At 38.4% G+C, this 57,671-nt stretch carries 43 protein-coding genes and 1 other RNA gene (2 of these 44 only partly in view); 22 read left to right on the top strand and 22 right to left on the bottom strand.

The genetic code is table 11. The features are described 5' to 3' along the window. From GQO80_RS01445 to GQO80_RS01435, 3 genes are all read left to right on the top strand, one after another. On the top strand, window positions 1-580 hold the end of the coding sequence (locus GQO80_RS01445; RefSeq protein WP_157206415.1) for an HsdM family class I SAM-dependent methyltransferase. It extends 1,046 nt beyond the left edge of the window; only the last 580 of its 1,626 coding nucleotides appear in the window; its start codon lies beyond the left edge, outside the window; the stop codon is at window positions 578-580. 233 nt (window positions 581-813) lie between these two features. Next, window positions 814-3,240 carry a phenylalanine--tRNA ligase subunit beta gene (gene pheT / locus GQO80_RS01440; protein WP_157206414.1) on the top strand — a complete coding sequence of 809 codons (2,427 nt, stop codon included), beginning with the start codon at window positions 814-816 and terminating at the stop codon, window positions 3,238-3,240. A gap of 90 nt (window positions 3,241-3,330) precedes the next feature. Further along, window positions 3,331-3,567: a putative signal transducing protein gene (locus GQO80_RS01435; protein ID WP_157206413.1), complete on the top strand. Its 237-nt coding sequence runs from the start codon at window positions 3,331-3,333 to the stop codon at window positions 3,565-3,567. A gap of 58 nt (window positions 3,568-3,625) precedes the next feature. Here GQO80_RS01435 and GQO80_RS01430 read toward each other — a convergent pair whose 3' ends face one another. Further along, window positions 3,626-5,254 (bottom strand): ABC-F family ATP-binding cassette domain-containing protein, encoded by a 1,629-nt coding sequence (locus tag GQO80_RS01430; RefSeq protein WP_157206412.1) that lies wholly within the window; start codon window positions 5,252-5,254, stop codon window positions 3,626-3,628. Window positions 5,255-5,637: 383 nt separating this feature from the next. Between GQO80_RS01430 and GQO80_RS01425 the strand changes: the two genes are divergently transcribed. Next, the gene (locus GQO80_RS01425) at window positions 5,638-7,062 is read left to right on the top strand and encodes a TlpA family protein disulfide reductase (protein WP_157206411.1); all 1,425 of its coding nucleotides are present in this window, start codon (window positions 5,638-5,640) and stop codon (window positions 7,060-7,062) included. Here the strand turns inward: GQO80_RS01425 and GQO80_RS01420 are convergent, their stop codons facing one another. Both GQO80_RS01420 and ffs read right to left on the bottom strand, forming a co-directional pair. Next, window positions 7,063-7,866 (bottom strand): SDR family oxidoreductase, encoded by an 804-nt coding sequence (locus GQO80_RS01420; protein WP_157206410.1) that lies wholly within the window; start codon window positions 7,864-7,866, stop codon window positions 7,063-7,065. A gap of 126 nt (window positions 7,867-7,992) precedes the next feature. Continuing rightward, window positions 7,993-8,091: signal recognition particle sRNA small type (gene ffs, locus GQO80_RS01415), an RNA gene on the bottom strand. A gap of 87 nt (window positions 8,092-8,178) precedes the next feature. Here ffs and GQO80_RS01410 point away from each other — a divergent pair. Then, complete coding sequence (locus GQO80_RS01410; protein ID WP_157206409.1) at window positions 8,179-9,213, top strand: glutaminyl-peptide cyclotransferase; 1,035 nt, start codon at window positions 8,179-8,181, stop codon at window positions 9,211-9,213. Window positions 9,214-9,217: 4 nt separating this feature from the next. Here the strand turns inward: GQO80_RS01410 and GQO80_RS01405 are convergent, their stop codons facing one another. The 13 genes from GQO80_RS01405 to GQO80_RS01345 all read right to left on the bottom strand — a co-directional run bounded on the left by GQO80_RS01405 (window position 9,218) and on the right by GQO80_RS01345 (window position 31,763). Continuing rightward, the gene (locus tag GQO80_RS01405) at window positions 9,218-10,360 is read right to left on the bottom strand and encodes an MFS transporter (RefSeq protein ID WP_157206408.1); all 1,143 of its coding nucleotides are present in this window, start codon (window positions 10,358-10,360) and stop codon (window positions 9,218-9,220) included. Window positions 10,361-10,486: 126 nt separating this feature from the next. Further along, window positions 10,487-11,467, bottom strand: coding sequence for a PorP/SprF family type IX secretion system membrane protein (locus GQO80_RS01400; protein ID WP_157206407.1), 981 nt, complete (start codon window positions 11,465-11,467; stop codon window positions 10,487-10,489). Window positions 11,468-11,504: 37 nt separating this feature from the next. After that, window positions 11,505-19,781, bottom strand: a complete 8,277-nt coding sequence (locus GQO80_RS01395) for a T9SS type B sorting domain-containing protein (RefSeq protein WP_157206406.1) — start codon at window positions 19,779-19,781, stop codon at window positions 11,505-11,507. Window positions 19,782-19,858: 77 nt separating this feature from the next. Continuing rightward, entirely contained in the window at window positions 19,859-22,471 is a 2,613-nt protein-coding gene (locus GQO80_RS01390; RefSeq protein ID WP_157206405.1) for a PorP/SprF family type IX secretion system membrane protein, read from the bottom strand. A 1-nt stretch (window position 22,472) separates the two neighbouring features. Then, window positions 22,473-23,912: a T9SS type B sorting domain-containing protein gene (locus tag GQO80_RS01385; RefSeq protein WP_157206404.1), complete on the bottom strand. Its 1,440-nt coding sequence runs from the start codon at window positions 23,910-23,912 to the stop codon at window positions 22,473-22,475. A gap of 156 nt (window positions 23,913-24,068) precedes the next feature. Further along, entirely contained in the window at window positions 24,069-25,403 is a 1,335-nt protein-coding gene (locus GQO80_RS01380) for a hypothetical protein (protein ID WP_157206403.1), read from the bottom strand. 353 nt (window positions 25,404-25,756) lie between these two features. Continuing rightward, entirely contained in the window at window positions 25,757-26,203 is a 447-nt protein-coding gene (locus GQO80_RS01375; RefSeq protein WP_157206402.1) for a hypothetical protein, read from the bottom strand. A gap of 172 nt (window positions 26,204-26,375) precedes the next feature. After that, window positions 26,376-26,825 (bottom strand): hypothetical protein, encoded by a 450-nt coding sequence (locus GQO80_RS01370; RefSeq protein WP_157206401.1) that lies wholly within the window; start codon window positions 26,823-26,825, stop codon window positions 26,376-26,378. Between the two features lie 75 nt (window positions 26,826-26,900). Continuing rightward, complete coding sequence (locus GQO80_RS01365) at window positions 26,901-28,274, bottom strand: MBL fold metallo-hydrolase RNA specificity domain-containing protein (RefSeq protein ID WP_157206400.1); 1,374 nt, start codon at window positions 28,272-28,274, stop codon at window positions 26,901-26,903. A 54-nt stretch (window positions 28,275-28,328) separates the two neighbouring features. Further along, window positions 28,329-29,171 (bottom strand): restriction endonuclease, encoded by an 843-nt coding sequence (locus tag GQO80_RS01360; RefSeq protein WP_157206807.1) that lies wholly within the window; start codon window positions 29,169-29,171, stop codon window positions 28,329-28,331. Between the two features lie 24 nt (window positions 29,172-29,195). Beyond that, window positions 29,196-30,035, bottom strand: a complete 840-nt coding sequence (locus GQO80_RS01355) for a universal stress protein (protein WP_157206399.1) — start codon at window positions 30,033-30,035, stop codon at window positions 29,196-29,198. Window positions 30,036-30,039: 4 nt separating this feature from the next. After that, window positions 30,040-30,885: a universal stress protein gene (locus GQO80_RS01350; protein ID WP_157206398.1), complete on the bottom strand. Its 846-nt coding sequence runs from the start codon at window positions 30,883-30,885 to the stop codon at window positions 30,040-30,042. Between the two features lie 23 nt (window positions 30,886-30,908). Further along, a complete protein-coding gene (locus GQO80_RS01345; RefSeq protein ID WP_317163200.1) occupies window positions 30,909-31,763 on the bottom strand; it encodes a universal stress protein in 855 nt (284 codons plus the stop codon). Window positions 31,764-31,945: 182 nt separating this feature from the next. Here GQO80_RS01345 and GQO80_RS01340 point away from each other — a divergent pair, with 182 nt between their 5' ends. Both GQO80_RS01340 and GQO80_RS01335 read left to right on the top strand, forming a co-directional pair. Then, window positions 31,946-32,362: a thiol-disulfide oxidoreductase DCC family protein gene (locus GQO80_RS01340; protein ID WP_157206397.1), complete on the top strand. Its 417-nt coding sequence runs from the start codon at window positions 31,946-31,948 to the stop codon at window positions 32,360-32,362. Window positions 32,363-32,537: 175 nt separating this feature from the next. After that, entirely contained in the window at window positions 32,538-33,761 is a 1,224-nt protein-coding gene (locus tag GQO80_RS01335; protein WP_157206396.1) for a hypothetical protein, read from the top strand. A gap of 114 nt (window positions 33,762-33,875) precedes the next feature. Here GQO80_RS01335 and GQO80_RS01330 read toward each other — a convergent pair whose 3' ends face one another. From GQO80_RS01330 to GQO80_RS01315, 4 genes are read right to left on the bottom strand one after another with little or no spacing between them, the layout of a single operon-like run. Continuing rightward, window positions 33,876-35,333: an oligosaccharide flippase family protein gene (locus tag GQO80_RS01330; protein ID WP_157206395.1), complete on the bottom strand. Its 1,458-nt coding sequence runs from the start codon at window positions 35,331-35,333 to the stop codon at window positions 33,876-33,878. Next, window positions 35,333-36,613, bottom strand: coding sequence for a glycosyltransferase family 4 protein (locus tag GQO80_RS01325; protein WP_157206394.1), 1,281 nt, complete (start codon window positions 36,611-36,613; stop codon window positions 35,333-35,335). Before GQO80_RS01325 ends, GQO80_RS01330 begins: the two co-directional genes overlap by 1 nt. Window positions 36,614-36,665: 52 nt before the next feature. Further along, a complete protein-coding gene (locus GQO80_RS01320) occupies window positions 36,666-39,104 on the bottom strand; it encodes a YfhO family protein (RefSeq protein WP_157206393.1) in 2,439 nt (812 codons plus the stop codon). A gap of 30 nt (window positions 39,105-39,134) precedes the next feature. Then, on the bottom strand, window positions 39,135-39,407 hold the full coding sequence (locus GQO80_RS01315; RefSeq protein ID WP_157206392.1) for a DUF4834 family protein: 273 nt from the start codon (window positions 39,405-39,407) through the stop codon (window positions 39,135-39,137). 156 nt (window positions 39,408-39,563) lie between these two features. On the opposite strand from GQO80_RS01315, the gene GQO80_RS01310 reads away from it, so the two are divergent. The 7 genes from GQO80_RS01310 to GQO80_RS01280 all read left to right on the top strand — a co-directional run bounded on the left by GQO80_RS01310 (window position 39,564) and on the right by GQO80_RS01280 (window position 46,100). Further along, window positions 39,564-40,556: a transporter gene (locus tag GQO80_RS01310; protein ID WP_157206391.1), complete on the top strand. Its 993-nt coding sequence runs from the start codon at window positions 39,564-39,566 to the stop codon at window positions 40,554-40,556. Window positions 40,557-40,576: 20 nt separating this feature from the next. After that, window positions 40,577-41,698, top strand: a complete 1,122-nt coding sequence (locus tag GQO80_RS01305) for a GNAT family N-acetyltransferase (protein WP_157206390.1) — start codon at window positions 40,577-40,579, stop codon at window positions 41,696-41,698. Window positions 41,699-41,801: 103 nt separating this feature from the next. After that, a complete protein-coding gene (locus GQO80_RS01300; protein ID WP_157206389.1) occupies window positions 41,802-42,752 on the top strand; it encodes an isopenicillin N synthase family dioxygenase in 951 nt (316 codons plus the stop codon). Window positions 42,753-42,826: 74 nt separating this feature from the next. Continuing rightward, window positions 42,827-43,156 (top strand): translation initiation factor, encoded by a 330-nt coding sequence (locus GQO80_RS01295; RefSeq protein ID WP_157206388.1) that lies wholly within the window; start codon window positions 42,827-42,829, stop codon window positions 43,154-43,156. 3 nt (window positions 43,157-43,159) lie between these two features. Next, a complete protein-coding gene (locus GQO80_RS01290; RefSeq protein ID WP_157206387.1) occupies window positions 43,160-44,101 on the top strand; it encodes a DUF1835 domain-containing protein in 942 nt (313 codons plus the stop codon). Beyond that, entirely contained in the window at window positions 44,091-44,960 is an 870-nt protein-coding gene (locus GQO80_RS01285; protein WP_157206386.1) for a nucleoside phosphorylase, read from the top strand. Before GQO80_RS01290 ends, GQO80_RS01285 begins: the two co-directional genes overlap by 11 nt. 108 nt (window positions 44,961-45,068) lie before the next feature. After that, window positions 45,069-46,100, top strand: a complete 1,032-nt coding sequence (locus tag GQO80_RS01280) for a TlpA family protein disulfide reductase (protein WP_157206385.1) — start codon at window positions 45,069-45,071, stop codon at window positions 46,098-46,100. A 75-nt stretch (window positions 46,101-46,175) separates the two neighbouring features. Here GQO80_RS01280 and GQO80_RS01275 read toward each other — a convergent pair whose 3' ends face one another. Together GQO80_RS01275 and GQO80_RS01270 are read right to left on the bottom strand one after the other, a co-directional pair. Continuing rightward, window positions 46,176-47,729: an NAD(P)H-hydrate dehydratase gene (locus GQO80_RS01275; RefSeq protein ID WP_157206384.1), complete on the bottom strand. Its 1,554-nt coding sequence runs from the start codon at window positions 47,727-47,729 to the stop codon at window positions 46,176-46,178. A 122-nt stretch (window positions 47,730-47,851) separates the two neighbouring features. Then, a complete protein-coding gene (locus tag GQO80_RS01270) occupies window positions 47,852-48,505 on the bottom strand; it encodes a T9SS type A sorting domain-containing protein (protein WP_198037707.1) in 654 nt (217 codons plus the stop codon). A 537-nt stretch (window positions 48,506-49,042) separates the two neighbouring features. Between GQO80_RS01270 and thrA the strand changes: the two genes are divergently transcribed. The 8 genes from thrA to GQO80_RS01230 all read left to right on the top strand — a co-directional run. Beyond that, window positions 49,043-51,487: a bifunctional aspartate kinase/homoserine dehydrogenase I gene (gene thrA / locus GQO80_RS01265; protein WP_157206382.1), complete on the top strand. Its 2,445-nt coding sequence runs from the start codon at window positions 49,043-49,045 to the stop codon at window positions 51,485-51,487. Between the two features lie 174 nt (window positions 51,488-51,661). Next, window positions 51,662-52,585: a homoserine kinase gene (locus GQO80_RS01260; RefSeq protein WP_157206381.1), complete on the top strand. Its 924-nt coding sequence runs from the start codon at window positions 51,662-51,664 to the stop codon at window positions 52,583-52,585. A 117-nt stretch (window positions 52,586-52,702) separates the two neighbouring features. After that, complete coding sequence (gene thrC, locus GQO80_RS01255; RefSeq protein WP_157206380.1) at window positions 52,703-53,998, top strand: threonine synthase; 1,296 nt, start codon at window positions 52,703-52,705, stop codon at window positions 53,996-53,998. Between the two features lie 23 nt (window positions 53,999-54,021). Next, window positions 54,022-54,348: a DMT family transporter gene (locus tag GQO80_RS01250; protein ID WP_157206379.1), complete on the top strand. Its 327-nt coding sequence runs from the start codon at window positions 54,022-54,024 to the stop codon at window positions 54,346-54,348. A gap of 371 nt (window positions 54,349-54,719) precedes the next feature. Further along, the gene (locus tag GQO80_RS01245) at window positions 54,720-55,202 is read left to right on the top strand and encodes a DUF305 domain-containing protein (protein WP_157206378.1); all 483 of its coding nucleotides are present in this window, start codon (window positions 54,720-54,722) and stop codon (window positions 55,200-55,202) included. A gap of 190 nt (window positions 55,203-55,392) precedes the next feature. After that, window positions 55,393-56,475, top strand: a complete 1,083-nt coding sequence (gcvT, locus tag GQO80_RS01240) for a glycine cleavage system aminomethyltransferase GcvT (protein WP_157206377.1) — start codon at window positions 55,393-55,395, stop codon at window positions 56,473-56,475. Window positions 56,476-56,486: 11 nt separating this feature from the next. Next, window positions 56,487-57,323 (top strand): sugar nucleotide-binding protein, encoded by an 837-nt coding sequence (locus tag GQO80_RS01235; protein ID WP_157206376.1) that lies wholly within the window; start codon window positions 56,487-56,489, stop codon window positions 57,321-57,323. A 219-nt stretch (window positions 57,324-57,542) separates the two neighbouring features. Further along, on the top strand, window positions 57,543-57,671 hold the beginning of the coding sequence (locus tag GQO80_RS01230; protein ID WP_157206805.1) for a 4a-hydroxytetrahydrobiopterin dehydratase. The gene runs 168 nt beyond the window's last position; only the first 129 of its 297 coding nucleotides appear in the window; it begins with the start codon at window positions 57,543-57,545; the stop codon falls past the right edge of the window.

Genomic DNA, 57,671 nt, shown 5'->3' with positions numbered 1-57,671 from the left:
TGAAGAATTAAAGAAAAGTAACAAATCTGTTTTTCTTTTTAACGCTCAAAATTCAACTGATAAAAATATAAGTTCATATATCCAAAAAGGTGAAAGTGAAGAGATAAATAAACGCTTTCTTACTGCAAGTAGAACTCCTTGGTATTCATTAGAAAATAGAAAACCTGCACCAATTTGGGTTTCTGTTTTCAATCGGTCAGGTTTGCGGTTTATTAGAAATGAAGCTAATATTTCTAACTTAACTTCATACCACTGCATTTATCCAAAACAAACAAGTTTGTTTTCTGAAATTGATATTGATTTACTTTTCGCTTATCTATTAACAGATACTGCTAAACAAATTTTTGAAGACAACAGTCGACAGTATGGTAACGGACTACAAAAATTTGAACCTAACGACCTTAATAAAGGAATGATGCTTGATTTAGGATTACTTGACAAACAGACATCAAATCATATTTTAAAACTGTACAAGGAATACAAAAGTTTAATTCTTGACAATAAAAATGGAGATGAAATAATAAATAAAATAGACAAAATATTAATTGATGAATACAGCGAAAAAAAGCGTTTTTCATAAAAACACCTTGATACGATATTTTAGGTATTGCTAAAGGTTCTATCCAATTTCTTTTCAAAATTTAAAATTAGCAATTATAAATTTGTTTCATCGCCAATTTAAGACTCTTAAAAAGCGCGCATTTCCCAAAAATCGCAAAAAAAATAATCATTTCCCAACCCACAATTTACAACGCATTGTTTGATTGCTAACGCCAATATTTTATCTTTACACCCTCAAAACAGAAATGATTTATGACGATTTCATACAATTGGTTAAAACAATTCATTAAAATTGATTGGACACCCGAACAAACCAGCGAACTACTTACCGATTTAGGCTTAGAAGTTGAAGGCATAGAAACCTACCAATCGGTTAAGGGCGGACTCGAAGGCGTTGTTATTGGCGAAGTATTAACCTGCATACAGCACCCAAACGCCGATAAATTAAAAATAACCACGGTAAACATTGGTGAAGGTACGCCCTTACAAATTGTGTGCGGCGCACCCAATGTGGCTCTTGGTCAAAAAGTTCCTGTGGCCACCATCGGCACCACCCTATATACCGAAACTGGTGAGCCATGGACGATAAAAAAAGGAAAAATTAGAGGCGAGGAAAGCCATGGTATGATTTGCGCCGAAGACGAACTTGGTCTAGGTACATCGTACGACGGCATCATGGTATTGGATGCAAACTTAAAAGTAGGAACACCCGTTGCCAACATTTTTGAAGTTGAAAACGATTTTGTATTCGAAATTGGCCTAACACCCAACCGTGCCGATGCCATGAGCCACCTGGGTACTGCCCGCGATTTAAGGGCGGGTTTAGTACAAAAGGACATTCATTTGGAGTTTATTACGCCATCGGTGAGTGCCTTTCACGTGGACAACCGTACCCTAAAAATAGATGTGGAGGTTAAAAACAAAGAATTGGCACCGCGCTATTGCGGACTTACCATTTCGGGAATAACGGTAAAAAAATCGCCCAAGTGGCTGCAAAATCGCCTTAAAGCCATTGGTTTAAAACCCATTAACAATATTGTAGATGCTACCAATTATGTGCTTCACGATATGGGGCAACCGCTTCATGCGTTTGATGCCGCTAAAATTTCGGGGAATAAAATAGAGGTTAAAACGGTATCTTCGGGCACTAAATTCATCACCTTAGATGGTATTGAACGTAGCTTGCATGAAGATGACCTAATGATTTGCGATACTGAAAAACCCATGTGCATCGCAGGGGTTTTTGGTGGCATCCATTCGGGGGTTTCAGAAAAAACCACCAGTATTTTCTTGGAATGTGCTTATTTTAATCCCGTTTCGGTTCGTAAATCGGCTAAAAGACATGGGTTAAATACCGATGCTTCCTTTCGTTTTGAACGTGGAATCGACCCCAACATCACAGAATATGCTTTAAAACGGGCCGCCATCTTGATTAAGGACATTGCAGGCGGTGAAATAAGCAGTGAGCTTATTGACATTTATCCGAAAAAAATTGAAGATTTTCAAGTGCGTTTAAGTTTTGAAAATGCGTCCAAATTGATTGGTGAGGAAATTCCGAAGGAAACCATCAAACGCATTTTAACTTCCTTGGATATTAAAATCAATAACGTTACCGAAACGGGGTTGGGATTAACCATACCATCCTACAGAAACGACGTGTTGCGGGAAGCCGATGTGATTGAGGAAATTTTACGTGTGTATGGCTATAACAACATACAAACCACCGAAAAAATTAATGCGTCCATTTCAAGTTCATCAAAATTTGAAGACCATAAAATCCAGAACATTATTGGTAGCCAACTAGCTGCTCAAGGTTTCTTTGAAATTCTTTCCAATTCGTTAACAACACCAAGCTACACAGCGCTAAGCGAGCACTTGAAAGAAGAGCACAACATAAACATTCTTAACCCTTTAAGTGGCGATTTATCGGTTTTACGCCAATCGTTGGTGTTTTCAGGATTGGAGGCCGTTGCGTTCAACATCAATAGAAGGCGCTCCGATTTAAAATTATTTGAATTTGGCAAAACCTACCACGGTTACACGAATTCCCGTGAAGAGTTCAAGCATTTGTCGTTGTTTGTAACCGGAAACCAACATCAAGAAAATTGGAACGTGCCCCATAACAAGAGTGATTTTTTCTTTTTGAAAGGCACCATAATGAGTCTTTTGGAACGTTTAGGTATTTCGAGGTTTAATGAAATGCCCATTGAAAACGACCTGTTTAGCGAAGGAATAAGCTTGGTTGCTGCAAAGTATAAATTGGTTGATTTCGGACTTATAAAAAAACCCATATTAAAACATTTTGATATTTCACAAGATGTATTATTTGCCGATTTTAACTGGGATGCTATTTTAGAACTTGTAAAACAACAAAAAGTTGGTTTTAAGGCCATTTCGAAATATCAAGAGGTACGTCGCGATTTTGCCTTATTGATTGATGACAACGTAACCTTTGAATCGATTTATAAACTCGCCAAACAGAGTGAAAAACAACTTTTAAAAAGCGTGAATTTGTTTGATGTGTACCAAGGCAAAAATTTACCCGAAGGTAAAAAAAGCTATGCCGTTGGGTTTACGCTTCAAGATGAAAACAAAACATTAACAGATAAACAAATTGATAAAATTATGAGTAATCTACAATCTAATTTTGAAAAAGAATTAGGTGCGGAATTGCGCTAATTTTTCAACCTAAAATGTTAAAAGTCGGCAATTGCCGACTTTTTCTATTTAAAATACTTTATCTTTAAGTAAACACAAACACACAATGCCATGAATGATACAAACTATATTAAAATATTTACTGGCAATTTTATAATTGTACAGCGAATGGTACAGGAACTACAAAACAATGGTATAAACCCCGTTATTAAGGACGAAAGTGAATCTGGTAGGTTGGCAGGATTTGGCGCATCGATTCAAGGGGAACAGGAAATTTACATTAATAAAGACGAATTTGTAACCGCCAACATGGTTATAGAAAACATAAAAAAGGATTTACAATTGTAAGTCTTTATGCGTCATTGCGAGGAACGAAGCCATCTGTCAATTACTTTATTGTTGCTGTTTATACGTTCACTGCATACATTTTGCTTCGCAATTCCTTAATTTTTGGGTCTTGCATATATTCATCAAATGTGGTGTATCTATCAATAATACCATTTGGGGTAAGCTCTACCACCCTATTGGCTACGGTTTGTGCAAATTCATGGTCGTGGGTTGTAAACAAAATGGTGCCCTTAAAATTGGTGAGCGAATTGTTAAACGCCGTAATACTTTCCAAATCCAGATGGTTTGTTGGTTCATCGAGCATCAACACATTGGCCCTAACCATCATCATCCTACTTAACATACAACGCACTTTTTCGCCCCCAGAAAGCACGTTCGATTTTTTAAGCGCTTCTTCACCGCTAAAAATCATTTTTCCCAAAAACCCACGGATGTAAACCTCTTCACGTTCCTCTTCGGTAGTTGCCCATTGGCGCAACCAATCGACCAAGGTTAAGTCGTTATTAAAAAATTCGCTGTTATCAAGTGGCAAATACGATTGCGTTGTGGTAACGCCCCAATCAAAATTACCGGCATCTGCTTTAATTTTAGAATTCAATATTTGATAAAAAGCCGTGGTTGCCCTAGAGTCTTTTGAAAAAACCACCACTTTATCGGCTTTAGCAAGATTCAAATCGATATTTCTAAACAGCACATCTCCATCTTCACTTGTTGCTGCCAGTCCTTGAACATTCAAAATTTGGTCGCCCGCTTCCCTATCGCGCTCAAAAATGATGGCTGGATAACGGCGGCTTGTTGGTTTAATATCAGAAATATTAAGTTTATCAATCATCTTTTTTCTGCTGGTTGCCTGCTTGCTTTTTGCAACGTTGGCAGAAAAACGACGGATAAACTCCTCCAGTTCCTTTTTCTTTTCCTCGGCTTTTTTGTTTTGTTGCGAACGTTGGCGCGCCGCTAGTTGCGATGATTCGTACCAAAAGGTATAGTTGCCGGAATAATGGTTTATTTTCCCAAAGTCGATATCGGAAATGTGGGTACAAACCGCATCGAGGAAATGGCGGTCGTGCGAAACCACAATCACGCAGTTTTCATAATTTGCCAAAAAGTTTTCAAGCCATGAGATGGTTTCATAATCCAAATCGTTGGTAGGCTCGTCCATAATCAACACGTCGGGGTTTCCAAATAGTGCCTGCGCCAAAAGCACCCGCACTTTTTGTTTGCCATCCAAATCGCCCATTAGCGAATAATGGAATTCTTCCTTTATATCCAGGTTCGATAACATGGCGGCGGCATCGCTATCGGCATTCCAACCGTTCATTTCTTCAAAAAGCACTTGAAGTTCGCCTATTCTATCCGCGTTTTCATCCGAGTAATCGGCATAGAGCGCATCCATTTCCGATTTAATCTTATACAAGGGTTTATTGCCCATTAATACGGTTTCCAAAACGGTATGGGCATCATATAGATTATGGTTTTGCTCTAAAACCGACATACGTTTTCCGCTTTCAAGATGCACATGGCCTGAAGTTGGGTCTTGCTTCCCGGAAATGATTTTTAAAAACGTTGATTTACCAGCACCATTGGCACCTATAATGCCGTAGCAATTCCCTGTGGTAAATGTGGTGTTTACTTCATCAAAAAGAATGCGTTTGCCAAATTGGACGGAAAGGTTTGAAACGGATAACATAGCTGTTTATTTTTTTGCAAAAGTAGAAAATTCAAACCGTTAGACGAAACTTAGTTTTGCATTTTTAATTAACCCCACTTTTAAGGCAGAAAACAACTGAAAGTTAAAAACGGCACCAATTCCAGAGCAATTGAGGCCCAAGTAAAGAGCATTGCAATTAGGCGTTTAAAAAACTGAGCTATTATCGGTTTTATTTAAAGATTTGGCGCATTAACATTTAACAGCGCCTTAACAGCACAGTTTAAATACAAACTCTATTTTTGTGGCATTAATATGCACGCTTCATTCAAAGCATAAAAAGTGTTGAATCGCTTAAACATATTGACAAAATTTGAGTTTTGGTTTGCGATAGTAACCAACGCTAAAACAAATGGACTTTTCTTATGAAATTACATTATTTCGGCTTGATTTTTATCTTAACGCTTTTTAATTGTAAAAAAGACGCAAACACCGGTGAGGAAAATTTTGCTTACCTAGGGGGCGAAATCATCAATCCTTATACCAATTTTGTGGTATTATTAAAAGCCGACAAACTGATTGACACCATCAAGCTTGATAATAAAAATAGGTTTATTTATAAATTAAACAATTTAGCGCCAGGGCTTTACTCCTTTTACAACGGTGGCGAAATGCAAGTGGTTTTGCTGGAACCTCGCGACAGCATCATTTTTAGACTAAACACTTTGGAATTTGACGAATCACTGGTTTTTACCGGTAATGGCGACAAAAAAAACAATTACCTAATTACCGAATTTTTGGAAAACGAAATTCAGGAAAACAAAATTTTCAAACTCTGCCAATTAAAACCCGATACCTACGAAAAACGGATTGACTCTATTAAAGATTTCAAATTAAAAAAATTCAATGAGCATAAAGTTAAATATGGTGCCTCTGAACTATTTGAAAAATTAGCATTGGCAAACATTGATTTTAGCTATTATTCCAGCAAGGAAGTGTATCCTTTTGTGCACCATGGCGGTAATAAAAGCGACATTATTAAATCGCTACCAAGCAATTTTTATGATTATAGAAAAGAAATAAATTACAACGACACGTTTTTAAAAGACATACATTACTATAATTCGTTTTTAAGATACAGCGTTAACAACCTGTCCCTGAAAAACCATTTGCACCATCATGCAAACGAATCTTTTAACTGGAATTCCTTATGCTATAATTTAGACCGCTTGCGTTTAATTGACAGTTTGGTAAAAAACAAGACCATTAAAAACGATTTGCTATACCATTTTACCACCAAATACCTGTTTAAAAGTTCCGATCATGAAGGCAATACCAAAATTTTAAATTCGTTTTTGCAGAAAAGCAGCAACGAAAACGATAAAACTGCCATTAAACGCTATGAAGCTTCATTAAACAATTTAAAAGCAGGTGCCTTATTGCCTGATATTAAACTGGTTGATTATAACAACAACGAATTCAGCATCAACACCTTAATCAATACCCCTACGGTTATCTGTTTTTGGTCGCATGCCTATTATGACCATTTTAAGGAAAGCCATTATAAACTAAACGAATTGAAGGCAAAATATCCAGAAGTTACTTTTATTGTTGTAAACGTGGATGAATCCAACACGGAAAACCCAAAACAATCGTTAAGGAAAAACCGTTTTGCCACCACAAATGAATATCAGTTTAAAACCCCAAAGGAAGCCATGGAAACACTTGCACTTCAACCCATTACAAAAACCATTATTGTTGATAAAAACAAAAAGATAGTTTACAACAATAGTAATATTTTTTCACGTGTTTTTGAAGAGCAGCTTCTGGGAGCCATCAACCGAAAATAATTATAATTTGTAATGCTTCATAAGCATCTTTTCATAAACGGTATCGGGTAAAACACGTTTCAGCACAATTGAAAATTTCTGCATAAACGCACCCACTTTATAATGCGGTTTTGGGTTTTTTGTGTTTATAACCTTTAAAACGGCCCGTGCCATTAAATTGGGGTCGCTGCCACTATCTACGTGGGCGTTCATTAATTCCAAAGTATTGCCGTAAGGTTTTTTATAAGGTGAATTTTCCAGAAGCGGCGCATGGTACCTGCCTGCCGCAATATTGGTGGCAAAATCACCCGGGGCTATGTTGGTCATTTTTATATTAAAGTCCTTTAATTCCATCCTGAACGCTTCGGTTAAAAGTTCCAAAGCGCCTTTGCTGGCACTATAAATACCGCGATACGGCAAGCCCATATAACCGGCAATAGATGTAATATTGATAATCAACCCCGATTGTTGCTTTCGCATTTGTGGCAACAATGCTTTGATAACGTTTATGGGGCCAAAAAAATTCGTATCGAAGTTCGCCTTAATCTCGCTTTCAGGAATTTCCTCAATGGCACCCGTTATGCCCGCACCTGCATTGTTTATTAGCACATCCAGTTTGCCTTCTTTTTTGATAATAGTAGTTATGGTTTGCTGGATGGTTTCCATTTTTTTTACGTCCAATTGCAAAATTGAAAACTTACTTTCTGTATAACGTTCAGGGTTTCTGCTGGTGCCATACACTATAAAACCTTTTTCGGTAAGAAACTCACCAATAGATTTTCCAATACCCGAAGAACCACCGGTAATTAAAACGACTTTATTCATTTGTAATTAAAAATTAATAATGTAAAATTAACAATGAAATCCTTTTTAACGAGTATAAAACTTAAAAGATTTGGAAATTGCTATTGGATTTGTGGTGTTGAAGATAGGGATTCACGTAGGAATAAAAAAAGGCAAGCTACCTACATCACACCGCTACGACCATTTACCTTTGCTGCGTTCCCGCCCTGGAGGATTCAACAGGAGCTGGTTGTGTAGGACTTGCCCGTGCAAATATACAATCTTTTAAAATTTTCACAATCATTTTTTAAACTGATTTTAAATAAATACCTTGCCTTAAATTTCAGTTTTCAAATGAACACATTCAAACACCTATTAATCATCCTGTTAAGCGGCGCCATGGTAGCTTGCGGATCGAATACAGGAAACAATAAAACAGATTTTAGTATCAATACCAACACAAATAAAGGCGATATTAGCAATAACGAAACCTTAATGCTTTCCTTAGAAAACAAAAAAAGCCTTCCCATAGATTCTGTGAGCTACAGCTTAGAAGGAAAAAAAATAGCTGAAAAAACCGATTTAAAAGATTTTAAACTTGGCAAACATACTATTGAAGCGAGCATTTACGTGGCAGGTGAAAAACAAGTGGCATCAACCGTTGTTACCATTTTAAACAGTGAGAGCCCAAAGGTTTTTACCTTTAAAATTATCAACGAATACCCGCACGACATCACATCCTACACGCAAGGTCTTGAATTTTTTGACGGAAAACTGTATGAAAGTACCGGGCAGTATAAAGAATCGAAGTTGCGATTGGTCGATTATAAAACGGGTGAAGTTCTTAAAAACATCAACTTACCAGACTCATATTTTGGCGAAGGCATTACCATTTTGAACAACAAAATATACCAACTTACATGGCAAGAAAACACAGGATTTATTTACGACCTCAACACCTTTGAAAAACTGAGCAGTTTTAAATACGGAACCAGTAAGGAAGGTTGGGGCATTTGCCACCACGAAAACACGATTTACAAAAGCGATGGCACCGAAACTATTTGGCTTTTAAATGCAGAAACTTTGGTGGAAGAAGACCACATTCAAGTATATACCAACAAAGGAAAAATTGTAGGTATTAATGAAATGGAATGGATTAATGGCCACATTTATGCCAATAGGTACCAAAAAGATGGTGTTGCCATCATCGACCCTAAAAACGGTGCCGTTATTGGCGTTATCGATTTTTCACCCTTAAAAAAACTGGTTACCCAACATGCTGGTTTGGATGTTTTAAACGGCATTGCCTACAACCCAGAAACCAAAACTATTTTTGTTACGGGCAAGCGTTGGGACAAACTTTTTGAGGTTCAAATTGTTGAGGAATAATACCTTATTCTTGTTTTGATTGGTGCCTAAAAAACGCATACGAAAACGGGATAAACATCAACCCTACCACAACAAAAATATAAAAAGCGTTCCGTAAACCGAATGCATGCGCTAAATAACCAATAAGCGGCGGGCCTACAAGCATACCAACAATAGCGTATGTGGAAACAATTGAAATTGCCATGCCCGGAGAATATTTTTTGGATGTTCCTGCCAACGCCAAGGTAGTGGGGAATATGGCCGCAGTACCAAAGCCCACAAAACAAAACCCCAATAAAGCCGACCAAAAATAAGGGAACAGTACAGCTATCAACACACCCGAAGCAATAAGCAAGGAACTTAAAACATAGGTTTTTTGAAGTCCAAACCTTTGTACCAACCTATCGGAAAGGAATCGCGAAAGCGCCATGGTGGTCATAAACGTTAAGTAACCATAAGTAAAGACTTCTTCTTTAACCACTTCCTTAAAAAACACCCCGCTCCAATCGAACATGCCACCTTCACAAACAGCTCCAAAAAATATAATCAAGCCCAAATACAATATAAAGGGGTCGGGTTTGCCTATTATCAATTTATTTCCGGAGGGCGATTTATCATTTTTAATCGTAAACGGATACGTTACTAAAGCGGCAACAAGCGTTATGACTGCAATAATAAGCAAATGAACCTGCATGGAAACAGCCATTTTTACCATGATGGTTGAAAAAGCAACACCTACCAATCCGCCTGTGCTCCACAAACCGTGAAAAGAGCCAATAACCCGTTTTTCGTAACGTTTTTGCAAGGTTATGGATTGCGTGTTAATGGCTATATTCAAAATACGCATGCAAAACGAAAACAAACAAATGGAAAGCACTAAAAAGAAAGGTGTTGTAGCAAAACCAATAAACGCCAACGCAAAACAAAAAAACACAAACGACACAACCAATGGGACGCGACTATCAAATTTTGAGACTAACCAACCCGAAATGGGCAATCCAACAAGCGAACTTATGGGCATGGCCAAAAGGATGGTGCCCAACTGCGCATCATTCAAATCAAAAAATGCTTTGATAGTAGGTATGCGCGATGCCCACGATGCAAAACAAATTCCCGAAAGAAAAAAATAGACACTTAAGGCAAATCGCTGCTTATTTTTTGACTCCATTTAATACACTAATTGCTTATTAAAAAACTAATAAAAATGGTTAGTTCCATTCCCGAAAAACGGTTTGTTAGTTTTTCAGAATGCAAAAATAGTGTATCATTTGCTTTCAATCCTATAAAAATGTGTTTAATCGTGAACAGGGCTTTGCGTACAAGGGCAGTTGCTTATTCCCTGTAAAAATTCCAATCCAATCGTAACAACGTGCGTGCCAGAATTAAAGCGCGATAAATCGTTCATAGTTACTTGGTATGCATAACCAAAGTAAAAAATATTCTTTTTAAAACCCACCATCGGCCCCACATTTAAGGGTTTAAAAAATTGGTCGTTAAGATACCTGTACGATATACCTGCCCAATAATAATCTTCATCTCTATTGAATTTCCTAAATTTAAAATTCACGTCGGTACTAGACCGTTTGTCGCTACTAAACATTTGGTAAAAAACAGATGGTTCAAATTCCAATCCACTTTTTTTAGGCCCTCGAAACGTATAACCCGAATATATTTGATAATTCAAAAGTAAGCGTGGTTCTATAACGGTGATGGCATCATCAATATTTTTCTTCAAAATGTTGTTGGCGTTAAAGCTTGCAAAAAAACCTTTGTTTCTGTATAACACACCAACGTCGAAATTATTATTTGAGTTCCGTCTATCATCGGTTAAAGGCGGCAGGCCAACGGGTTTTTTGATATTATCATTATTGATGCTTTCAACATCAATTCTGAAACTATTCAAGTTATATGAAATACCAAACGACAAATATTGTTTTGAATAATAATCTAAAATAAGATGGTGTGCAAACGAAAATTTAGCACCCGTTTGAAGCGTATAGCCATTTTTATCGTTGTAAAAGGACACGCCTACCCCTGTTCTATCGGCAATCCTAACATCGGCATAAACCGATTGGTTGTCGGGAGCATCTTTAATACCCACCCATTGGGTAAGCGCATTGCCTCTAATTTTTAAATTATCGCCAATACCCGCATAGGTGGGCGATACCACAAAATTGTTATCGGCCAAATATTGCGTGAATACAGGCAAGTTTAACTCTTGACCAAAGCTGTGTGCGATGGTCAAGAGCAGTAGATATATGATTAACTTTTTCATATTATTTTTTGTTTAGTGACAAAACCACTAATTAGCATTATCTATAAAGTGTAAAATGACCCACAAACTCACGTTTATCCTTTTTATCATTCAATCGCACCACATACCAATAATCGCCCGTTGGAAGCGCGACACCATTGTATGTTCCATCCCAATAACCGCCTATTTTCAAAGTTGCAATCATTCTACCATATCTATCAAAAATATCGAAAGTCATATCTTTATATTGCGTCACACATCCTGGTTCCCAAACTTCTTGCTTGCCATCATCATTAGGTGTAAAATAATTGGGAATACAAACATCGATATACTCAAAATACTTCGAGGCCGTGGCATAACAACCATAACTATCGGTTACCGTAACCGTATAATTGCCCGATTCATAGATAATAAAAGTATTACTACTTCCGTTGGAAACACCGTTTAAAGAATACTCATAAGTACCGGAACCGCCTGTTGTAACGGCTACAATTTCATTAATGCCCCCATCTTGAAGCGCAATAGCCAACGGCGTATAAGGTGCAATATCAAAAGGAAGCGTTGGTTTTTCGCAACCATTGGTATGCCGTACCGTAATGGTATGGTTTAAGCCTGCGGGCACATCGTTAAATATGTTGCTGGATTGATAGGTACCACCATCTAAAGAATAATCTAAATCTGCCAAATTAGTAATACTGGAGCCTACGGTTACCGTAACCGTGTTTGAAGTAAGGTTATTTGAACAGCCAAACTCCACAGCGACTTCTGGTTCAATCAACACCGATTTTGGAAAGGTAATGTTCCATTCGCTTTCACAATCAAGGGCATCTTTTATAAATATAATATGATCGCCACCCGACAAATTGGTAAAATCAAACGGCGTGTTTGCCAATATACCTGTTGTATAGGGTCCATTGACATCATCCAACGCAACACTGTAAGGTGCTGTTCCACCAGAAATTGATATGCTGAATTCACCATCCTTATCACCTTCACAAACTTCTGGAATTATCGACCCCGGCACAATAGTTAGTACCACAGGCAGCGGTTCATCAATCACAAAATCGAACAATTCAAAACAACCCAATTCGTCTTGCGCTATGGCCTGATAGGTTCCGGGTGAAAGATTTTCAAAGGTTGAAGTGTTGAAAAACTGATCCAATCGGGGTGAAATGGCATATTTTATAATGCCGGTTCCACCCGTAGCCGTAATTTCCAACTTACCATTGTTAGTACCCGGACAGGTAATGTTGGTAGGCGTAAAAATTGCCGTTAACGCTGTTAAAGGTTGTAAAATAGGAACTTGTGCGCTCGTTGTTAAACAATCGCCACTATCTACTTTTACCTGATATGTTCCTACGGCAAGTGCGGTAAACACTCCCGGACTGTTTTGAATTGCTCCCGGAATATCGGTACCTGAGGCATCCTGCAAGGTATAAACATAGCTTCCCAAGCCACCTTGTGCGGTTGCCACAATAACACCCGTAGCATCGCCAGCACAATTTATTTTTGCATTGGTTACATCTAAATTTACAACCAACGCTGGTAATGGGTCTATGGTAATTTCGTTGGAAACATTGGCTGTACATCCATTCGCATCCCTAATATAATATTGATATGTTCCAGACACCCCTTGTGGAATAGTAATGGTTACCGAAGCAGCAAACGTGCCCAATGAAGGCATAAACGTTGCATTGGTACTATATTCATATATGCCTGTGCCGCCTGTTGCGCTTAAAGTAAGTTGCGATCCAGTTGTACAGGTTTGCGAAGTAGCTTTAACCAAACTTGCCTGTACTTTTGTGGGTTCTGCAATGGCTATTACGGCTGAAATAAATTCACAATTATAACCATCATTCACAACTACTTGGTATGTTCCCGCACCCAAGCCACTAAATACTGGAGATGCTTGTGGGCCCGATGATGTTACGGTTGGTGCAAGCATTTGAAGTGTATAGGAATAGTTACTTCCTTGTCCACCCGATACCAAACTAGCCGTTATGCTAGCATTTGTATCGCCAAAACAGGATAATAACGTAGTATTGGCGTTTACCGTAGCTGTAATTGGCGGAGGAATAGTAAGTGTTACAGGACTAAATGCTGTACAATTTAGAGCATCTTTAACATTTACGATGTAATTACCCGCTGATAAATTTCTAAAAGTACCATTTGAGGAAAACGCCACGGTTGCAGCTCCCGTTAATTCATATTCATAAGTACCCCATCCACCCGTGGCAACAGCGGTAATGGTGCCTTTGCCATCATCACAGGTAACGCTTGATGTTTCCAAAGCCGTTAAGGTTAGTGGCGCAATGGGCGATGCAATTGTAATAATATTAGAGGTGTTTGAACAAAACGGACTGGCAGTTTCGGTTACCAAAACAGTATAATTTCCTGCAAACAAACCTGTGATGGTTTGCGGATTTGATGCCGTTGTATTTCCTGTGCCCGTAGCTACCGGTGTACCCAAATGATCGAATATCTGATAAGTATAAGGTCCCACATAACCCGAAACGTTCAATTGGAACGTTCCATTATTAGCGCCAAAACAAGTAACTGCCGTTGGTGCAGCCGTGGTGATTATTGGTTTTGTTGCTGAAGGCAATACAATGGAAACGGTTTCGGTACAGGTGGTAATGGCATCGGTGATTGTAACCGTATAAGTACCAGATGGAACACCAGAAATAACATTTCCACTGATACTGATAGAAGGTGCGCTTGAATTAATCGTATAGATATAAGAACCCGAACCACCAGAACCAGCAAGCGTGATAATGCCATCATCATCATTACAAGTTGGCATGGTGCTTACTGTTGGTATCAAACCAAGTGGAGCCTCAATAGTAACAACTACCACGTTTCCGCAGCCATTCGCGTCCTTAACTTCAATGGTATGGGTTCCCGATGAAAGATTGGATATGGTGAACGGTGCCACTCTAGTTTGGAACGCACCCCCATTAATACTATAACTGTGTGGCGACATACCGGGTGTTGCTAAAGCTACATCGATAGAAAAGTTGCCTTCGGTTACGGTACATTGGTTACTGGTTGATGCAGTAATTGTTGGAATGGAGTCTGAAGGTATTACTAAAACAGGGGTTGATTTTATACAACCATAAGCATCTTTTACATGCACATAATAACTACCAGCATCCTGATTGAATACATTTGCCGAAGCCCAAGCTGGATCTGATGCCAATGGTGCAACTGCGGAAGTTGTTAACTGATAGGTATAAGGTGCTGTTCCATCTTTAGCTATGGAGGTGATAACGCCTGAATTAGGATTACAATTGGCGTTTTTGGTAACAGAGGCCGTAATGCTTAAATCGACTACAGATTCCCTAATTTCAAAAATAGTTGATGCCGATTTACAGCCATTAAATGAACCCGTTCCGTTTTCAGTAAACGCCACGTAATATTGACCTGGGGCCAATGTTCCCGGAGCTGGCGTAGTTACGGTTGAAGGTGTTCCAAAAACAACAGGTATATTAGTTATAGAACCTACTAAAACGTTCGTAAATGCGGTATAGATACCATAATCAACTGAGGTCGTAGTACTGTCAAAATTAGCAATCGTAAACGTTACACTGCCGTTATTTGAACCTTGGCAAATCACGTTATTTGGCACAACCGTTGAAGTTAATGTAGAAGCCGGAGCAATGGCAGCATCGGCTGCTTTCACATAATAACAGTCGGTTACAAGGTCATGTACAACAAAGGTATAAACAACGCCGGGAGTTAAATTAGTAAAGGTTTTTGTATCGCCACCGGGAGTATCTGGTGTTAAAAAGGTTGTTGTATATGGCGATGTATTAAACTCTAAAATACCAAACTCATAACTACCGCTACCAACTGCCGAAATCGCTTGCACTGTTGCCGTACCGCCACTGGTACAATCGGGAACTACGGTAACGACATCAATCAATAAATCGGATGGTGGTGAAGCCATGGTTATCTGTTTTGAAAAACTACACCCATTAGAATCGACCACATTTACAGTATAAATACCATAATTGATGATGTTAAACGTATGATTTTCATTTGAAACCGCAGAATACGGATTGCCCGGTATCACATCGCCAAAATTATTAGTGATGAAATAGGTAAAAGGTGCTGTTCCTCCCGAAACATTTTCAATTGTAATTGAACCCAAACTAGACCCACCGGGGTTATTACAAGTAATATCCACTTTGGTTAAATCAAAATCAATCGCTATTGGTTCAGCAATGGTTATAGTTGCTGGTGCCGCATTGGTACACGCTTTTGCATCGGTTATGGTAACCACATAATTACCTGCTGGCAAACTGCTTGTTTGTGTTCCATAATTGGTGCCTGTGGTGGTATTGGTGACATTAATGGCAAACGGAGGCGTGCCAACCGCATTATTAATAGTAACCTGTATGGCACCATTATTATACCCGTTACAGGATATAAATTGGGTTTGCGACACACTTATTTCGGGCAAGGAAATGGCATTGACGGTTTGAACACTGGTTTCTGCCGTACAACCATTGGCATCGGTAATTCGGAATTGGTAAGTTCCTGCCGAAGCTGCCGTATAAGTAAATGGCGTACCCGTTGTACCTAATGAAGTATAAGCAGCACCATTAATGGATACCGCATAAGAAAACGGTGCAGCTCCTCCTGAAATAGTTCCAGATATTAAAGCATCTAGGGAAGCTGTACAATCCAAATCTTTCGTTAAAACGGTGTTTACCGTAATGGGAATTAATGGGGCAATGGTGAAGGATTCGCTGTAAATACAATCGTTGGCATCCTTCACTTGAAATGTGTAAGTATTAGGTGCCAAACCTGAAAACACATTTGAATTTTGGTAGGCAGTAACCGCAGGGGCGGGTGCAATAATTTGATATTGTAATGTGCCTACACCGCCCGTTGCCGTTAAGGTTACATTGGAAGTAATGCTGGGGCAGGTTACTGGCGTATTAGTAAAAGATAAATCGGTAATGGGATTTAAAGGGTCAATGGTGATGGATGCTGCTGAAACAAAGCAATTACTAGCATCTTTAATGGTTACCGTGTAAGTGCCGTTTACCAATCCTGTAAATGTTGATCCTGCTTGGAAATTAACGCTGTCAATACTATAAGTATATGGAGCCGTTCCACCGGTAACACCCGAAACCGTAATCACTCCATTGGTTACACAGGTATAAGGTGTTGTTAACGTAGCTACCCCAGTAATGGCAGGAGCTTCCGTTATGGTGATAGGTTGTGGTGATGATAGACACACATCGGTTCCGTAAGTATATTGAACCACCACATTGTAATTTCCGGGGGTTAACCCAGTAAAAACAGGGGAATTAACAAATGTAACACCATTATCTATACTATACAGTAAACTATTGCCGTTGGCGTTGGTAACATTGATGCTTATCGTACCATCATTGGCGTTTGTACATAAAATATTGGATTGGCTTACATTAAAATTAGGTGCTGGTATGGCCGCTACTGTAATAGAGGTTTCCGCAGAACAATTATTGGAATCGACCACCGTAATATTATAGATACCTGCCGTAGCAACTGTAATTACTGGTGTTGCCTGAAAATCGGTCGTGCTATTTACAAAATAATAATAGGGAGGCGTTCCGCCAACAGGGTAAACGGTAATTTCGCCATCGGTACATGTTAATGGTTTTGTAATGGCCGAAGTAGCGGTTAATAAAGGTGGATTTATTATATCAAAGGTTACAGTTTCCGTACATCCATCTTCCGTTGAAATGGTAGCCGAATATGTTCCGGGGTTTAAGTTTGCAAAGGTATAATCGCTTTCCATAATGGGGCCCACGCTGTTAATCAAGGTTGCTCCTTGCGAAATGGAGAAGAAATATTGCGGACGCACATCATTGGCCGCCAATTTTACACTTCCTTTTTCATCGTGGCATAACGGTTGGGTTATACTGGTTGAAACCGTAAAATCGCGTTGTCTTATTTGTACATCGGGCACTGAAAAGATACATGGATTGGGCGTTACACCAATTTGTTTTACATAAATACTGTAAATTCCAGGAGTCGTGATTGAAAATACATTACTAGGTTGATAGTTTACACCATCGATGCTAAACTCATAACCACTAGGTACGCCACCAACGGTAATTTGACCCGGCGTGGTACAATATATATCTCTTGTAGTAGCTGTTGGAATTAACAGATTTTCATACACATTGAAATAATACTGGCTAAAACAGCCACCGGTATAATTTAAGGTAAGCCGGTACTGTCCCGCAGTATCAGCATTATAGTTTGGGCCCGTTGCCACTTGATTCCAAGTACATGCGGCGTCCTCATTGGCACAATCTTCAACTGCAACGGCCGAACAACTGGCTTCGTTTAGTTTTTCCCATATAATGGAAGACGTATCGGTAATATTGGTTTGAATGAAACGCGCATCGTTGGCACCACACAAAAAGATGTTGGGTAATTTTTTGCCATCATTTGGACACGTAACTACTTCATCTGCAAAAGGAATGACCGGATTTGTGGAATTGACACCATAAGTAATTACATTAAACACTTGATTGGTAGATTGACAGGGCGCTGTGGCCGTGTTACGAACATAATAGGTGCCAATACTTGTTACCGTAATGGATTGCGTGGTACCTATTACCGGCGTTCCTGTTGGACTTGTTGACCATGAATACGAATCATATCCATTTCCGGCGGTTAAAACCGTACTTGCCCCACACAATATCACATCTTCATTGAAACTACAATTAATATCTGCCAAAAAATTGGTAGCCCCGGGGGTTAATAAACACCCGGTATTGGTACTAAAACTTGGGTCGTCTGAAATGGTAAACGTAGGGTTTATCGTGCCTTTATAAGTTGCATAGGCTTGATTGGTTATGATATTGGAACAGGCATCACTTAATAAACTGCACGTTTTTACTACCGTTACTTTAAAACGGATTTCCAACAAAGGGTCGTTTTCTTCAACCACCGATCTGTTTACCCTAAAAACAATCTCTCGTGTTGCTGGATTGTAACTTTGCACGGTAACACCCGAGGGTAGCGATACAATATCCGCAGGGTAATTAAAAACAATGTTTGTTGGGAGGATGTCCCTAATCGTTAAATCGGTGGCATCATCATTTCCTGTATTTTGAAACCCTATAACGTAATTAAGTTCATCGCCTAAATTCACTAACGTGCCACCAATATTGTTGCCTGCGGTATCTTCAACAATTTTGGTAAGTATGATTTTGGGCGCAATTATTTCAATAGCAAAGGCACTAAAGTAGAAATAATAAATATCGGTATTAGTACCTAACTTGATGGTAGCCGACGTATCGCCGTTATGAATTAAACTGTTGCCCGCATTGGGAATATTTATAATACCGGCATCAAACCCCAAGGTGTTTGCACTTGAAGGATTTCTGTCGGTAAAAAGCACAGGGGCATTGGTAAGGGGGTCGATGATTGAAACCGTACTGTTAAAAAAGTTATTATTCGGACGGATGGTTGTTCCTGTTGAAGTTGTAGCACTTATTTTTGTACCGTTAATTTCCAGATAATCCTGGGTCCAGCTTCTATCGCCTTCCAAAGCACTAAATGCATATTTGGCCCGCACGGGCCCAACGGGTATGGTTTTAAAACCACTGATATTAAAACTCTGCTGATTGTTGGGTGCCACATTATCAATTTTTGTAAACCCATCAAACGAAGTAATGTATTTACTTGGTAAAAGTGGGTCTTCATAAATAACGAAAAGCGACCATCCTGCCGATAAGCCTTCGGTATTTCTACCCGTAGTCATCATGGAAGATGTATTTGAAGAGATATTAGCAACGGTATAGGTGCCTTCTGGATTGCTTAAAGCCGTTAAAATACTTGTTACATCTTTATAATAAGCAAAGGTATTGGAGTTTCTATTGTCTGTAGAATTTTGATAATAAATTTCCGTTCCTGTAATGTCGATGTAATTGCTACTTCCCGGAGTTTTAAACTTTATGTTTGCCATGGGGGTATTGCCTTTCACTACGGCACTCCAATACAAGCCAGCATACACAATTTTGTAACAGTTAACATTGTTGGGCACATCCAAATCGGCACTACTGGAATTAAAGGTATTGCTATCGCTATCTATATCAACATACACCATCCGGTCTCGGTTGGTGCTGCTCTCGTTGTTATTGGTGCCAGAATAGGGGTTTGTAGGATGCACCCCTAAATTGCTATTACCTATTAAAAGCATATCGCCTTTAATAGCTTCATCGTATCTGGGAACAAATGGCACAAGGTTTTGGGCAAAAGAAAGAAAACCCAATAAGAGCGATAAAATAAGAAATCCAGTTTTTAAATAAGTAGGTTTTTTCATAGTGGTGTTATTTAGCCATTCCTTTTCCTGATTTGGGATGAAGAAAAAGAATGATGTACTTAATTCTGTTTCATAGTTTAGTTTTCAATTTTTACTAACGACATTTTTTTGTTGTACGGAGTTTTCTCTTTGGTTTCCATGGCATTTATGGCGGTTTCTATATCGTCAAATTTTTCGTAATAGATGTAGTATTTGCTTGTGGTAACATCATAAAAGAAATTAATATTTTTTTGTCCGGCAGCAACTGCTTTGGTTAAAAAGGCATCGCGTTTTTCAACATCGCTGTGCACCGCAATAACCATATAATAACCACTAGCAACATTTTTAACCTCTTTTACAATTTGGATGTTGCTGCTTTGTTCTTCGCCAAAATCAAAATCGGCCTCCGTAAGTGGCACATTGCTTTCAGGAGTGGTTTGTTTGATAACGTTTAATGCAGCCCTGTCTTTGTGGTAGCGATCTTCCTCATTATCGTACGCTGCACGTTTTATACGGCGCTTACGCTCAATCTCGGTGGCTATTTTAATTTGTTCCAATTCTGAAACCAGACTCTCTTTAGAACGTTTGGCCTTGGCTTGTGCCGCTTTTAGTATTTCAATTTCGTTCAGATAAATGGTTGCAATTGAATCTTGTGCACTTGGAACCGTTTTTAATCGCTCTTTGTAGCGGTTTTCTAATGTAGCTATTTTTAAACCCTGAGCTTCTATAACATCATCAATTTGAACTTTTAAGGATTCCAAAGCAGCATTTTCCGCCGATACACTTTTAAATGGTTTTGGCGTGGTTTGGATACCTTGCTCACTTAAATCGTTTTCCTGTTTTAAATCTTTTAAATCTTGCTCTTTGCTGGCTACGGTTTCGTTCAATTTTGTTAGTAACGCTTCAACCGATTTGGTTGTCTCGTCCATGGGTAACGGTGTTTCAACTGCTACCTCGGCTTCTTTTGCTTCCGTTTCAATAGCTGCTTTTTGTTGTGCTTCTTGTTCAGATTTTAATTTTGAAGCGGCTTCTGCTTTTACGCGTGCTTCTTCTGCCAACCTGATTCTGTTTTCTTCGGCTGCTTTGGCTTGGGCTTCCTGCTCTGCTTTTAGTCTGGCTTCTTCTTTGGCTTTGGCCTCCTGTGCCAATTTAAGTTTGGTTTCCGCTTCCAATTTCGCCTGTGCCTCTTGTTCAGATTTTAATCTTGAAGCGGCTTCTGCTTTTACGCGTGCTTCTTCTGCCAACCTGAGTCTGTTTTCTTCGGCTGCTTTGGCTTGGGCTTCCTGTTCTGTTTTTAGTCTGGCTTCTTCTTTGGCTTTGGCCTCCTGTGCCAATTTAAGTTTGGTTTCCGCTTCCAACTTCGCCTTTGCTTCTTGTTCAGATTTTAATTTTGAAGCGGCTTCTGCTTTTACGCGTGCTTCTTCTGCCAACCTGATTCTGTTTTCTTCGGCTGCTTTGGCTTGGGCTTCCCGCTCTGTTTTTAGTCTGGCTTCTTCTTTGGCTTGGGCTTCCTGTGCCAATTTAAGTTTGGTTTCCGCTTCCAACTTCGCCTGTGCCTCTTGTTCTGATTTTAACCTTGAAGCGGCCTCTGCTTTAACGCGTGCTTCTTCAATGGATTGTTTTCTGGCATCTTCTTTGGCTTTTTGCAAAGCAGCAGCTTCTGCCCTTGCCTGTGCTTTTTCAGCAGCAATAGCTTTTCTATCAACGTTCACGCCCGATGCAACGCCCCGTTTTACAATTTTTGGCTTTCTTGAGGATGTAAACAAGGCTTCTTCTTCATCGTCATCACTATAATTGTAGCGTTCCCGCTTATTGAATTTATAGGCCAAAGTAACTTCGTGTGAACTGCCAAAAGTTGCCATATCCCCTACTTCTTTTTCATAATTATACTCCAAAGCAATTTGACTGGTAAGGTTTATGCCAATACCTGCTGAAAGTCCGTATAAGGTATTATAACCCGTTTGTGCCCATAGGCCTTTCGGAATAGTAAGCATCGCAATTCCTGAAATGACGGTTTCGTTTTTTTTGAATTCTGAACGTACCAATCCTGAAAATTTACTTCTATCGAAAAACCCGCGACTTTCAACATATCCGGTGTACATCACATGGGCTTGCACACTTTGCTTGGGGTTTTCTTCAATAAGCTTTGAGGTTTTAAAATTATACTGCACCAAATTGTTTAACGACACGCCAAAATCGAGAAACGTAGTACCATAATTGATGCCCGGGTTTATGGTAACAAGCATGTTGGAAGGTACATTTTGCAAGGAAGGATCTGGAAAATTTATAACCACATCGCCTTGGTTAATACCACTTTTGTAAACCCCTAAATTCAAACCAAAAGTGAGGTTGCTATCTCTATCAAGCACCACATTGTAGGCATAATTGAGCACACCGCCAAAGGTAGTTAACACGCCGTAATTTTGCTGAAACAGGCCAATACCTGCACCCGTATTTTCACCAAACCTACCCGCATAACTGAACAAATAGATTTGCGGTGCGTTATCAAATTGCACCCATTCCCGCTTATTTGTAAAACTTAGGTATTTATTTTGTTCGCGCACAAAACTAAAGGTTGGGTTGATGGCGTATCGATTGAATTTTACCGAATTTCTTACGGGTAGGCTAAAAGCAACAACGCCATCCTCTTGAGAATGGAGCATCTGCACAAAACAGAAACCTATAACTATATAGCACAGTTGCTTTATCATATTATTTTACGACCGTTATGGAGCCTTTTCTTGTTTTATTGTTCGGGGTTGTAATAGTGTAATAATAAACAGGATTGACCTCCTTAAAATCCAATTGGTTTTCGGGCCAATTGTTTTGGTAATTTGTTGTTTGAAGCACTATTTTACCCTGCGAAGTCATAATAACCACGTTTGTATTGGTGCCACTAACATAAGCTTTTGGGATAACCCACGTATCATTGATGCCATCGCCATTCGGACTTATTAAATTGGGTATTTTTTCCACATCGGGAAACGGTTCGCTTACAGCAAACCTAAACTCGTTTGAGGCATTACAGCCATCGGTTTGTGAAATAACCACTTTATAATTTCCGCTTTGGGTAACTTGATGGCTACTGGCAGACGCTCCAGAAATAAGAGTTTCATTAAAATACCATTCAAACTTCGGGTTTGTGGCATCGGTTGTAACGGTAGCAATCAAGGTTTCCCCTTCATTTAAAACATTAAACTCGGGCACATCAATACTGCTTGAAAAACCACTGTTCTCTAAATTGATTGAAGCATTTGCAACACAACTGCCCAAGTTAATGGTAACCGCATAATTGCCCGCTTCATTGGTTACATACATTTGGTTGGTGGCTCCAGTTATGGCCTTCCCTTCCTTAAACCATTGGTAACTTGTTCCTTTTATGGCACTTAAGGTTGTAGCACCCTCGCCGGCACAATATGGATTGCCCAAACTGGAACTGATTGAGGACGTTACACCCGAAGTAGCCTCAGTAACGGTTACGCGATTTGAGTACGATTCTGAAGTACACGAACCGTAATTGGTTTTTACAAAATAGGTTCCGGGAACAGTAACCGATAAACTAGCTCCCGAGGCAACAAAAATAGATGTTGTAGGACTGGATTCTTTATACCAATTATAGGTTAGGGCTGGGTATTTTAAAGGCGAATCGTTGCTGCCATAACCCGGATTATCAATGGTTAACAAATAACTTCCACCTGCACAATAGGCGCCAGTAGCGATTAAATTATTGATGGTAAATGGTGTGTCCTGAATTTTATAATAAGCAGGAAATGCATTGGATGGAACGCTGGTGCCCGCTTGATCGGTGCTTTTTATTCTAATTTTATAAGCTTCACCAGTGGTATTAGTTGGCAACGAAAAACTTAAGGTTGCTGGCGAAACCGTTACCGCGTTTGTTGCCGAAGTAAAAACAGTGGTAGGTGAAGCAAAACTTCCGGTGGCATCGGAAAGCTCTATGATAAATTGGTTGTTTGCCGTTATTGCCGAAACGGGCGAAAACGTAAACGTAGCATCATAAGTATTAAAAGTAGCACTTGCGCAGGCTTGACTAAAACCCAGGGTTGGCTTCCCGATAACTATTTGACCATTTACAGATAGCGTAAAATAGAAAAAAAATACAACAGCAATATTAATAAAAGTAAAATTCTTCATGCGCGATATTATTTTCTTTTTAAATAAAACTTCTAGAAACTATCACCATTCCAAGGACTATGCCCGAAAAAAGAATTCCTTAAATTTGAGAGAACATAAATAGGAAAGCGTTAAGACCTAGTGTTTTATTAATGTATCAATTGATGGTTCATTATTTTAGTTGTCTATTCCCAAATCTTCCGATGCCAAATGATCTTTAGAAGCGATTATCTTATTAATCCTCAATCTAAAATCGGGTTTTTTCTCATTTGCAAAATCAATAAAAGTCTCTACATTGTTGCTTTTAGAATACACATTGAAAAAGGAAGTATTGCCGTACCAGTTTTCCAAATCTTCATTATTCGAGTTGTTCTCTACAAATATATTGCCGTTGCAATTGTTGAAATACATATTGGCAAACTTGATTTTTTCCAAACTTTCTTGGTTAATGTTTATGGTTTCTTCCAGCAAAACCGCAGGGTTAAAACCTGATACCACACTTTTGTTCATGTCTAACGACGCTGAATTACCAACATAAATGGCTTCTTTAACCAACCCTTTGTCAATGTCTGCTTTTAAGTTATCGGTTTCATTCAAAAAGGTTAGGTTTTTTGCAGTAACGAACGTTCCTTTTTTCGAGAAATCAACTTCCTCTTTCTTGTCGTACGAAGCTACCTGCAAGCATCTTGCACGACTACTGCTGGACACATAAGGCGAACGCACCGCCAACGAATTTACCAATTCGCTGTGGGCACCATAATTGAATTTAAAATCATTGCTACTGGACCTGTACGATACGACCTTAACCAAATCAACATCGCCGCCCCAAACCTCGAAGGAGTTTCCTGCGGAATAGCTTACCATAACGTTTTCAAGGTGTGTTTCGCTTCCAATACCGGCCAATAACAAGCCATTAAAGTAGGTTGAGTTGTTGATGCGCCTTCCAGCAAATTCTATGCGTACAAACCGCAATATTCCTGAGTTACTGGCAAGGTTAGTACCGCCATAATTGGTGTTGGCATAGGCAGAAGTGGGCAAATCGGAATAATACGATGCCACCGAGCCATTTCCAAATTTATTGGTAGGCGCATCGCCCAATAAAATGATACCTCCCCAATCGCCCGATCTTTTAACACCGCGGTTTGAAGTAAAAACAATTGGGTCTGTTTCTAAACCTTCGGCCATTATTTTGGCACCTTTTGATATTGTAAGCGAAGCTTTGGATGCATAGTCGCATAGTATAACCGTTCCGGGCTCAATGCTAAGAATGGCATTATTGGTAACAAACACGTTGCCTACCAACAAGTAAGTATCACGTTTTGTTAATTTGGTGTCTTTATCGATGGTACCCGTTAAAATTTGGGTGGGCTCGTCGTACTCTTTTTGGTTGGGTTTAAATTCTGCCCAGTTATATAACCAATTTTTGGCACCTATAATTCCTTTTTCTTGTTGTGCAAAACTATTTCCTATAACCAAAAGAAATATTAAAACCAGTTGCGTAAAGTTTTTCATAGTGACTGTTTTTTTGTTATAAAAATCGAATAAGATTTTTCAACTAATTAATTCTCAAAAATAAAAAATAATGCTATGAAATACCAATTATTTCGCCAAAATGCACAAAATTTCTCGATTTCACTAAAAATAACATCGATGAAATGCAGTTTTAAAGGATTAAAAACACAGGTTCGTTCATTTTTAATAATCTATTGGGTTTTGGTGTCCTAATTTTCATAAAAATAAAAACCTTTTTTCCATCATTAAAATTTTTAAAATAGGGACAAAAAAAAATCAAGCCAGTAATTTAGCTTGATTTTTAAATGACTATTTGGGGAAAACAATTAGTAGTTTAACTATTAAAATACAACTTAATGGTAAGCACTGTATTCATGTAATGATTTCATTATTTCTTCATAAAATAAAATAGCAGAAATGAGCTTGCTAGTATCAGAATAGGGTAATATTCTAGATTGAAATTCGTTGGTAGCTTTTAAATAATCGTTGGTAGCCTCAAATTGGCTATCCAATATTTTTCTGTTATCGTTATCATTGGGAATACCTAAAGTGGACATTGTTATGCCGGGTTTGGTAGCAAACGCAATATAGGGCAGTGTTTTTATTAAAACTTCCATGCGCTCCATATAAAGCACCAACAGTTCGCCTTTTTGCATGCGCTCCAATTCCTCTTTATTATGGTATTTCTTTATGGCTACTTTTTCGCTAATAATACTTTTAGGTTCGTTCTTTTTTTGGGCATAACCATAGCCTGTTATAAATATAAAAATAACACTTAACAGAATAATATTTGTTTTCATTTCAAAGATTTTGGGGTTTAATATAACAAATCTATGTAATTAAACGTTAAAAACAAGCGTTTTATCGAATTTTTTATGTTTTTTTTTATTTTAAACAGAATAATAGACTGAACGAACCTAAAACATACGGTTCTGGTATTGAAAGATGTTTTAAAAAAAATGGAACGATTAACTAAAATTTTTCCAATAACCGTTTTTGGTTGGTTTCTTTTATGATGCCCTTAATTAACTTATATAGCTGTTTTTTTATGGATTGGTAGGCCTCAAAAAAGTCGTTTAACAAAACGATTAGTTCTCGGTGTGCATTTTTATAATTGTACTCTTCCTCAAGTTGGTCTTTTTTATCGACCATAATTTCCAGATCGCGTTCATGTGCCTTCACTGTTTCAATTAGGGTGAGGGTTTCTTTCTGGATCATGGCCAATTTTGTGACCAATTTTTTGCTCTTATCAAAATGCTTAGAATCTATAAGTTGCAGGGTGTAAGATTTTATCAGATCATCGAAAAACACCTGTTCGTCTTTAACAAACAATAATTCCGATAGCCAGTTACGCGACGTATTATGCATGCTTTCGGCACTAAGCCATGCTACATAATTTGCTTCAGTTTGTGCTGTTTTCATGATTTAAAGTTTTAAAAATTATTATTTCATCTTACTTAAAAAAACAGATATAAAATTATCATTTTCAATATTTTATTAAACCATTACGGTTATTGTTTCATTAAGTTTAGGAACCTTTACATGCCATTGGCAGGTTTTTTCTATTTTCACGCGAAAAGCATCTAAAACGGTTGGCTCGCCATGAACCAGAAACACCTGTTCTGGTATATTTTTAATGCTGTCTATCCAGTTTAGCAAATCTGCTTGGTCGGCATGTGCCGACAAACTTTCCAAACTTTTTATAGTGGCCTTCACAGGATAATACTTGCCGAAAAAACGGATTTCGTACGCACCATCCTGCAACAATCTGCCACGAGTACCTTCAGCTTGATACCCTACCAATAACACGGTGGTAAGCGGATTGTCTATAAATTGCTGCAAATAGGTTAACACCCTACCGCCCGTTACCATACCACTACCGGCAATAATGATTTTTGGGCGCTTATCATCAATGGTTTTCCAGGTGTCTTGGTACGATTGAATGATGGTAACATGGTTGCACATGGCGTCGTACTCTTGCACCGAGAGTTTATGCCATTTGGGAAAACTTCTAAAAACATCGAGCACATTGTTGCCCATGGGGCTATCAATAATTATGGGAATATTGGGGATTTTGTTCCTTTGAAATAGCTGCCATAAAATGTACATAATGGTTTGTAAACGCTCAACTGCAAAACTGGGAATGATGAGATTGCCTTGTTTGTGGATGGTATCGATAATTAAATGCGAAAGAATGGCTTCAACATCTTCATCCGGATGCAACGTATTGCCATAGGTGCTCTCAAGGAATAGAAAATCGGCCCATTCGGGTTTTTTAGGATTGTCCAATAAATAATCGTTGCGCCTGCCAACATCGCCGGAAAACACAAAACGCTTACCGTTAATGTCCAGTTCAATAAAGGTTGCCCCTATAATGTGCCCATTAAATTGAAATCTGTACGATATGTGTTCTGAAAGCATTACCCATTTATCGGGCACGCCCACTTCAAAATGCCGTATGGTTTTTTCGGCATCCTTAACCGTATAAAAAGGGAGTGCGGGTTTGTGCTTGGTATAATGTTCCTTATTTGCTTTTAAGGCCTCTTCTTCATGAATTTTGGCACTATCCAAAAGAATAATTTCGGCAATGGCAAGCGTGGGCGCTGTGCCAATAATATTACCTGAAAACCCTTGTTTTAAAAGACGTGGAAGGTAGCCTACATGATCCAGATGCCCGTGGGTTAACAGCACCACATCGATGGTTTCGGTATTTACGGGAAGATTTTGCCAATTCAGTTCACGAAGCGCTTTCAACCCTTGGAACATTCCGCAATCTATCAAAATATTTTTTTCGGAAGTTTCAATAAGGAATTTTGAGCCCGTAACCGTTTGCGAAGCGCCTAAAAACGTGATGTTTACCCGGTTGTCCATCTTCATTCTATATTTTATAAACTACATTCTTTTTTAATTATTCATTCTTAATTATTAATGGTTGCACAGCTCCTTTATTTCTTTCATTATTTTATCCTTACGTGTTTGTGAAATCCCTAAATGGTCCAAATAAAACACATCGCCCACCAGTTCTCTACACAGCACCACGTCCCTACTCAGTAAAAACTGTTTTTCCCTGTTGGTTAACAAGGTAGAAACGGTAATTGGGTACAGCCCCAACCTATCTATTCTATCCCTTAGGCCATCGTTTTTAGGATAGTCCCAACTTAATAAATACAAGCCGCAGCAGTTGCCATAGCTAATGGCATCGGTGGTAAAACGCGTATTGGTTACCACCCACCCTTTGGTTAGCTTGGTGTTGTTTTTATGGTTTGCGTTCCAATGGGTTTTCACATCCATATAACGGGAGTTAATATATAATGGGATTTTAACATTACAGTTTTGACCCTGCTGGCTATGGAACTTACATTCTATAATGGTGGTTTCGCCATTTTTTTGGGCAACAACGTCAATTTCATGGCTTACACAGGCGCCTTGCAGAATTTGTCCAACTTCTACCTTAAAACCCGAATACTTTAAAATGGCAGCAATAAAACGCTCGAAGGGATACCCTGTAGGCCCAAGTTCATAAATGGCTTTTTTAAGTTTGTATTTGGATGCCAAATAGCTTTTTTGCTTTTTTAACAGCGCAAAAGCCCTGTTGTACAATTCGTTGGTAGTAATGCCTTGGTATAATTCGTCCTTTACAATCTTTAAAATGGCGTCAACCATGGCGGGTTCTGCGCCCGTTCGCATTAAAGAACGCCGAAGTTTTTCAAATGAAAATATTACTTTTTCACCTGAAGATTTAACGATGCGTATGGGTTGGTCTTTCATAATAGACTGGATGTTTTTCAAGGTTTAAACAGGCACGACCAAAAACGGTATTTTTGGGTTAAACCCAATGTTTGCAATTACTGGTTCATTCACGATATTTTGGATAAAACTGTGCTTATAATTTAACATCACCAACATATCGATGTTCAGTTCCTCTATAAAAAAATGGATTTCCTTGGTAAGTTTTATATAATCGGGCATCCAATGAAAACTAAAGTGCAAAGCACTAAGACAGCCTTTTAATATTTCAAGATTTTCTTCTTGTACGGGGCTTAGTGCCTTTTCTTTGTTGATATGGACAATTCTAAGTTTGGAATGGTATAATGTGGCCAGGTCTAAAATAGGCTGTAATTGTACGTGGTTGTACATCCTATTAAAATCGGTTGGAAATGCTATTTGCTGTGGCACCACAAAATCGTATTCATCGGGCACCACCAAAATGGGCCTAAGCCGCATGTTCTTGATAACACCTACCGTATTGCTTCCAAAAAAAAGTTTTTTGGCACCCGTAGCGCCTTTGGTTCCTAAAATAACCACATCAATATTGTGCTTTACCACCGCAATTTCTATGGCATCTATAAGATCTTCCGAACTAATAATGCTCATAAATTTATGGTGTTTGCTTATGTTGGAACTTTCTGCCAATGCTTTTAAAGCGTCCATTTCCTTAGTGGCGGCTTCCCTGATAACATCGGACAATTTGCTGGAACTAATGGCCGAATTTTTAAGCCGAATTTTTGTGGCATGCAAAAAATAAAACCGGCATGCCTGCTTTTGATACAATTTTAGGGCATACACCACGGTATTCCATGCGTTGTCTGAAAAATCGGTTGGCAATAAAACATTTAAACTCTTGGTTTCCATAGGGTTATTTTATTTGTGAAGGAATGACTAAAAACGGGATTTTTAAATGAAATCCGATGTGGCTGATGGTGGACTTAAAAAACAGGTTTTCAAAAAATGAATGTTTATTATTGATCATCACCAACAAATTAATATGAGCCTTTGATTGAAATTTTGCTATGGCATCTTCAACGGTTTGGTTGCTAACACTATGGAAAATATGGGTGAACGGTTTAAAATAAGTTTCTAATTTTTCTTTATTATGCTGTTGGCTTTCAGATAGTTCATATCCAAAAGACGCGTTCATTACATGGATGCGCGATTGGTACATGGCGGCTATATCAAGCAATGGCTGTACGTGTTCCTTTTTAAAATCGATGGCATAATCCGATGGAAATAAAATTTCTTTAGGGGTTTCAAACTGATAATCATTGGGAATTGCCAATAAAGGGCGTTTGGTATTTTTTATGGTGTGCACGGTGTTGGAGCCAAATAAAATTTCGGTCGCACCGGTAGCTCCTTTAGTGCCCATGACAATACAATCTATTTTTTTTGAAGTAGAAATTTCTTCAATGGCAGCCGTAAGGGTGTTAAACGAAGAAATTTTACTAACGGTGTGTTTTGGGTTTTTAAATTCCTTTTCAATACGCTGAATTATTTTTTCCAAACCGTTATTTGAGGCTTCTTCCATGGCTTCAACCATTCCAAACTGTCCGGAATAGACTTCTACATATTCTACTTGGTAAATAATGGGCGTATAGGTATTCAACAAGTAAAAATGGCATGTTTCATCTTTAAACAAATTCACGGCATATTTTATGGCGTTCCATGAATTGTTGGAAAAATCGGTAGGCAAAAGTATTTTTTTCATGACCTAAGTTTTAAATTGTTACGTTATAAATTATCGCGATTGATGTTCTGCAAAACCAAAAATGGAATGTTTAACGAACTACCCATTTTGTCGATGGTAGATTGCAACAACATGTTCTCTAAAAATGTATGTTGGCTATTTACCATAACCAGCATATCGATACCGTTTTGGGTGATATAGTGGTGGATGGCCTCTGTAATGTTTTTGGATTTGATGGTTTTAATGTTTAAGGTGTTTTTGCAAAGAACGTCTTTAACAAAATCCTGATTATCTTGTTGCCGTATTGAAAGGGTATTGCTTTTTGAAATATAAACAATATCAATTTCAGCTCGATACGGACTTGCCATACCGCATAAAAGTTTTAATTCCCTGCGTTTATATGGAATTAAAAAATTGGTTGGAAACATGATATGTTTGGGCTGCGTATATTTATAATTTTCAGGAATGGCCAAAACCGGACACGACACATATTTTAAAACCTGCAAGGTATGGCTGCCAAAAACCAGTTGCCTGTTGTTGGTAAAACCACGTGTGCCCATAACAACGATGTCGATATTTTGTTCATCAACTACCGTGTTAACGCCATTAACCAGTACACTGTTTGATGAAATTACATAATATTTATGCCTTGGATTGGGTGAAATACTAGTTACATATTTTAAAAGTTCATCTAATTGCGATTGGCTTTGTTGGGCCATGGCACTTGTTACTTCGGCTAAATTTTCTTGGGTAACCGATGCATTTGCATAAATAGCATCTTGGTAGGCATTTAAGATGTAAAACTCGCTGAAATCATATTTAAAAAGCGCTAGTGCATATTCCAATGCGTTGGTAGCGTTTTCAGAAAAATCCGTTGGAACTACTATTTTTCTCATCATTACAGCCTTTATTATGAAACACTTAAATATAATCAATTTTAAACAAAGGAACTATGATATATGTCAGGATTAACATTTAATTTATAAAAAAACACTAGGTTTTAAATGGCTTCAAAAACCGTATATTTGTGGGCGCATACCCAACCGGAAATTTTACAAACCTTGCTGTTATAAACCGAAATATGACAAACCTACCAAAGCATAAAAAACTGATACTTTTTGATGGTGTTTGCAACCTTTGCAACGCCTCTGTTCAATATGTTATTAAACACGATAAAAAAAACGTATTTCTTTTTGCTGCGCTACAAGGTGAAACAGGACAGGAACTTATTAAAAAGCATGATATAGATACCACAAAAACAGATTCCATACTTTTATATACGCCCGAAAAAGGCATGGTATCAAAATCGACGGCAGCTTTAAAAATTGCTAGTGCTTTAGGGTTCCCCCAAAATATTGCAAGCATCTTTCTTATCGTTCCGGTAGGTATTCGTGATTGGGTTTACGATTATATAGCGAAAAACAGATACAAGTGGTACGGCAAAAAAGAATCGTGCTGGATACCTACTCCCGAATTGAAAAGTAAATTTTTGGATTAAACCCAAATATTGCCTGCGTTTTGGTATTTTCGTATGGGTTGAAAGTCGCTTAATCAAAATAGCTTTTCAATTTATTCAAAATATATAATTGATATTCAACTACTTAAACCTAATTCTATTTTTTTGGCACGTTGTTTGTAATTACCTAAGCGTATAACAATTAATACCCACAATCATGAAAAAGTTTATATTCATAGTAGCTGGCCTCATCCTTACGGGATTTGCAGTTAATGCCGACACAACCAACACCGACTTTACAAATACTTTTAACAACCGAGGTTACGGTAACGCTTTCATTTTTGTGGAGGATGGTATTGAATTTTCGGTTTTCCCCGATGGTCAATTCGACTTTAATTTATTGCGTGGTAACTCGCGCTTAAATGTTTCCATAGGTTCTCCAAATGTAAACATCAGCTTCAACTCGGGTTACGATTACAATGCTTATGTGCAATATGATGAGTACGGCGCCATCATCCAAATAGAAAACACCCCTATTTATTATGATTATTACGGACGCATCGTGCAAGCGGGCAACGTAAACATCAACTACAATAACCATGGCTATGTATCGCGCGTTGGTGGTTTGTATATCCATTACAACAATTACAACGTGTTTTCTTATGTAACGGGCTACATAAACGTTTATAATAGACACTATGTTTATAGACCTTGGCACCGTTATTACAGGGTACCAGCGTACGATTACTGTGTGGTTTACAACCGTCCTTACAGACAATATTATGCCCCGGTGCGATACGTTTACACAAGGCCTTTTTATAACAATTACAGACCTAAAACCGCTATTTATGGCAGAAGGGGTGAAAGTATTGAAAGAAACAGGGAATATGCCACCGTTTACAGAAGTCCGAAAAATGTAACACAAATTAACAGGAAAGCCAGTTCAAGACGTTATGAAGGTGATTTGGATAGAAGTTCTGATAGAGTTGCCCGTACTGAAAACAGAACTGAAAGTTCAAGGCGTTATGAAAGTGATTTGAATAAACATTCTGAAAGAAATGCGCCCCAAGTAAACAGCAATGCAAATAGGCGCGATTATACCAACAACACCCAAGCAACACGCATTAATTCCCGAATGAACGATACTAAAACAACCCGTGAAAGCGTTAATAGACCTGTTGTAGCGCATGAAAATAACCCAAGAACCAACGTGGTAACGCGAACCAAAAAAAATAATATGATTGAAAAACCAAATAACGCAAATTCACGTACATATACTAAAAGTAATTCAGCTACCAGAAGCATGCCGCAAGTTACACAAAGAACTTCGGAACGCACCGTAAGCCGAACCGTAGAAAGCAAGCCAATGGCTGCAAAAACACGAAGCAATTCTGGTAATAACAATACACGATCGGAAGCTTCTTCAAGAAGACGGTCTTAATAATTTTGGTTGGTTAGTTTGGAAATCCCTGCGATACGTTTGCCTCAAAGCAACATCGTGGGGGTTTCTGTTTTTCCGCGAAAGCGAAATCTATTAACAAATAGAACCCGTTCTTTATCGTAGCCTTAAATACTTCCTTAACATTCCTGAAATATCTTCGGAAATTTCGAGTTTTAAAATTGCCAAAACATAAAGGGCCGTTACCAACAGTGTTTTTAAGGCAATATTGATAATGGGATGGAGCGGAAACTCCCAAAAATAGAAAAGTAACACGCATCCAACAATCACCAATAAAACCAAGCCCGTATTTTTGTCAAAAGGCATCATATCAAACTTCAGTTTCACAAAATAGATTTTTATGGTGTTATAAACTGAAATCGCTAAAAACGTGGCAAATGCCGACCCATTTATTCCAAACATGGGTATAAAAAGCATGTTAAGAAATACCGTTAAAACCGTTAAAATAACCCCAAACAATAGCACTACCCTATAATAATCGCTATTAAAAAGCACCACATTGTTACAGCCCATCAAACAATCATAAAGTTTTGCAATGCCCACTAAAAAAACCACTAGAAGTCCGCCGCCAAATGCCTTTGGTATCAACAAATAAAGGGCGTTAATGTTTACCAAAATAATAACAAATATAAAACCGCCGATAATAAATAAGGTTTGCGAGCTTCTTACATATAAATCTTTTAAAGCAACTTTGTTCTTATCGTTCAGGTATTTTGCGGTAAGCGGTTGTAAAATTTGCTGCATCGAGCGCGATGGCACCACAATTACCGTGGCGATGTATATGGCAACCCCATAATAGGCCACTTCCTGAATGGGAATGTACATGCCCAACATAAAGGAATCGATATCCAGGATAACCGTTGCAATGGAACCCGCAATGATGATCAATGCTGAATATTTTAATATCGATGGCAACTTCTCAATTTTATAAAACTTAATTACCGGAAACTTTAAGCTAAAGGCGTACAATTTCATGATGATGGTCCTGATTACATGAAGCACCACGATACCAATTATAAATTGCTCTACATCGAGCCATTTAAAATACACGGCAAAAAGCAGGAGCATCGTACCTACCCTATGGAATACTTCTTTCATAAAATTGCCAAAAACCGTTTGCATCTGGGTTTTCGACCATGCAAAAAACACTTCAAAATACGCCATGGCAATAGCGGTAACATAAATGTACCAAACGTACTCCTTTACAATACTGTTTTTTTGAGATAGCAACTCACCAATGGTTTCGTAAGTAAAACAGCCAATAAGCCCAATGGGGATGATGAGTGCCAAGGGCAAAAAAAGCATGAGGGTTAAAAAACTATTGAGCGAGTTTTTGGTTTTAAATGTTGAATAAAACTTAATGATGGTGTTATGTGCCCCAAAAGCCATTAAAGGCATGATAATGTTGGCCGTACTCATTAAAAATGCCACCAATCCATAATAAGTGTTTGAAATAAAATAAGTGTACAAAAACAGCGTATTAAGTGCGCCAATGGCAAACCCGAGATAGGTTGATACCGTATTCTTAAACGATTGTGTGGTAACTATGCCCATTATAACAATTTTGATAAAGCTTGGGTAAGCGATTTTCTGCTGTATTTTTGCAATCCAACGGGATAAACTTGCAAAGCTTTATTTTTATATGCCAAATAATGCTCTAAGATACTCGTTTTTAAAGCGTCATAATCATCATAGGTGAAGTATTTTCCGGTATTGGTTTCCTTTATTATTTTTTCAACATCGGAATGAATGGGGCCAATAGCGATGATGGGGCGGTTTGAAACCATGTATTCAAATAACTTCCCCGGAATGATGCATTGGGTTTCCTCGGAATCTATTTCAACCAATAACAATATTTGTGATTTTCTTTGAAATGCAATCGCTTCATTATGCGATACATAACCTATGTTGTTTATATAATTACTTAACTGGTACTTTGCAATGGAAGCGAGCACCTCTTCGCTCACAAAGCCAATAAAATTTAGTTGAAAATCTTTTGGGAACGACTCGTTTTCAGTCATTAAATCGCCCAAAACCTGCCACAACACTTCGGGATTTCGTTTTGATAACAAAGACCCAATATGCGACATGGTAAATTTTGAATCCATGGTAAAGGCAGCCACAGTTTCCTTATCGTAACCGTTCGTTATCACTTCAATGGGTTTATGGGTGAGCAACTGAAATTCCTTTTTGGTGGTGAAACTGGTTACAATAAGTTGGTCGGCTGCATTTAAGACCTGTTTTTCAAGGGCTTTGTGTTTTGCTTTTGAAGCCGCCGTAAGCTTTAACTGTTTGTGGTAGCCAATGGTAGTCCATGGATCCCTAAAATCAGCTATCCATTTCACACCCAGCCGTTTCTGTAATTCCAACCCTATAAGATGCATGCTATGTGGCGGCCCTGTGGTAATAATGGTTTCGATGGCTTCTTTTTTAATGTAATCACTTAAAAATGCAACCGATGGTTTTACCCACGACCTTCGCGCATCGGGAATAAAAAAATTGCCCCGTACATACAGCAATAGTTTTTCTATAAACCCTTGTTTTCTGTCTTCGGAAATGATGCCCTTGCTTATGGTTTTCGCTGTTTTTTTTGAAAATAGACCGGCAAACTTATAAGGTTCTTTTATGGGGTGTTTAACGATGGTAAGTGTGTTAGGAACTTCAGTTACCAAACTATCATCCACCAAGGGATAATGTGGGTTTTCCGGAATGTAAACAACGGGTTCTATATTAAAATCCTGTAGATATTTTACAAATTTAAGCCAACGCTGTACCCCTGGCCCTCCCGCAGGTGGCCAATAGTAGGTAATGATTAAAACTTTTCTTTTGTTCATGTTTGTCATTCCTGTGAAGGCATGAATCGTACTAATAGAAACTAAAAAATCGCTACACTTCCTCCAATTGTGTTTCTTCGGTTTTGTTGCCCATAAAACCATAAAACAGGGCTCCAAGCAACAACAGGCCAAATAAAACAGAACTCGCCAAGGCAATACTGCTGCCCGTTTTCACTACATCGGGATCGAATTTAAACTCAATAGTATGTTTTCCTGCGGGCAGTTCCATACCCCGCAAGGTGTAATTAACGCGGATATGCGTGGTTTCCTTGCCATCTAAAAACGTTTTCCAACCGTTGCCGTAATAGATTTCAGAAAAAACCGCAAAACCATTATGCGTGTTGTTTGATTCGTATTTTAAATAATTTGGTTTATAGGACACCAATTTTATGGAAGCCAAGGAATCGACCTTGTAAGTGGATGGAAGCTTTTTTGAGGTTTCAGAATGATAAACGGCCTTGATTTTTGTGTCCAAACTATCCAAGGCTTTTATTTCTTCATTGGCAGAATTTACATGCTCTAAGGTTTTTACAAACCAAGCGTGCCCGTTGGCATCTTCATTTGTGAACGGAATTATTTTGCCTTCATTTTCAAAAATGATGTACTTGGTGTTGAGCATGTTAAGCACATTGATGTTGTTTTTCGCAATGTAAAAATCGAACACATCGCTGTAGCGTTTTAATTCGGCGGCATTATACCCATTTAATGAATTATGGAAATACGAGGGTTTCGCTGCACCGCCCACCAAATCGAAAACCCGGTAATACCCCTTGTCCTTCAAAATATATTGGTCTGCCTCGTTGGCTTCAAAAGGTTTGTTTACTTGAATGGCCGACACAAAATCATCGTTGTTCACATAGCGTCGCGCAACGCCCACCAAATCGAACAAAATTAGGATGCCGAAAGCGACAATCACCGATGTTTCCTTCAGTTTATTCTTCAAATACAGATAAATAGCCCCGGCGGAAAGCAGCACCAAAACCAAAGTCCGCAGCGTATCTTGCGTAAAAAGCGTTATGCGATCTTCTTTTAAGGCATCCATAAACGCTTGCCCGTAACTTTGGCGGTAATAACCATCGTTCACGCCCACAAAATCAAATAAAGTCGATTTCAGTAATAAAAATGCAATTGCCAAACCGCCCGTAATATACGTGGCATATTTTAAGGCCTTCTGTTTTTCTTCCTTCTTCACCAAAGTGTTGAACAAGCGCACCAATCCGAAAATAGCCAACACGGGAATGCACAATTCCAAAATAACTTGTATGGAAGTAACCGCCCTAAATTTGTTGTACATGGGCACGTAATCAATAAAGAAATCGGTTAAAAAATCTAAATTTTTTCCGTAGGAGAGCAATAACGAAAACACCGTGCCACCAACAAGCCACCATTTTAAGCGGCCTTTCACCAAAAACAGCGCGAAAACAAACAAAAACAACACCACGGCACCAATATATGCCGGGGCTTCCACAATGGGTTGTTTACCCCAGTACATGGGTGCGTGTTTTACCTGTTCGGCCGCTTGTATGGGTGGTGCCCCTAATTTTCTAAACGCATCATAAGTTGCAGAGTCCTTGCCGATATCTTCCCCATTGCCACCGCCCATAAAACGGGGGATAAACAGGTTAAAGGTTTCGGCAAAACCGTAACTAAACTGCGTGATATAATCCTTGTCCAAACCTGTGGTTGCCACTTTTGGTGTTCCGTCGGGATTGATGGTTAAAACGCTTTTGCCACGGGTACTTTCCTTAACATATTCTTTGGTGGCCAATACGTTGGTGGCGTTTAATCCAATCGCTAAAATAACGGCGGCCATCAAAATACCAACGGTTTTAAAATAATGTGGCAGTTCTTTCTTTTTGAATGCATCAACTAAATAAGCAATGCCAATAATCGTGACTAAAAACAGCAAATAATAGGTCATTTGAAAATGATTTGCCACCATTTCAAGTCCCATGGCAACAGTTGTGAGCAGAAAACCAGCAATATATTTTCGTTGAAACGTGAGCAAAATTCCGCTTAAAACCAAAGGCATATAGGCAATGGCGTGTGCTTTACTGTTATGTCCAACACCCAGAATGATAACCAAATACGTTGAAAACCCAAACGCCAAAGCGCCAACGGCAGCAAGTTTGTAATCGACTCTCAACACTAACAAAAGCACATAAAAACAAACGAAATACAGGAATAGATAATCGGCTGGTCGCGGTAAAAACCGTAAGGTCGCGTCTAATTTTTTAATATAATTGTGTGGGTATTTGGCACCTAATTGGTAGGTTGGCATACCAGCAAACGCGCCATTGGTCCAATAAGTTTCTTCACCTGTGGCTTCCCTAAAATCATTTTGCTGCTTGCTCATGCCAATATATTGCATGATATCGCTTTGAAAAAGCTGTTTTCCTTTAAGGAGTGGATTAAAATATGATAAAGAAATTATAACAAACCCAATAATAACGAGTACGTGCGGAAGTATTTTTTTTATTGAAAATTCCATGGAACGGTTTTAAAACAATGATTGCGAAAATTAGTCAATTTCTTCGTAATCCACATATTCGCCCACATCTTTATTTGAAGTTTTTGTATTTGGAATTTTATCAATAGTAACCTCGCCTTCTTTTTTTGGCACTTCTTGATGGGGACGTTGTTGAAACTGACCAAATTTTTCCTCGGCCTTTTTCGCAATAAACTTAATAAGTAACGGTGCAAAAAGTCGTGATAGAATTTTAACTCCATAATAAATTAGGAGTATAATCAACAACGTTCTAAAAAAACCAGTTACAGATGCTTGTTGTAACATAAACAATAATTTTATGCAAAAATACAATTCTATATGTTTAAAAAACCTTGAAAACCTATAAAAAAACGATAAAATATCTATATTTGAAACGCCTTAACACGCTATTTTTATGCATTTGTGAATACTAAATGATTTACAATAACAAAAAACAAGACTATGAACTCCCTAAAACCTACCCTGTTTTTTTTCGCCTCGTTATTAACCACAGGCGTTTTTGCACAATACACCGACGTTATTAATTCCAACAGGCCGGGTGTATCCAGAAGCGCGTTTTCAGTTGGCACCAACGTTGTGCAATTTGAGCTGGGGCCTTATTACATTAGTGAAAAAAGAACCCCCGCCACCACTTATAAGATAGATGGTTTGGGTGTCGATTTTGCGGCTCGTTACGGATTGTTACTGGAAGAATTGGAGGTGAATGTAGAAGGCACTTTCCAAAATGACACCAAAACCTTCACCACGGGTATTACGGCCGAAGATAAACGCACAAACTTTAAATACCTAACCGTTGGTGCAAAATATTTAATTTTCGATCCCTATAAAAACGCCGATGACAAACCCAACTTATACAGTTGGAAAGCGAACCATCAGTTTAAGTGGAAAACCTTAATTCCCGCTGTATCAATATATGCAGGTGCTAATTACGACACAAAAAACAATCCTTTTGTAGCACCTACCGTTGAAGGGTTCAGCCCTAAGGTAATGCTAGCCACACAACATAATTTTAATGGCGGTTGGGTGTTTGTAATGAATTTAATTAAAGATAGAATTGGCACCGACCAGTCCGATTTCCAGTACATACTCACGTTAACCCATGCCTTTAACCCCAAATGGGTTGTTTTTGGCGAAACCCAAGGGATAAAAAGCGATTTTTATGCCGATAATCTGTTTCGGTTTGGAGGGGCCTATTTATGGACCAAAAATTTTCAGTTAGATACGGCGGCAACCTTCAACACCAAAGATACCCCTTCGGTTTTTAGTGTTAATTTTGGCATGTCGTACCGATTGGATTTTCACAAGGACAAGGAAATAGATAACGGCACATCAGCGAAAGATGAAGGCGAAAGAAGAAAAAACAAATCAAAAACAACCGATGTTATAGAGGAATACAATAAAAAACACAAAAGAAAAAACCAAGATTTCAACTAAACTTTGACCACCGCCACCTAATGATTTCAATAAAAGAAGTAAAAACAAAAAGCGATTTAAAAGCCTTTGTTAAATTTCCATTCCAACTATATAAAGGCTCAAAATATTGGGTCCCGCCTATTATTAGTGAAGAACTTAAAACCTTCAATAAAACTGAAAACCCGGTTTTTAATGATGCCGATGCCACCTTATTCTTGGCCTATAAAAATGGTGAAGTTGTGGGTCGGGTGGCGGCCATTATCAATTGGCTGGAAGTTAAAAACCAGAGCTTAAAAAAAATGCGTTTTGGTTGGTTCGATTTTATTGACGATTTAGAGGTTTCAAAAGCGCTTTTAAACAAGGTTGAAACCATTGGCAAACAGCACCATTTGGAATATGTTGAAGGCCCTGTGGGCTTTTCAAACCTCGATAAGGTTGGCGTTATTACCGAAGGCTTCGATGCCATTGCGCCTATGGTTACCTGGTACAACCATCCGTATTATGTAAAACATTACGAAGCGGCAAATTATGTTTTTGAAAAATCCTACTCCGAGAGCAAGTTCCCTTTTGCAAACGTTAAACCGGAATTCTTTTTTAAAGCCCAAGAACTCATAAAAAAGCGCTACCAGCTAAAGGCTTTAAAATTCACCAAAACTTCGCAAGTAATGCCTTATGTAGATAAGATGTTCGATTTATTTAACGAAAGTTACGCATCCCTATCTTCTTTTGTGGCCATTACCGAACTTCAAAAAGCCTATTTCAAAAAGAAGTTTATAAGTTTCATAAACCCTGAATATATTAAATTTATAGTAGATAAAGACGACCATCTTATAGGCTTCGCAATTGTAATGCCCGCGTTTTCCAAAGCATTGCAAAAAATAAACGGCAAATTATTCCCTTTTGGCTTTAGGCACATCCTGCATGCCAAAAAACACAGTAAGGAGGTTATCTTTTATTTAATTGGCATCCATCCCGACTACCAAAACAAAGGGGTTCATGCCCTTATTTTTAATGAATACTACCATACTTTTAAAGAAAAAGGCATAGAAACCTGCATTAGAACTCCAGAATTGGAAGATAACTACGCCATTCATCAAATTTGGAAACATTTCGACCCAATTGTTTTCAGACGTAGAAAAACATTCCGAAAAAGCCTAAAATAAAACAATTTTTTTCCGTCGAATTTATGGGTTGTTGCCATGGCTTTAGCACATTCATTTGCATTGTTTTTGTACATTTGTTAAACAACATCCTAAATTAAGCATCATGACTGTAATACCAAGCGTAGATTTAACCGATTTTATCTCGGGAGATGCCCAAAAAAAGCAACAATTTGTAAACGCCATAGGAAAGGCTTACGAAGACATTGGGTTTGTAGCGTTAAAAGGCCATTTTTTAAATGATGCCCTTGTTGAAAAGCTCTATTCGGAAGTGAAAAAATTTTTCAGTTTGCCCGTTGAAACGAAACAACACTATGAAATTCCCGGAATTGGCGGCCAACGTGGTTATGTATCCTTTGGAAAGGAAAGCGCAAAAGGCAAGAAAGAAGGCGATTTAAAGGAATTTTGGCATTTTGGGCAGTATGTTGAAAACAACCCAAAACTAGAAGCCGAATATCCTAAAAACGTGGTGGTTAAAGAACTGCCCGAATTTAATGAAGCCGGAAAGGAAGCCTATAAAATGTTGGAAAAAACAGCAAAATATGTACTGCGTGCCCTAGCCCTATATTTAGGTCTGGAAGAAACCTATTTTGATAATTACATCCATAACGGCAACTCTATTTTGCGCCCCATACACTACCCACCCATCACCGAAGAACCTAAAGATGCCGTGCGCGCCGCAGCCCATGGCGACATTAATTTAATAACCCTTCTTATGGGTGCCCAAGGGCGTGGGCTGCAAGTGCAAAACCATAAAGGCGAATGGATTGATGCCATTGCCGAACCAGACGAATTGATGATTAACGTGGGCGACATGCTCTCAAGGCATACCAACAACAAGTTAAAATCTACCATACACCGGGTTATCAATCCACCGCGCGAGCTTTGGGGCACATCGCGCTATTCCATACCGTTTTTTATGCACCCCATTAGCGATATGAAACTGGATGTTTTAGAGGCCTGCATTGATGAAAACAACCCAAAAGCCTTTGAAAACATTACGGCGGGCGAATTTTTAACTGAACGTTTGATTGAACTGGGGTTGATAAAGAAATAAGTTTCCGGTCGCCGTTTTTTGTTTATTCCATTTAAACGTTACGGCGACCAAAACTGAGACTGAATACTAAAAAAATGGATTTACAAGACCAACTAAAAAATTTATTTCCAGACCATGTTCGGGAAGAAACAACCGAAAATTTAGAAAAAGCCTCCGAAATTTGGATGCAAAACGAACCCATTATTTGCAAATACGAAAAACGCAAGGGCAAACCCATTACCATTCTTGAAGGCTACACAGGTGCCACCGAGGATTTTAAACTATTGGCAAAAGACATAAAAACAACCCTGAGCGTGGGTGGCAGTTTTAAGGACGATAAAATAATAATTCAAGGCGATTATCGCGATAAAATAATGAAAATGCTAAAAGATAAGGGCTTCAACGTGAAACGCGTTGGAGGTTAATTTATGGCAAAACTTCCGCTACATATTACAAATGGAGCCGTTTTAAGCACTTATTTAAGTGAATTGAACATTAAAGGCGATATACTATCATGGCAAGAAATGTTGTGTGAAGGCCCTACCGTAGAACAGGTTTATTCTGAAGAATTTTTAGAACTCAGAAAAACCTTCTTTAGCGATTTTTATGATGTCGATCTGGAAATTTCGATGATCCATGAGGAATTGGACAAACTAAACCATCCTGAAAAATATTCGGAAATTGTTCTTTGGTTTGAATTCGATTTGTTTTGCCACATCAACATGCTGGCGGTAATTAGCTTACTTCACCAAAAAAAAATCGTGCTTCCCCTCTACCTAGTTTGCAGTGGCAGGGTAGATAGGAGCAAAAACCTAAAAGGCTTGTCTGAACTTAATTCGGGAGAACTTTTAAAACTTTATAGGGATAAAATAACATTAAAGCCCGAAGATGTAGATCTAGCCATTTCGGTTTGGAACATTTACTGCGGAAAAGACCATAATTTGTTAAAACCTTATATTGTGGAACCTTCATCGTTTGAGTATTTAAGCAACTGCCTAAAAGCCCATTTAGAACGTTTTCCGGAAACAAAGGATGGCCTAAACGTTATGGAACGGAATATTTTGGAAATTGTTAGGGATAACGCCATTAAAACAAAAAACCATTTGTTGGGCTATGCATTAAATTACCAAGGCTATTATGGTTATAGTGATTTGCAATTGCTTAGAATCATTGAAAAACTGACTATTTTTTTTGATGTCAATGCAACCAGCATCAAATTGAACAGAAAAGGACATGAAGCCTTATTAGGCCAACATAATTTTGCTTATGAAATTGACAATAGAATGGTATTTGGTGGCGTGCATAAATTCGATTTTCAATTCAATAAAAAATTAAACAAACTTGTAAAAACAGTACGACATGGCAATTAAAGCATCCGAACTTATATTAAACCCCGATGGCAGTGTTTATCACCTCAACCTAAAACCCGAAAATGTTGCAGAAACCATTATTTTGGTGGGCGACCAAGATCGCGTTGAAAAAGTATCGAAACATTTTGACACCGTCGAGTTCACGACCCAAAAACGGGAATTTAAAACCCATACGGGCGTTTATAAAGGAAAACGCATTTCGGTCGTTTCAACCGGTATTGGCCCTGATAACATCGATATCGTAATCAACGAACTCGATGCCCTTTTCAATATCGATTTAGAGACCAGAGAACCTAAAAAAAGCATTACAAGCATTGAATTTGTTAGAATTGGCACCTCCGGCTCCTTACAAAGCGACATCCCTGTTGATGCCTTTGTGTTAAGTACGCATGGACTCGATTTAAACGGCATGTTGCATTTTTACCAAATTAACCCCGTTAGCAACCCTACCATTGAAGATGCGTTTATAAAACACACCCATTGGCAGGCAAACAAGGCACGCCCCATTATTATAAAGAACAGTGAAACACTTCAAAAAAAATTGGAAAGTGAATCTGTTTTTAAAGGATTAACGGCCACGGCGGGCGGTTTTTATGGACCACAAGGCAGGGTATTGCGCTTGCCATTGGCCGATGCCACCTTAAACCATAACATGGACACTTTTAATTTTGATGGAGTGCGCATTACAAACCTTGAAATGGAAACATCGGCTATTTACGGGCTTTCAAAACTTTTGGGTCACCATGCTGTATCGCTAAACGCCATTATTGCCAACAGGGCCAATGGTACTTTTAGCGAAAATCCATCGCAGGCAGTCGCAAAACTTATTGTTTATACCTTGAACAAATTGGCCGTTTAATTAAAATTACCATCTAAATTTTAATCAAATGTTAATGTTTACAGAAATCCAATGTGAAAAATTATTAAATATTTACTTTTGAAACCAATAAAAAATGAAATGAATAAAATGAGAAACTCCCTAGTACTGCTTGCCGCTTTAGCCCTTGCTGCCTGTAACAATGAACCGAAAGATTATGTAACGCTGTCGGGCAAAATAACCAACCAAACCAGTGATTCAATCGTGGTTAGATCGCGTACCTATTCCAAAACCATTAAAGTAAACCCTGATGGCACCTTTAAAGATACCTTAAAAGTAGAAACTGGTATTTACAATTTTACGGACGGAAGCGAGTCTTCTAATTTTTTCCTAAAAAACGGCTTTGATATCAACCTGACCCTAGACACCAAACAGTTTGACGAAACCATAAAATACACCGGAATTGGCGCAGAACACAGTAACTTTTTGGCAAAAAATATGCTCATGCAAGAGCAACTTTTAGATTTGGATGCTTTAAGTGCTTTGGATATGGAAGGATTGGAAACTAAATTTGGCGACATTAAAAACAAATTGGCCGAATTCTACGAGGCTCATAAAGAAGTGGACACCTCCATCATCAACCGGTTAAAAACGGATATCGACCCCATGCTCAATTATTATAAGAATTATTTAGCGGAGTCTGTGGCACTAAAAACCGAACTGGCAAAAGGCAAGCCCTCACCAACATTTGAAGGTTATGAGAATTACAAAGGAGGCACAACCTCATTAGCCGATTTAAAGGGAAAATATGTATATGTTGATGTTTGGGCAACTTGGTGTGGCCCCTGTAAAGCAGAAATACCCGCATTAAAAGCATTGGATAAACAGTATGAAGGCAAAAATATTCATTTTGTTAGTTTATCAATTGATGATGATAGAAGCCACGGAGGTTCTTGGGATAAAGCGCGGGAAAATTGGAAATCCATGATAGCCGAAAAAGAATTAACGGGCATCCAGTTATTTGCCCCCAACGGTTGGCAATCGCAATTTGTATTGGATTATAAAATTAAAGGCATTCCACGTTTTATCTTAATCGATCCGAACGGCAATGTAGTAACACCCGATGCGCCCCGCCCCTCGGATGCAAGCCTCACAGCGTTATTTACATCACTCAATATTTAAAGATTCCGGAATTTACTAAAATTACGGTTTAGCCACGAATACACGAATATTTAGTATTTGTGCATTCGTGGTTTTTTATTGTTTTTCATCCTCGGCATTATGTGCTGGTATGGGTTCGGGTTGCGAAAATAAATCCTTAAAAGCATCGCCTAAATAGTCTATAATATGGGTGGCAAGTAAGCTATGGTAACCATAAGCTTCCAAAGCCATATCACCCGATTTTCCATGTAAATACACCCCAAAAACAGCAGCATCAAGTGGTTCATAACCTTGTGAAATCAATCCTGTAATAAGTCCGGTTAGTACATCGCCGCTTCCTGCGGTCGCCATGCCAGGGTTTCCGGTCGTGTTAATATACAATTTGCCATCAAAAACCGTTATCGTATTAGCGCCTTTTATAACAAGGATGCACTGGTGTTTTCTTGAAAAGTTTTTTGCCTTTTCAAGTTTATCAAAATCATTTTCCCAACGGCCTATCAACCGTTCCAGCTCTTTAGGATGTGGGGTTAACACCGTTAGTTTTGGCAAAAGTTTTAAAAGCGCGGTGTTTTTTGATAGCATGTTAATGCCATCGGCATCAATAACCAACGGCACTTTATTGTGCTTTAAAAACGCTTCAAAAGCAGTAGTGGTTTTTAAATGCGTTCCCATACCTACGCCAAAACCAATAACGGTGGGTATGATTTCAAAAGAAATATGGGATATTTTTTCTTCATCAGCATCTGTAATAACCATGGCTTCTGGAAACGCCGTTTGTATAGGGATATAACCACATTTTGGTACATAGGCGGTTACCAAACCCGCACCAACCGATAATGCCGCTTTACTGGCCAATGTTACGGCACCTATTTTACCGTAACTGCCGCCTATAATTAGGCTATGGCCAAATTCCCCTTTGTGGGCAAATTTGTTCCTGGGCAGGTATCGTGGCAGTATTTCATGCTTTCCAATCAATGAGGCTTCGGTTGTTGTGTTTTGAACATATTCGGCATCAAAACCAATATCCAACACATCCCATTGTTTGGTAAATTTGGCTGTTTGGGGTAAAAAGAATACCAGTTTTGGTGTTACGAAAGTTAATGTGAAGTCGGCCAAAACAACACCTTCTTCATCATGAGGAATGGTATCGGTACTTAATCCAGAAGGTATGTCGATGGACAAAGTAAAAGCTGTTGATTTTTTAAAATGCACAAACAGGGCTTTTATCCAAGCGTCCACAGGTCGGTTAAGCCCAATGCCAAAAATAGCATCAACAATAATGTCGTTCTTATTTATTTCAGGAAAATCCTCCTTACAACTTAATAAAGTAGGCCATTTTTTTGAAACGCCTTTAATGCGCTCATAATTCACCAAAAAATCCTTCGAACGTTTGTTGCTGCAATTTACAATGTAAACAGTTACGTTATAACCATCTAAAATCAAGTATCTGGCCAGTACCAGCCCATCGCCTCCATTGTTGCCAATACCGCAAAATATATGGATTGGTACCGGCGCACCTTGCAAACGCAAATGCATCCAATTAAAAACTTGTTCGCCGGCGCGTTCCATTAAATCGACCGAGGAAATATTCTGGCGTTCTACGGTTAGCCTGTCGCCTTCATACATTTGTTCTTTTGAAAAAAGTTTCATCTAGTAGTCATCATTAGAAGTTCAAAATAATACCACGACAATTTAGGCAATAAAAAAATCCTTAGCTACATTTTTGACTAAGGATTTGCTTCCATTTTTTATATTTTTTACGCCTTTGTGCTTTATTCCTTAATGAATTTGACCATTTCTAGGTTTTCTAATTTTAACAAATACAAACCATCCGATAAAAACCGAACATCAATTTGGTTATTGTTCGATATGGTACCACGCGCCACTTCCTTACCTTGCATGGTGTAAATAACATAATTTTTAGATTCGGCCAAACCGGAAAGACTTATGTAATTGGTTGAAGGGTTCGGATAGGTTTTTATGCGCGCCTTTAAATCGACCGTAATATCTGAAAAATTGCTGGTATCTACCGTATTTACAGTACCATACGATATGCCCGCTGCATTAATGGCGTACGATGCCACATAATAAACTGTATTTTTTGCTACATTTTTTAAGCTGAAATTAAAATCTGGTTCATTTCCGTATAAAACAACTTTGGTATCGGCGGTGGTTGGGTTTTCAACCGAAGTACTGTAAACAAAGCCTCTTTCCAAAACAGCAGAACCGCCGGCATTTGTAATTTCCCCTTTCAAATCTATTTGTTTTTCTTGGTTGTTAAGGGTTGCATGACCTATTACACCCGGTACCGCTATTTGCATTTTGTTCCTTTTGCCATGCTTAACGGCACTTTCTTGCGCATGGGCAACGAGCGTGGTTAAAAATAAAAGAAGAAAAATGTGTAAGCAGAATTTTTTTGGTTTCATTTTGAAGGATTTTTTTAATTGGAACATACAAATATATGATTTTATCGATATAAAACGCATTTAAACGGATAATATTGTATTTAATCGAATATTTTTATAAAACAATAAGTGAAGTACTACCAAAAATATTTCAGAACCCGAAATTTTAAAAACAAGGTTTTTTGAAGCAGCCCTTAAAACACTAAATTAAACATCAATTTATTTTTATGATTTTTATAATTCAAAATCAAAATGGCTCATAATATGAAATGAAACTAGCCTACAAATAAGAATCCCGTAAAAAAATGGTTTTAATTTTTTTATAAAATTAATTGTAATACATTTGGTAAGTACAATTATTGAATATAATGAATCCATTAAACCAAATTTTGACAGCATCTATTTCTTTTTCAACAAAAGGAACCACGTCTCTTTTGGGTACTACTACCATCATTACGACCCTTTGGGGTTGCTAATTATATATTCTTCGTACTAAATTTGTAATTTTTATAATTACACCATCCCAACTATTTTTTTAAATAATAAATTCATTAAAACATGAAGGTTTTAAAATTTGGAGGAACCTCCGTAGGTTCGTCAAAAAACATACAAAGTGTCATTGCTATTTTAGAGGATTACGCCAAAAAGGAATCGGTTATATGCGTTGTTTCAGCAGTTGGCGGCATTACCGATAAATTGCTTCTAGCAGGAAAACAGGCCCAAAATAAAGAGACCGACTTTCGTAAAACGTTCGAGTCCATCAAGGCAATTCACTTAAACATCATCAACGAGCTAAACCCTACTAAAAGTGAAAGCATTTTAAGTTATGTCGATTTTAAATTGAATGAACTTAAAAATCTATTGGAAGGCATTTTCCTAATAAATGAGCTTACGCCCAAAACATCAGACAAATTAGTAAGCTTTGGCGAGCTTTTATCAGCGTACATTATTGCTGAAACCATGAAAAACCGGGATATTTCGGCAGCTGTTAAAAATTCGCAAGAACTGGTAGTAACCAATTCCAATTTTTCTAAGGCCGAAGTAAATTATGCGGTTACCTATAAAAACATCCAAGATTACTTTAAAACGGTTTCACAAACAATAACCATACTTCCTGGGTTTATTGCCAAATCGCAGTTAGGCGAAGAAACCACACTGGGCCGTGGCGGTTCCGATTTTACGGCAGCCATGGTAGCAGCGGCCCTAAAAGTGGCGAAATTGGAAATCTGGACCGATGTAAGCGGTATGTTCACCACCAATCCAAAACTGGTAAAACAGGCCTACCCCATCCAGAAAATATCCTACCAAGAAGCCATGGAACTGTCGCATTTTGGCGCTAAAGTGTTATATCCGCCAACAGTACAGCCTGTTTTAAATTTGAATATCCCCATCCATATAAAAAACACCCTAGAGCCCCAAGCGTTTGGAACCATCATTTCCAACGAGGAAACCAACAACGCCTCACCGGTAACGGGCATTAGCAATATTGCCAATATTGCCTTGATAACCTTACAAGGAAGTGGTATGATTGGGATTCCCGGGTTTTCAAAACGCTTGTTTGAAACGCTTTCGCAAGAAAAAATAAACGTAATTTTAATTACGCAAGCATCCTCGGAACATTCTATTTGTTTGGGCATTGATGAAAAAGATGCCGAACTTGCCAAAACCGCCATTGACGCTACGTTTGAAAATGAAATTGCCCTCAATAAAATTGATCCCATAATTGTTGAAAATGAGCTGTCCATTATAGCATTGGTAGGCGATAACATGAAAAACCACCAAGGTATCAGCGGCAAAATGTTCAGTGCCTTAGGTAAAAACAACATCAACATTCGAGCCATTGCACAAGGGGCTTCAGAAAAAAACATTTCAGCCGTTATTTTACAAAGTGATGTTAAAAAGGCCCTAAACACACTGCATGAACAGTTTTTTGAGAGTAAAACAAAACAGCTAAATGTGTTTATTACAGGGGTTGGCAATGTTGGCGAGCGTTTGGTTGAACAAATTAAGCAACAACGTAAATACTTAAAGGAAAACTTAAAAATCAATTTGAGGGTAACGGGTCTGTCCAATTCCAGAACCATGATTTTTAATGATGAAGGCATCGATTTGCATAACTGGAAACACGATTTAGCGCAAGGTGAAAAAGCAACTTTGGAAGGTTTTTTTGAAAACACAAAAGCACTAAACCTTCGCAACAGCATTTTTGTGGATGTTACTGCAAATAAGGAAGTTGCCAACCTATACGCCAACTATTTACGACAAAGTATAGGCGTGGTTGCCTGTAATAAAATAGCCTGTTCCAGTGATTACGAAAACTACAAATTATTAAAGCGCTTATCGCTTAAATATAACGCCCCATTTTTGTTTGAAACCAACGTAGGCGCAGGTTTACCCATTATTCATACCTTAAGTAATTTAATAGCTTCGGGCGATAAAATAACTTCAATTCACGCTGTTTTATCAGGAAGTTTAAATTTTGTATTCAACAATTTTAATGATACAACCAAGTTTTACGATGTTGTAAAGCAAGCAGCGGCTGAAGGCTACACCGAACCCGACCCCCGTATCGATTTAAGTGGTGTGGATGTGGCCCGAAAAATTTTAATTCTTGCCCGTGAAAGTGGCGTTGAGATGAATTTAGAGGATATTGAAAACACCCCGTTTTTATCGGAGTCTGGAATGGAAAGCGATTCGGTTGACGATTTCTATCAAACCCTAATCACCGATGAAGCACATTACCAACGTTTATATGCTTCCGCGAAAGCGAAAAACTGCCAGTTAAAATACGTGGCGCAGTTCAACAATGGAAAAGCAAGCGTAAGTTTACAGGAAATACCAAGCGACCATCCTTTTTATAACTTAAAAGGAAAAGACAATATCGTAATGTTTTACACCCAACGCTACCCCGAACAGCCCATGATCATTAAAGGTGCCGGCGCCGGTGCCGAAGTAACCGCTTCGGGGTTGTTTGCCGATATTATTAGAATTGGGAATGATTAGTTAATTAAAAATGAAACCGGCATAGCGAAGCACGAAGCACCCCCATTTTAATTAGGCAGATTGCTCCGTACCTCACAATGACGTAAATTATAAAAAAGACTAGAAAATATAGTTAAGGGCATAACGACTTTTTAAAATCTATTTTCTTTACTATATATTCTTTTTTCAAAAAATATGAACGAAATAAAAATATTTTCACCTGCAACTGTCGCCAATGTAGCTTGTGGCTTTGATGTTTTAGGCTTCTGTTTAGACAGTATTGGCGATGAAATGGTTATTCGGAAAACCGATAAAAAAGGTATTTTCATCACTAAAATCGAAGGAGGCTTCAAGTTGCCTTATGAAGCCGAATTGAACGTTGCGGGCGTTTCGGCACTGGCGATGTACCACGCTTTAAAACCCGAGGGCGGTTTTGAAATTGAAATCCATAAAAAAATAAAACCCGGGAGCGGTATTGGCAGTAGTGCCGCCAGTGCCGTGGGCAGTGTTTTTGGTATGAACCAATTGTTGGGCAGGCCCCTTAACAAAACACAATTAACCGCATTTGCCATGAAAGGAGAAGCCTTGGCAAGTAAATGCGAACACGCCGACAACCTCGCTCCTGCCCTGTTTGGGGGCTTTACCTTGGTGAAAAGTTTGGAACCTTTGGAAATATTACAAATTCCAACACCCAATGACATGTTTGTAACCATCATCCACCCACAAATTGAAATAAAAACCTCGGAGGCGCGAGCCATTTTGCCAAAAGAAGTGGCCTTAACCAAAGCAGTTGCACAATGGGCAAATTTTGGAAGTTTAATACATGCGTTGCATACGAGCGATTTTGGTTTAATACAGCGTTCATTAAACGACGTGATTGTAGAACCTTATAGAAGTCAACTTATCCCAAACTATTTTGAAGTAAAAACAGAAACCCTTAAAGCTGGTGCTTTGGGGGCAGGCATTTCCGGTTCGGGGCCTTCAATATTTTCGTTAAGCAAAGGACTGGAAACCGCTAATAATGTGGCAGATGCTATGAAAAAAGCATATAATAAAACTGGTATCGATTTTGATATTCATGTATCGAAAATTAATAAAGAAGGAGTTAAGGTTTTATAAACAGAAAATGACATTGCGATGGCGCCACAACTGAAGCACTCGCTTAAATGAAAATGTTGAATTAAAATAATTACGAATTATAAAAACAGATTCCTGACTTTGCAGGAACGACAACAAATGAAATACCACTCGCTAAACCACAAAGCACCAAACGCATCGTTTAAGGATGCCGTAATAAAAGGCATTGCGCCCGATAAAGGCTTGTATTTTCCTGAAAGCATCACGCCACTACCAAAGTCCTTTTTTGATAATATGGATGCTTTATCGTATTCGGAAATCGCTTTCGAGGCCATCAAACAGTTTGTGTCCCCAGAAATTCCGGAAGCTGTTTTAAAAACCATTGTTGAAGAAACCTTATCGTTTGATTTTCCAGTAGTAAAATTAAACGAAAACATATCAACATTGGAATTGTTTCACGGGCCAACCATGGCGTTTAAAGATGTGGGTGCGCGTTTTATGGCACGTTGTTTAGGGTATTTTAACCAAAACAACAATCGGGAGGTTACGGTTTTAGTGGCCACTTCGGGCGATACGGGTGGTGCCGTAGCCAATGGTTTTTTAGGTGTTAAAGGTGTAAACGTTGTGATTCTATACCCTAGCGGAAAAGTGAGCGACATTCAAGAAAAACAACTTACAACCTTGGGGCAAAACATAAAAGCGTTGGAAGTTAACGGCACTTTTGATGATTGCCAAGCCATGGTTAAAACCGCTTTTTTAGACGAAGCGTTAACTAACCACATGCAATTAACTTCGGCAAATTCCATCAATGTAGCACGTTGGTTGCCACAGTTGTTCTATTTTATGTTTGCCTACAAGCAATTGCACAAACAGCACAAAAACATTGTGTTTTCTGTGCCAAGTGGTAATTTTGGCAATATTTGTGCAGGCATGATGGCACAGCAATTGGGCTTGCCCATCAACCATTTTGTGGCCTCAAACAATGCCAATAATGTGGTTACCCGCTATTTAATATCACAGCTTTACGAGCCAAAACCATCGGTACAAACCATTAGCAATGCGATGGATGTTGGCGCACCAAGTAACTTTGTTCGTATTCAGGAAATTTATAAAAATAATTTCGAAGACCTAAAAAATAATTTAACATCTTTTAGTTATTCCGATGAAGAAACAAAAGAAGCCATGTTAGAAATGCACACAAAATACAACTATGTGGCCGACCCACATGGTGCCGTTGGCTATTTGGGTTGCAAAGATTATTTAAAAGAAAATCCAACTGCACATTGCGTGTTTTTAGAAACCGCGCACCCAACCAAATTTTTAGATGTGGTAGAAGCTGTAATTAAAACAAAACAGTCATTGCCCCCACAAATAGAAGCAGTTATGGGCAAAGAAAAAGAATCGGTTGTAATTTCTACCTACGATGATTTAAAACACTTTCTATTAAAAAAATAAATGCGTTAACAGCTTAAAATGGTATGAACTGGCTCATTTTAATTAGTGCGGGATTATCGGAAGTGGCATTTGCGTTTTGCTTAGGTAAAGCCAAAGAAACCACAGGTAATGATGCGATGTATTGGTACGCCGGCTTTTTGGGTTTTTTAATTTTAAGCATGGCATTACTTGTTAAGGCCACCAACCAACTGCCTATTGGCACCGCCTATGCCGTATGGACCGGCATTGGTGCCGTGGGTACCGTTTTAGTTGGTATCTTCATCTTTAAAGAACCGGTCACTTTTTGGAGGGTTTTCTTCATTACCACCCTTATTGCTTCTATTATTGGGCTAAAGGTGGTTTCTAATTAACGGTACGCTTTTATAGAAATTACAAAAACATATCTTTCCCTTTTGAATTTGTTAAAAAAAAGGCTAACTTATATTGGTCACTAATTACGTTAAAACTTTTTCGCATCATTGCAAAGTGCTTCAAGTTTGAGATAGATTCCTTGATGTTTGATTTCCTTAACTATTTTTTCTTTATAAATTCACTTTATCGCATTTGTCAGAAAAAAGATAACAACCTTTAACTTACAATAATTGATCTTTTATAGTCAAAAATTTATCTTTTTGAGTAAAAACATGCTGTCCCTTTGCTTTATATTTAAGAAATCCTAAATACAGTTCCCGTATCTTGAATGGTGGAAAATCTGTAAAAAAACAAACAAAAAAATAGAATCATGGAAAAATCAAACAACAACAATAAACACGCAAAGTACACCACATTTTTTTTAATGCTAGGCACCTCATTTATTGCCATGTACATAACCATGTATTTTAACACTTACACGACCGACCATGTGTATTTTAGCCTTACCCGTTTCTATATGACCTGTTTAGGAATATCCGCAATGGCAGTTATCATGCTGTTATTCATGCTGAAAATGTACAAAAACAAGAAAAAAAATAGGGCCATACTATTGGGGAGCATCCTTCTTTTTGGTGCGGCACTAATGCTGTTACGAACCCAAAAACCAATTATTGGAGATGTTCTATGGATGAAAGCCATGATACCACACCATTCCATTGCCATTTTAACCAGTGAACGAGCAAATATAAAAGACCCGGAAGTGAAAAAATTGGCAGAGGACATCATAAAAGCCCAAAAAAGGGAAATTGAGGAAATGAAAGTAATGATAAAACGATTGGAACATAAAAAATAAAAGTATTCCTCCAGTTGGACAACACTTTTGGTTCATAAAAAACAAACGAAAATAACCGCCAACCACATTTAACTCCCTCACAAAACCACCTTCCATAAAATTTATATACATTTGCTTTCGTTAAAATTTAATGAGATTCCCTCCCGATAGCCATCAAGGTTCGGCGGAATTAAAAAAAGCATAAACTCAAATGAAAAACATACCCTTATCCAAAACACACATAGCGCTCGGTGCAAAAATGGTGCCTTTTGCGGGCTTTAATATGCCTGTTCAATACGAAGGCGTTAATGTAGAACACGAAACCGTTCGAAATGCTGTGGGCGTTTTTGATGTTTCCCACATGGGCGAATTTTTAATTGAGGGCGAACATGCTTTGGAACTCATCCAACAAGTAACCAGCAATGATGCTTCCAAATTAACCATAGGAAAGGCGCAATACAGTTGCCTACCCAACGATACGGGCGGTATTGTGGACGATTTAATTGTGTACCGCATTAAAGAAACCACCTATTTATTGGTGGTAAATGCCAGTAATATTGAAAAAGATTGGCAGTGGATACAGTCTAAAAACAAGGTGGGTGCTACCATGCGCAATTTAAGCGACACGTATTCGTTATTGGCCATTCAAGGGCCAAAAGCTATTGAGGCGATGCAATCGTTGACGAGCCACGATTTATCAGCCATTCCATTTTACGGTTTTATTGTGGGCGATTTTGCAGGTATTGAACATGTAATTATTTCGGCAACCGGTTATACTGGCAGTGGCGGCTTTGAAATTTACTGCAAAAACAGCGAAGTAAAACAAATTTGGGACAAGGTTTTTGAAGCAGGCGCAGGTTACGGCATCAAACCCATTGGACTGGCAGCGCGCGATACCTTGCGTTTGGAAATGGGCTATTGCCTTTACGGAAACGATATTGATGATAACACATCACCCATTGAAGCTGGTTTGGGCTGGATCACAAAATTCACTAAAAAATTCACGAATTCTGAAGCTTTAGAAAAAGAAAAACAAAATGGGCCAACGCGCAAATTAATCGCATTCGAGTTGAACGAACGTGGCATACCCCGTCATGGTTACGATATAGTTGATGCAAACGGCACTAAAATTGGCGAAGTTACTTCCGGCACCATGGCACCTTCATTAAACAAAGGCATTGGTTTGGGCTATGTGCCAATGGCTTTTGCGGAAGTTGGCAGTACTGTTTTTATCCAAATCCGTAAAAATGCCATTCCAGCAACCGTTGTAAAACTTCCGTTCTACAAAGGTTAATCCTACTTTTAATGAATGAAACCCCTAACGATAAAAAACACCGCATCTTAATTTTAGGTGCCAGTGGCTTTTTGGGAAATGCCATTTATAAAGAACTCTGCCCCTATTTTAAAACCTTTGGCACTTACAACAGGTCCAATAACCAGTTAGAAAAAAACAACCATTTTTTTCAATTTAATCTGGAAGAAGATGATGTTTACGAAATTCTGGACCTTGTAAAACCAACCATCATCATTTCGGCACTTCGCGGTGATTTTTCAAAGCAAGTCATTGTGCACCAACACCTTGCGGAATACGTGTTTTCAAATAAAATAAAACTGCTGTTTTTATCTTCGGCCAATGTTTTTGATGCATACAGCAAATACCCAAGTTACGAACTCGATAAAACCCTAAGCCACAGCATTTACGGCCATTTCAAAATAAAAATCGAAAATATTCTGTTGCGCTTGCCAAAAAAGCAAATCGCCATTTTACGGCTGCCCATGGTTTTTGGTGCCAATTCACCACGTATCCAAAAAATTGTGCAACAAATTAAATTAAAGGAACCTGTTGAAGTGTTCCCCAATTTAATAATGAACGTGATAAACGACCATAAGGTTACCCAACAAATCCATTACATCATCAACCGAAATAAATCGGGGATTTTCCATTTGGGAAGTACCGATTTGGTGCACCACGATGAATTTATTAAGGATGTAATAAATGCACTGCAAATACAAAATGCCCGCTACAAACAGGTTTACACCACCAACGACGACCGTTATTTGGCCGTTTTGCCAAAATACAACCTGCTCCCAAAAAATTTACAATTGCTAAGTCAGGAATTACTGAGCGATTTAATAATATAGCATTTGGGCGTTCCCCTATCGGGTCGGGTTTTCCCCTACAAGTCCTCGCAATCCCAATTAGCATCGGGCTTGCTGTGGGCTTTCCGGTACAACCCCTAACGCGGGCATACTAGCATCGTTTAGGCATGCCCCAAAAGTTTTTCTGTTTAAAAAACCATGGCAACCAAGGCATATTCATTTGAAATCAGTAAATTTACAATCAACCTAAAAAACAGGATTATGAGCAAGCTTTCAGAAAAAGAGATAGAAAAACGATTGTTGGATTTCCCCGATTGGGATTATTATGATGGTGCCATCCACGCCGAATTTGAATTTGAAAACTTCAAGGATTGTTTCAGCGCCATGAGC

Source organism: Mariniflexile maritimum (assembly GCF_009746565.1).
Taxonomy (GTDB): Bacteria; Bacteroidota; Bacteroidia; order Flavobacteriales; family Flavobacteriaceae; genus Mariniflexile; species Mariniflexile maritimum.
This window is presented reverse-complemented; position numbering and strand designations above follow the sequence as displayed.

What these genes read in the sequence shown, in the direction of transcription:
- pheT (WP_157206414.1), top strand. Translation starts at nt 814, where the DNA reads ATGACGATTTCATACAATTGGTTAAAACAATTCATTAAAATTGATTGG.
- GQO80_RS01435 (WP_157206413.1), top strand. Translation starts at nt 3,331, where the DNA reads ATGAATGATACAAACTATATTAAAATATTTACTGGCAATTTTATAATT.
- GQO80_RS01430 (WP_157206412.1), bottom strand. Translation starts at nt 5,254, where the DNA reads ATGTTATCCGTTTCAAACCTTTCCGTCCAATTTGGCAAACGCATTCTT.
- GQO80_RS01425 (WP_157206411.1), top strand. Translation starts at nt 5,638, where the DNA reads ATGAAATTACATTATTTCGGCTTGATTTTTATCTTAACGCTTTTTAAT.
- GQO80_RS01420 (WP_157206410.1), bottom strand. Translation starts at nt 7,866, where the DNA reads ATGAATAAAGTCGTTTTAATTACCGGTGGTTCTTCGGGTATTGGAAAA.
- GQO80_RS01410 (WP_157206409.1), top strand. Translation starts at nt 8,179, where the DNA reads ATGAACACATTCAAACACCTATTAATCATCCTGTTAAGCGGCGCCATG.
- GQO80_RS01405 (WP_157206408.1), bottom strand. Translation starts at nt 10,360, where the DNA reads ATGGAGTCAAAAAATAAGCAGCGATTTGCCTTAAGTGTCTATTTTTTT.
- GQO80_RS01400 (WP_157206407.1), bottom strand. Translation starts at nt 11,467, where the DNA reads ATGAAAAAGTTAATCATATATCTACTGCTCTTGACCATCGCACACAGC.
- GQO80_RS01395 (WP_157206406.1), bottom strand. Translation starts at nt 19,781, where the DNA reads ATGAAAAAACCTACTTATTTAAAAACTGGATTTCTTATTTTATCGCTC.
- GQO80_RS01390 (WP_157206405.1), bottom strand. Translation starts at nt 22,471, where the DNA reads ATGATAAAGCAACTGTGCTATATAGTTATAGGTTTCTGTTTTGTGCAG.
- GQO80_RS01385 (WP_157206404.1), bottom strand. Translation starts at nt 23,912, where the DNA reads ATGAAGAATTTTACTTTTATTAATATTGCTGTTGTATTTTTTTTCTAT.
- GQO80_RS01380 (WP_157206403.1), bottom strand. Translation starts at nt 25,403, where the DNA reads ATGAAAAACTTTACGCAACTGGTTTTAATATTTCTTTTGGTTATAGGA.
- GQO80_RS01375 (WP_157206402.1), bottom strand. Translation starts at nt 26,203, where the DNA reads ATGAAAACAAATATTATTCTGTTAAGTGTTATTTTTATATTTATAACA.
- GQO80_RS01370 (WP_157206401.1), bottom strand. Translation starts at nt 26,825, where the DNA reads ATGAAAACAGCACAAACTGAAGCAAATTATGTAGCATGGCTTAGTGCC.
- GQO80_RS01365 (WP_157206400.1), bottom strand. Translation starts at nt 28,274, where the DNA reads ATGGACAACCGGGTAAACATCACGTTTTTAGGCGCTTCGCAAACGGTT.
- GQO80_RS01360 (WP_157206807.1), bottom strand. Translation starts at nt 29,171, where the DNA reads ATGAAAGACCAACCCATACGCATCGTTAAATCTTCAGGTGAAAAAGTA.
- GQO80_RS01355 (WP_157206399.1), bottom strand. Translation starts at nt 30,035, where the DNA reads ATGGAAACCAAGAGTTTAAATGTTTTATTGCCAACCGATTTTTCAGAC.
- GQO80_RS01350 (WP_157206398.1), bottom strand. Translation starts at nt 30,885, where the DNA reads ATGAAAAAAATACTTTTGCCTACCGATTTTTCCAACAATTCATGGAAC.
- GQO80_RS01345 (WP_317163200.1), bottom strand. Translation starts at nt 31,763, where the DNA reads ATGATGAGAAAAATAGTAGTTCCAACGGATTTTTCTGAAAACGCTACC.
- GQO80_RS01340 (WP_157206397.1), top strand. Translation starts at nt 31,946, where the DNA reads ATGACAAACCTACCAAAGCATAAAAAACTGATACTTTTTGATGGTGTT.
- GQO80_RS01335 (WP_157206396.1), top strand. Translation starts at nt 32,538, where the DNA reads ATGAAAAAGTTTATATTCATAGTAGCTGGCCTCATCCTTACGGGATTT.
- GQO80_RS01330 (WP_157206395.1), bottom strand. Translation starts at nt 35,333, where the DNA reads ATGGGCATAGTTACCACACAATCGTTTAAGAATACGGTATCAACCTAT.
- GQO80_RS01325 (WP_157206394.1), bottom strand. Translation starts at nt 36,613, where the DNA reads ATGAACAAAAGAAAAGTTTTAATCATTACCTACTATTGGCCACCTGCG.
- GQO80_RS01320 (WP_157206393.1), bottom strand. Translation starts at nt 39,104, where the DNA reads ATGGAATTTTCAATAAAAAAAATACTTCCGCACGTACTCGTTATTATT.
- GQO80_RS01315 (WP_157206392.1), bottom strand. Translation starts at nt 39,407, where the DNA reads ATGTTACAACAAGCATCTGTAACTGGTTTTTTTAGAACGTTGTTGATT.
- GQO80_RS01310 (WP_157206391.1), top strand. Translation starts at nt 39,564, where the DNA reads ATGAACTCCCTAAAACCTACCCTGTTTTTTTTCGCCTCGTTATTAACC.
- GQO80_RS01305 (WP_157206390.1), top strand. Translation starts at nt 40,577, where the DNA reads ATGATTTCAATAAAAGAAGTAAAAACAAAAAGCGATTTAAAAGCCTTT.
- GQO80_RS01300 (WP_157206389.1), top strand. Translation starts at nt 41,802, where the DNA reads ATGACTGTAATACCAAGCGTAGATTTAACCGATTTTATCTCGGGAGAT.
- GQO80_RS01295 (WP_157206388.1), top strand. Translation starts at nt 42,827, where the DNA reads ATGGATTTACAAGACCAACTAAAAAATTTATTTCCAGACCATGTTCGG.
- GQO80_RS01290 (WP_157206387.1), top strand. Translation starts at nt 43,160, where the DNA reads ATGGCAAAACTTCCGCTACATATTACAAATGGAGCCGTTTTAAGCACT.
- GQO80_RS01285 (WP_157206386.1), top strand. Translation starts at nt 44,091, where the DNA reads ATGGCAATTAAAGCATCCGAACTTATATTAAACCCCGATGGCAGTGTT.
- GQO80_RS01280 (WP_157206385.1), top strand. Translation starts at nt 45,069, where the DNA reads ATGAGAAACTCCCTAGTACTGCTTGCCGCTTTAGCCCTTGCTGCCTGT.
- GQO80_RS01275 (WP_157206384.1), bottom strand. Translation starts at nt 47,729, where the DNA reads ATGAAACTTTTTTCAAAAGAACAAATGTATGAAGGCGACAGGCTAACC.
- GQO80_RS01270 (WP_198037707.1), bottom strand. Translation starts at nt 48,505, where the DNA reads ATGAAACCAAAAAAATTCTGCTTACACATTTTTCTTCTTTTATTTTTA.
- thrA (WP_157206382.1), top strand. Translation starts at nt 49,043, where the DNA reads ATGAAGGTTTTAAAATTTGGAGGAACCTCCGTAGGTTCGTCAAAAAAC.
- GQO80_RS01260 (WP_157206381.1), top strand. Translation starts at nt 51,662, where the DNA reads ATGAACGAAATAAAAATATTTTCACCTGCAACTGTCGCCAATGTAGCT.
- thrC (WP_157206380.1), top strand. Translation starts at nt 52,703, where the DNA reads ATGAAATACCACTCGCTAAACCACAAAGCACCAAACGCATCGTTTAAG.
- GQO80_RS01250 (WP_157206379.1), top strand. Translation starts at nt 54,022, where the DNA reads ATGAACTGGCTCATTTTAATTAGTGCGGGATTATCGGAAGTGGCATTT.
- GQO80_RS01245 (WP_157206378.1), top strand. Translation starts at nt 54,720, where the DNA reads ATGGAAAAATCAAACAACAACAATAAACACGCAAAGTACACCACATTT.
- gcvT (WP_157206377.1), top strand. Translation starts at nt 55,393, where the DNA reads ATGAAAAACATACCCTTATCCAAAACACACATAGCGCTCGGTGCAAAA.
- GQO80_RS01235 (WP_157206376.1), top strand. Translation starts at nt 56,487, where the DNA reads ATGAATGAAACCCCTAACGATAAAAAACACCGCATCTTAATTTTAGGT.